The organism is Streptococcus sp. CM6 (assembly GCF_000526095.1).
Taxonomy (GTDB): domain Bacteria; phylum Bacillota; class Bacilli; order Lactobacillales; family Streptococcaceae; genus Streptococcus; species Streptococcus oralis_BW.
In genome coordinates this window covers 1-52,962 of sequence record NZ_JATS01000010.1, presented here as the reverse complement: position 1 = coordinate 52,962, position 52,962 = coordinate 1, and the positions used below count along the sequence as shown (strand labels likewise).

Sequence of the window (52,962 nt, the reverse complement as noted above, 5' to 3'; positions counted from 1 at the left end):
AAGTAGGTATAATAGAAAGAGTTGAAAAGCTCAAGGTCCGTTGGTCAAGGGGTTAAGACACCGCCTTTTCACGGCGGTAACACGGGTTCGAATCCCGTACGGACTATGGTGTATTGCGGTTAAAAAAACTTGGAAAAAAGTTTCAAAAAAGTGTTGACATAGGTTAGCAGCTGTGATATACTAATATAGTTGTCGCTTGAGAGAGATTGAGTGACAAAGACCTTTGAAAACTGAACAAGACGAACCAATGTGCAGGGCACTATAACTAAGGTTATAGTACTGAACAATGAAAAAACAATAAATCTGTCAGTGACAGAAATGAGTGAGAACTCAAACTTTTAATGAGAGTTTGATCCTGGCTCAGGACGAACGCTGGCGGCGTGCCTAATACATGCAAGTAGAACGCTGAAGAGAGGAGCTTGCTCTTCTTGGATGAGTTGCGAACGGGTGAGTAACGCGTAGGTAACCTGCCTGGTAGCGGGGGATAACTATTGGAAACGATAGCTAATACCGCATAAAATGGATTATCGCATGATAATCCATTGAAAGGTGCAAATGCATCACTACCAGATGGACCTGCGTTGTATTAGCTAGTTGGTGGGGTAACGGCTCACCAAGGCGACGATACATAGCCGACCTGAGAGGGTGATCGGCCACACTGGGACTGAGACACGGCCCAGACTCCTACGGGAGGCAGCAGTAGGGAATCTTCGGCAATGGACGGAAGTCTGACCGAGCAACGCCGCGTGAGTGAAGAAGGTTTTCGGATCGTAAAGCTCTGTTGTAAGAGAAGAACGAGTGTGAGAGTGGAAAGTTCACACTGTGACGGTATCTTACCAGAAAGGGACGGCTAACTACGTGCCAGCAGCCGCGGTAATACGTAGGTCCCGAGCGTTGTCCGGATTTATTGGGCGTAAAGCGAGCGCAGGCGGTTAGATAAGTCTGAAGTTAAAGGCTGTGGCTTAACCATAGTACGCTTTGGAAACTGTTTAACTTGAGTGCAAGAGGGGAGAGTGGAATTCCATGTGTAGCGGTGAAATGCGTAGATATATGGAGGAACACCGGTGGCGAAAGCGGCTCTCTGGCTTGTAACTGACGCTGAGGCTCGAAAGCGTGGGGAGCAAACAGGATTAGATACCCTGGTAGTCCACGCCGTAAACGATGAGTGCTAGGTGTTAGACCCTTTCCGGGGTTTAGTGCCGCAGCTAACGCATTAAGCACTCCGCCTGGGGAGTACGACCGCAAGGTTGAAACTCAAAGGAATTGACGGGGGCCCGCACAAGCGGTGGAGCATGTGGTTTAATTCGAAGCAACGCGAAGAACCTTACCAGGTCTTGACATCCCTCTGATCGCTCTAGAGATAGAGTTTTCCTTCGGGACAGAGGTGACAGGTGGTGCATGGTTGTCGTCAGCTCGTGTCGTGAGATGTTGGGTTAAGTCCCGCAACGAGCGCAACCCCTATTGTTAGTTGCCATCATTTAGTTGGGCACTCTAGCGAGACTGCCGGTAATAAACCGGAGGAAGGTGGGGATGACGTCAAATCATCATGCCCCTTATGACCTGGGCTACACACGTGCTACAATGGCTGGTACAACGAGTCGCAAGCCGGTGACGGCAAGCTAATCTCTTAAAGCCAGTCTCAGTTCGGATTGTAGGCTGCAACTCGCCTACATGAAGTCGGAATCGCTAGTAATCGCGGATCAGCACGCCGCGGTGAATACGTTCCCGGGCCTTGTACACACCGCCCGTCACACCACGAGAGTTTGTAACACCCGAAGTCGGTGAGGTAACCTTTTAGGAGCCAGCCGCCTAAGGTGGGATAGATGATTGGGGTGAAGTCGTAACAAGGTAGCCGTATCGGAAGGTGCGGCTGGATCACCTCCTTTCTAAGGATAAGGAACTGCGCATTGGTCTTGTTTAGTCTTGAGAGGTCTTGTGGGGCCTTAGCTCAGCTGGGAGAGCGCCTGCTTTGCACGCAGGAGGTCAGCGGTTCGATCCCGCTAGGCTCCATTGGTGAGAGATCACCAAGTAATGCACATTGAAAATTGAATATCTATATCAAATAGTAACAAGAAAATAAACCGAAACGCTGTAGTATTAAAAGAGTTTATGACTGAAAGGTCAGAAAATAAGGTTAAGTTAATAAGGGCGCACGGTGGATGCCTTGGCACTAGGAGCCGAAGAAGGACGTGACAAACGACGATATGCCTTGGGTAGCTGTAAGTAAGCGATGATCCAGGGATTTCCGAATGGGGGAACCCAACAGGTGCTACCTGTTACCCATATCTGTTAAGGATATGAGGAGGAAGACGCAGTGAACTGAAACATCTAAGTAGCTGCAGGAAGAGAAAGCAAAAGCGATTGCCTTAGTAGCGGCGAGCGAAACGGCAGAAGGGCAAACCGAAGAGTTTACTCTTCGGGGTTGTAGGACTGCAATGTGGACTCAAAGATTATAGAAGAATGATTTGGGAAGATCAGCCAAAGAGAGTAAGAGCCTCGTATTTAAAATAGTCTTTGTACCTAGCAGTATCCTGAGTACGGCGGGACACGAGAAATCCCGTCGGAATCTGGGAGGACCATCTCCCAACCCTAAATACTCCCTAGTGACCGATAGTGAACCAGTACCGTGAGGGAAAGGTGAAAAGCACCCCGGGAGGGGAGTGAAATAGAACCTGAAACCGTGTGCCTACAACAAGTTCGAGCCCGTTAATGGGTGAGAGCGTGCCTTTTGTAGAATGAACCGGCGAGTTACGATATGATGCGAGGTTAAGTTGAAGAGACGGAGCCGTAGGGAAACCGAGTCTGAATAGGGCGTATTAGTATCATGTCGTAGACCCGAAACCATGTGACCTACCCATGAGCAGGTTGAAGGTGCGGTAAGACGCACTGGAGGACCGAACCAGGGCACGTTGAAAAGTGCTTGGATGACTTGTGGGTAGCGGAGAAATTCCAAACGAACTTGGAGATAGCTGGTTCTCTCCGAAATAGCTTTAGGGCTAGCGTCGACATAAAGATTCTTGGAGGTAGAGCACTGTTTGGGTGAGGGGTCCATCCCGGATTACCAATCTCAGATAAACTCCGAATGCCAAAGAATTATGGTCGGCAGTCAGACTGCGAGTGCTAAGATCCGTAGTCGAAAGGGAAACAGCCCAGACCACCAGCTAAGGTCCCAAAATAATTGTTAAGTGGAAAAGGATGTGGGGTTGCACAGACAACTAGGATGTTAGCTTAGAAGCAGCTATTCATTCAAAGAGTGCGTAATAGCTCACTAGTCGAGTGACCCTGCGCCGAAAATGTACCGGGGCTAAAACAATTTACCGAAGCTGTGGATACCTTTATAGGTATGGTAGGAGAGCGTTCTATGTGTGGAGAAGGTGTACCGTGAGGAGCGCTGGAACGCATAGAAGTGAGAATGCCGGTATGAGTAGCGAAAGACAGGTGAGAATCCTGTCCACCGTAAGACTAAGGTTTCCAGGGGAAGGCTCGTCCGCCCTGGGTTAGTCGGGACCTAAGGAGAGACCGAAAGGTGTATCCGATGGACAACAGGTTGATATTCCTGTACTAGAGTATGTAGTGATGGAGGGACGCAGTAGGCTAACTAAAGCAGACGAATGGAAGTGTCTGTCTAAGCAGTGAGGTGTGAATTGAGTCAAATGCTTAATTCTATAACATTGAGCTGTGATGGGGAGCGAAGTTTAGTAGCGAAGTTAGTGACGTCACACTGCCAAGAAAAGCTTCTAGCGTTAAACATACTCTACCCGTACCGCAAACCGACACAGGTAGTCGAGGCGAGTAGCCTCAGGTGAGCGAGAGAACTCTCGTTAAGGAACTCGGCAAAATGACCCCGTAACTTCGGGAGAAGGGGTGCTGACTTTAGGTCAGCCGCAGTGAATAGGCCCAAGCAACTGTTTATCAAAAACACAGCTCTCTGCTAAATCGTAAGATGATGTATAGGGGGTGACGCCTGCCCGGTGCTGGAAGGTTAAGAGGAGTGCTTAGAGGTAACTCGAAGGTATGAATTGAAGCCCCAGTAAACGGCGGCCGTAACTATAACGGTCCTAAGGTAGCGAAATTCCTTGTCGGGTAAGTTCCGACCCGCACGAAAGGCGTAATGATTTGGGCACTGTCTCAACGAGAGACTCGGTGAAATTTTAGTACCTGTGAAGATGCAGGTTACCCGCGACAGGACGGAAAGACCCCATGGAGCTTTACTGCAGTTTGATATTGAGTGTCTGTACCACATGTACAGGATAGGTAGGAGTCTATGAGATCGGGACGCCAGTTTCGAAGGAGACGTTGTTGGGATACTACCCTTGTGTTATGGCCACTCTAACCCGGATAGGTTATCCCTATCGGAGACAGTGTCTGACGGGCAGTTTGACTGGGGCGGTCGCCTCCTAAAAGGTAACGGAGGCGCCCAAAGGTTCCCTCAGAATGGTTGGAAATCATTCGCAGAGTGTAAAGGTATAAGGGAGCTTGACTGCGAGAGCTACAACTCGAGCAGGGACGAAAGTCGGGCTTAGTGATCCGGTGGTTCCGTATGGAAGGGCCATCGCTCAACGGATAAAAGCTACCCTGGGGATAACAGGCTTATCTCCCCCAAGAGTTCACATCGACGGGGAGGTTTGGCACCTCGATGTCGGCTCGTCGCATCCTGGGGCTGTAGTCGGTCCCAAGGGTTGGGCTGTTCGCCCATTAAAGCGGCACGCGAGCTGGGTTCAGAACGTCGTGAGACAGTTCGGTCCCTATCCGTCGCGGGCGTAGGAAATTTGAGAGGATCTGCTCCTAGTACGAGAGGACCAGAGTGGACTTACCGCTGGTGTACCAGTTGTCTTGCCAAAGGCATCGCTGGGTAGCTATGTAGGGAAGGGATAAACGCTGAAAGCATCTAAGTGTGAAACCCACCTCAAGATGAGATTTCCCATGATTATATATCAGTAAGAGCCCTGAGAGATGATCAGGTAGATAGGTTAGAAGTGGAAGTGTGGCGACACATGTAGCGGACTAATACTAATAGCTCGAGGACTTATCCAAAGTAACTGAGGATACGAAGCGTGAGGTTTTCTAATTATTTGATAGATATTCAATTTTGAGTAGGTATTACTCAGAGTTAAGTGACGATAGCCTAGGAGATACACCTGTACCCATGCCGAACACAGCAGTTAAGCCCTAGAACGCCGGAAGTAGTTGGGGGTTGCCCCCTGTGAGATATGGAAGTCGCTTAGCTTTTATCCGCCATAGCTCAGTTGGTAGTAGCGCATGACTGTTAATCATGATGTCGTAGGTTCGAGTCCTACTGGCGGAGTATAAATCGAAACGTTCAATTGAGCGTTTTTTTATATGATAAATTGTAAAATATAGTGGACTGTTGAAATTTCAAATTTTATTTTTTAAATCTATAATTACCTCTTTATTTTATTTTTAGTTCGTTTAGCTTTAAATTCTTCTTTTATAGGATTTGAAGCTTTTTTAATTCCTTTTTTTGTTAGACTAGTGTTAGTAATAAGAAAGGGAATTTTTATATGCTTCAGAAATTTTATGATCGAGCATTCGTCTTTTTGAAACTAGTTGAACAAGAATATGCCTCTTTAGGCCAGAGTTGTGCTGAATGGGAATCACTTCATCTTCGTTTTTTACTATATTATTTAATCCGATTTAAAATAAAAAGTGACAGGGACTTTTCACTATATCACTTTAAAACAGCTTATCGTCTATATCTAGATGAATTCCTGCAAGGTGGTACAACTCTTATCCAATAAGAAACTCATAAATCATATATCACGAACAATAATCTGTATTAATTTTATATTTTTTAGGATTTTATTTAATTTTTAAGGTTTTGGATTTTGTTATTTACAGAAATTCCAAATCTTTTCTACTGTTTCTTCTTGATAAAATAGTGTTTTTTTCTTATAATAAATTGTAAGATATAATTGTGGGTGAAATTCCTGCCATGTATATGAGAAAGGACGAGCTCCTAGTAGCTCAGACGAAATTTATTATGACTTCAGTTGTTGTTGTAGGTACCCAATGGGGCGATGAAGGTAAAGGAAAAATTACAGATTTTCTTTCAGCCAATGCGGAAGTGATTGCTCGTTACCAAGGTGGTGATAATGCTGGTCACACGATTGTGATTGATGGTAAGAAATTTAAGTTGCACTTGATTCCATCTGGAATTTTCTTTCCTGAAAAAATCTCTGTTATTGGTAATGGGATGGTCGTGAACCCAAAATCCCTTGTGAAAGAGTTGAGTTATCTTCATGAGGAAGGTGTGACAACTGATAACTTGCGTATTTCTGATCGTGCGCATGTTATTTTGCCTTATCACATTGAGTTGGATCGCTTGCAGGAAGAAGCTAAGGGTGATAATAAGATTGGTACTACAATAAAGGGAATTGGTCCAGCATATATGGACAAAGCTGCTCGTGTTGGAATTCGTATTGCGGATCTTTTGGATAAAGAGATTTTTCGTGAGCGTTTAGAACGCAATCTTGCGGAAAAGAATCGTTTGTTTGAAAAACTATATGATAGCACCCCTATTTCAGTTGATGATATTTTTGAAGAGTATTATGAATATGGTCAACAAATCAAGCAGTACGTGACAGATACGTCCGTTATCTTGAACAATGCACTTGATAATGGCAAACGTGTGCTTTTTGAAGGTGCACAAGGTGTCATGTTGGACATTGACCAAGGTACTTATCCATTTGTTACTTCTTCAAACCCCGTCGCTGGTGGTGTGACAATTGGGTCTGGTGTTGGTCCAAGTAAGATTGACAAGGTTGTAGGTGTATGTAAAGCCTACACAAGTCGTGTAGGAGACGGACCTTTCCCAACTGAATTGTTTGATGAAGTGGGAGATCGCATCCGTGAAGTAGGTCATGAATACGGTACAACAACTGGCCGTCCACGTCGTGTAGGTTGGTTTGACTCAGTTGTGATGCGTCACAGCCGTCGTGTATCTGGGATTACCAATCTTTCATTGAACTCTATCGATGTTTTGAGTGGTTTGGATACTGTGAAAATCTGTGTGGCCTATGATCTTGATGGTCAACGTATTGATTACTATCCTGCTAGTCTTGAGCAGTTGAAACGTTGCAAGCCTATCTACGAGGAATTGCCAGGTTGGTCAGAAGACATCACTGGAGTCCGTAATTTAGAAGACCTTCCTGAGAATGCACGTAACTATGTTCGTCGTGTAAGCGAGTTGGTTGGTGTTCGTATCTCTACTTTCTCAGTAGGTCCTGATCGTGAACAAACTAATATTTTAGAAAGTGTTTGGTCATAGGAGATTTTTAAGATTAGTTTAAGATAGGTCGGGTATACTATAGACAGTTACAAGAAGACCTCCTAACTTGTTGTAACAAATATCCTAAACTTTTCTTTTTCATAATAATCTCCCTATTAAGTCACCACATTCGGTGGCTTTTTTTGTGTTGAGAATCATGATATAATAATAAAATCGACAAGTAGGAAAAGAGAAGAACGATGAATTATACAGTTGAAGAAAAAGAAGTCTTTATGAGAGAGGCTTTGAGAGAGGCTGAGATTGCCTTAGAACACGATGAAATTCCAATTGGTTGTGTGATTGTCAAGGATGGAGAAATCATTGGTAGGGGGCATAATGCGCGCGAGGAGTTGCAACGGGCGGTCATGCATGCGGAAATCATGGCCATAGAGAATGCGAACCTGAGTGAGGAGAGCTGGCGCTTGCTGGATTGCACGCTTTTTGTGACCATTGAGCCTTGTGTCATGTGTAGTGGGGCGATTGGGCTTGCCCGCATTCCAAACGTGGTCTATGGGGCTAAAAACCAGAAATTTGGTGCAGCTGGAAGTCTGTACGATATTTTGACAGATGAGCGTCTCAATCATCGTGTAGAGGTAGAAACGGGAATTTTGGAAGATGACTGTGCAGCGATTATGCAGGACTTTTTTAGAAATAGACGGAAAAAATAATTTCTCTTTAAAAACAGAGGGAAATGTGGTATAATGAACAGTGGAGCAACAGTTCTGCGTGAAGCGGGTCAGGGGAGGAATCCAGCAGCCCTAAGCGATGTGAATTGTGTGCTCTTTTTTCGTGCTTTTTTCGAATAAATAAGATAAAATAGCCTAGAATAATGATAATAGAAAAGAGAAAAATATGAAAATTCGTGGTTTTGAATTGGTTTCGAGTTTTACAGATGAAAATTTATTGCCCAAGCGTGAGACAGCTCATGCGGCTGGCTATGACTTAAAGGTTGCCGTGCGTACGGTGATCGCACCAGGAGAGATTGTCTTAGTTCCGACAGGGGTTAAGGCTTATATGCAACCAACTGAGGTCCTCTACCTTTATGATCGCTCTTCAAACCCTCGTAAAAAGGGCTTGGTTTTAATTAACTCAGTTGGAGTTATTGATGGGGATTATTATGGCAATCCCGGGAATGAGGGACATATCTTTGCTCAGATGAAAAATATTACGGACCAGGAAGTAGTTCTTGAAGTTGGGGAACGTGTGGTTCAGGCTGTCTTTGCGCCTTTCTTAATTGCAGACGGAGATGAGGCAGACGGGGTTCGGACAGGTGGATTTGGTTCGACTGGGCACTAAGATGAAAATTATCTTTGTACGCCACGGGGAGCCAGATTATAGTATGCTTGATAAACTTGAAAATCCGCAACTCTATAGTGGTTTTGGTCGTGATTTAGCACCATTGACAGGAAAAGGTCGCAGTCTGGCAAAAGAAGTTGCTAAAACTGCATGTTTTGGAAAGGCAGAGATTATTATTTCATCGTCTGTGACGAGGGCTTTAGAAACAGCCCATTATATAGCAGTTGAAACAGGATTGGACTTATTTGTGGAGCCGTTTTTTCATGAGTGGCGTCCAGACTTAGATGGCACTAACTCTGATTTAACTAGTGTATTGGTAGCTCATGAATATTATCTAAAACATCAAGGAGGTTTATCTGAAGATTCTCCTTATCGCTATGAAACTGATCTAGAGATGCGTCATCGTTTTTTAAGAACTTTGGAAAAATATAAAAATTATAAAACTATTATCATTGTAACTCACGGAATGCTCATGCGCCAGTTTGTGCCAAATGAGAAGATTGATTTTTGCCAAGTGATTGAGTGTGAGTTAGAGATATAGAAAGAGGTTTATCATCGCAAAGAAAAAAGCGACATTTGTATGTCAAAATTGTGGGTATAATTCCCCTAAATATCTGGGACGTTGTCCTAACTGTGGGTCTTGGTCTTCTTTTGTAGAAGAGGTTGAGGTTGCAGAGGTCAAGAATGCGCGTGTGTCCTTGACAGGTGAGAAAACCAAGCCTATGAAACTGGCTGAGGTGACTTCAATCAACGTTAATCGAACCAAGACGGAGATGGAGGAATTCAACCGTGTGCTTGGAGGTGGAGTGGTACCAGGGAGTCTCGTCCTTATCGGTGGGGATCCAGGAATCGGGAAATCAACCCTTCTCCTACAAGTTTCAACCCAGTTGTCCCAAGTGGGTACGGTTCTCTATGTCAGTGGGGAGGAGTCTGCTCAGCAGATTAAGCTACGAGCAGAGCGCTTGGGAGATATTGATAGCGAGTTTTATCTCTATGCAGAAACCAATATGCAGAGCGTTCGAGCTGAGGTGGAGCGCATCCAACCAGATTTTCTCATCATCGACTCTATCCAGACCATTATGTCTCCTGAAATTTCAGGGGTGCAGGGGTCTGTTTCTCAGGTGCGTGAGGTGACAGCTGAACTCATGCAGTTGGCGAAGACTAATAACATTGCTATTTTTATCGTAGGGCATGTGACCAAGGAAGGAACCTTGGCTGGTCCACGTATGTTGGAACATATGGTGGATACGGTGCTTTACTTTGAAGGGGAACGTCACCATACCTTTCGTATCTTGAGAGCAGTCAAAAACCGTTTTGGTTCCACTAATGAGATTGGCATCTTTGAGATGCAGTCGGGCGGATTGGTTGAGGTGCTCAATCCGAGTCAAGTTTTCCTAGAGGAGCGTTTGGATGGAGCTACTGGCTCGTCAATCGTTGTGACCATGGAAGGGACCCGTCCGATTTTAGCGGAGGTTCAGGCTTTAGTGACACCGACCATGTTTGGAAATGCTAAGCGCACAACGACAGGACTTGATTTCAATCGTGCTAGTCTGATTATGGCTGTTTTAGAAAAACGAGCAGGGCTTCTCTTGCAAAATCAAGATGCCTATCTCAAATCTGCTGGCGGCGTGAAATTGGATGAGCCTGCCATTGACTTGGCTGTTGCGGTTGCCATTGCTTCAAGCTACAAGGACAAGCCTACCAATCCTCAGGAATGTTTTGTGGGTGAACTGGGCTTGACCGGAGAAATTCGGCGCGTGAATCGTATCGAACAACGTATCAATGAAGCAGCAAAATTGGGCTTTACCAAGATTTATGTACCCAAGAATTCCTTGACAGGAATCACTCCACCCAAGGAAATTGAAGTCATTGGTGTGACGACCATTCAGGAAGTTTTGAAAAAGGTCTTTGCATAATCCGTGACAAATCCTCTTAAAAATGATAAGATAGGAGAAATATTTGATTATCAAATTTTTGAGGAGGGAATCGTGTCGTATTTTGAACAGTTTATGAAAGCCAATCAGGCTTATGTTGCCCTACATGGGCAGTTAAATTTGCCACTTAAACCCAAAACCAGAGTAGCTATCGTGACCTGCATGGACTCGCGTCTACACGTTGCGCAAGCTCTAGGTTTGGCACTTGGGGATGCACATATCTTGCGGAATGCGGGTGGTCGAGTGACTGAGGACATGATTCGTTCACTGGTGATTTCCCAGCAACAAATGGGGACAAGAGAAATCGTGGTGCTTCACCATACAGACTGTGGAGCTCAAACCTTTCAAAATGAAAGTTTTCATGAACATTTGAAACTCGAGCTTGGAGTTGATGTGTCTGGTCAAGACTTTTTACCATTTCAGGATGTTGAAGAGAGCGTGAGAGAGGATATGCAATTGCTTCGAGAATCTCCACTAATTCCTGATGATGTGGTTATTTCAGGTGCTGTCTATGATGTGGATACAGGAAGTATGAGAGAGGTATACTAACTTTGTCTCGAAAAAATCTCATCCTAGCATAAAATCGATTGTTAAAATGTAGGATTTTTAGTTTTAATATAGCTAATATAAAATAGTATAAAACAAGGGTATAAATGTTTGCTCTTGTTTTATTTTTGATTGAAAAATAAAGGAAAAAGCGCTACAATGGTAGATGGAAAATGTTGTGTAAAAAACAAGTGATACATAAATACCGGAGGAAATCATGTCTTTTTCTGATTTAAAGCTGTTTGCCCTTTCTTCTAATAGAGAATTGGCAGAGCGTGTGGCGCAAGAGATTGGGATAGAGTTGGGGAAATCGACTGTTCGCCAATTTTCAGATGGGGAGATTCAAGTCAACATAGAAGAATCAATCCGTGGAAAACACGTCTTTATCCTACAATCAACTAGTTCACCTGTAAATGATAATTTACTTGAAATTTTGATTATGGTGGACGCATTGAAGCGTGCTAGTGCAGAATCTGTCAATGTTGTTATGCCCTACTATGGCTATGCACGTCAGGATAGAAAAGCGCGCGCGCGTGAGCCAATCACTGCAAAACTCGTTGCAAACATGCTAGAAGTTGCTGGGGTAGATCGTTTGTTGACGATTGATTTGCACGCTGCACAGATTCAGGGATTCTTTGATATTCCTGTAGATCACTTGATGGGTGCTCCATTGATTGCGGACTATTTTGAACGTCGTGGCATGGTTGGCTCTGACTACGTGGTTGTCAGTCCAGACCATGGTGGGGTGACTCGTGCTCGTAAATTGGCGGAGTTTTTGAAAACTCCGATTGCGATTATTGACAAACGCCGTAGTGTAGACAAGATGAATACCAGTGAAGTGATGAACATCATTGGTAAAGTAGAAGGTAAGACTTGTATCTTGATTGACGATATGATCGATACAGCTGGAACTATTTGTCATGCAGCGGACGCTCTTGCTGAAGCAGGTGCTGTTGAAGTATATGCAAGCTGTACGCACCCAGTTCTTTCTGGGCCAGCTATGGACAATATCCAAAAATCAGCTATTAAAAAATTGGTTGTTTTGGATACCATCTACCTACCAGAAGAGCGTTTGATTGATAAGATTGAACAGATCTCTATTGCCCACCTCTTAGGAGATGCCATCGTTCGTATCCACGAAAAGCGTCCTCTTTCTCCTCTATTTTGTATTGAGAAAAAGATTTAATCTTTCACTTGAAATAGATCGTTCTCCTAGCAAGTTTCTTTTCTTGCTAGGAGATTTTTATAGTCAAAATCTGCAAGCCTTTTCAAAATATGCTATACTGAGAAAAAAGGAGGATCTCTATGAGTCAAGAATTTATCAATCCAAGTGATGGTGTAATCCGTCAGTATCTGGCGACCAGTAAAACGTTAGCGGTAGTGGGTTTGTCTGACCGTGAGGAAACAACTAGTAATCGAGTAACCAAGGAAATGCAAGCTCGGGGCTATAAAATCATTCCAGTTAATCCCAAGGCTGCAGGTGGGGAAATCTTGGGAGAAAAGGCTTATGCGAGTCTAGCTGAGATTCCTTTTCCTGTGGACATTGTCAATGTATACCGACGTAGCGAGTTTTTACCAGATGTGGCGCGTGATTTTCTCAAGGCTGATGCCAAGATTTTTTGGGCGCAATTAGGACTTGAAAATCTAGAAGCGGAAGAAATCTTGCGTGCTGGAGGATGCGATGACATCGTGATGAATCGCTGTATCAAGAGAGAACATACTCGCTTAATTCTTGAGAAATAAAAAGGTAGCCATGGGCTACCTTTTTGTATTATAAAGTACCAATCAATGCTTGCATGCCAAGACTGGTGAGGATGATAGCAATCCAGCAAAGAGCTCCGAGGACAATAGATTTGCCACTGGATCTAACCATGGCAATCAGATTGGTTTTGAGACCGATAGCACTCATGGCCATGATGATAAAGAATTTAGAGAGTTGTTTGAGAGGGGTAAAGAAGCTACTAGACACACCGAGAGAGGTGAGAAGAGTCGTTAAGAGAGAGGCTAGGATGAAGTAAAGGATAAAAAGTGGGAAAACTTTTTTCAGTTGTACGCCTTGTTTATTTTCTTGTTGGCGACTTTGCCAGTAGGAGAGGAAGAGAGTGATGGGAATGATCGCTAAGGTGCGCGTGAGTTTAACAATGGTTGCCGATTCGAGGGTATTGGTCTGGTAAAGACTGTCCCAAGCACTAGCTGTTGCCGTTACAGAAGAAGTATCATTGACCGCAGTTCCTGCAAAGAGAGCAAAGCCGTCATTAGATAGGTGAAGCCAGGTTCCTAGAGTTGGAAAGATGAGCGCAGCCAAGATATTGAAGAAAAAGATAACGGAAATGGCTTGGGCAACTTCTTTTTCCTTGGCATGGATAACGGGCGCTGTCGCAGCAATGGCAGAACCACCACAGATAGAAGAACCCACTCCAATCAAGGTAGCCAGTTTTGTGTCTAGTGCAAAGAAACGCTGGAAGAGGTAGGCGACAATCAAGGAAATTGAAATCGTTGATAGGATGACAGGGAGTGAAGTTTGTCCGACTGCAAAGACTTGCGAGATATTGAGACCAAAACCAAGCAAGATAACAGCATACTGGAGTAATTTTTTGGAACTAAAGGTCAAACCTGCATCTAGTTGTTTGTAGGGGGAGAGCCAGGGGTGTAGGAGCATTCCTATAAAGATTGCAAAAACGGGTGCACCCACGACGGGGAAAAGTCCTCCTAGAAACCAAGAAATGATAGAAATGAGAAGGCAGGCCAAGATGCCTGCTCCATTTTTTGATAGAAATGACATAAAAACCTCCAATCATAATCTGTTACCATTATAGACCTGTAAACAGGAAAAGTAAAATAGAAAGTGGAAAGATATTATATAATGTATTTTTGCGGTCGGGGGGCTTTTGTAGTATAATAGAGATACGTTTTGAGAGTAGGAGGTATCTATGGACTTAACTAAGCGCTTTAATAAACAGTTAGACAAGATTCAAGTTTCCTTGATTCGCCAGTTTGACCAGGCTATTTCGGAGATTCCTGGGGTCCTGCGTTTGACCTTGGGGGAACCTGATTTTACAACGCCAGATCATGTTAAGGAAGCGGCTAAGCGGGCCATCGACCAGAACCAATCCTACTATACAGGGATGAGTGGTCTGTTAACATTACGTCAGGCAGCCAGTGATTTTGTAAAAGAAAAATACCAGCTAGATTATAATCCTGAAAATGAGATCTTGGTTACAATTGGGGCGACAGAGGCTTTATCGGCTACTTTGACAGCTATTTTGGAAGAGGGAGATAAGGTGCTCTTGCCAGCTCCTGCCTATCCAGGTTATGAGCCGATTGTCAATCTAGTTGGGGCAGAGGTTGTCGAGATTGATACGACTGAAAATGGTTTTGTCTTGACTCCTGAGATGTTGGAAAAGGCCATTTTGGAGCAAGGCGACAAGCTCAAGGCGGTCATTCTCAACTATCCAGCCAATCCGACAGGAATTACCTATAGTCGGGAGCAGTTGGAAGCCTTGGCGGACGTTTTACGCAAGTATAAGATTTTCGTTGTCTGTGATGAGGTTTACTCAGAATTAACCTATACAGGCGAAGCCCATGTATCTTTGGGAACTATGCTGAGAGATCAGGCTATTATTATCAATGGTTTATCTAAGTCTCATGCTATGACTGGTTGGCGTTTAGGCTTTATCTTTGCTCCTGCAGCCTTTACAGCCCAGTTGATCAAGAGTCACCAATACTTGGTCACTGCCGCAAACACTATGGCTCAACATGCTGCAGTGGAAGCCTTGACGGCTGGTAAAAACGACGCAGAGCCTATGAAGAAGGAATACATTCAGCGTCGAGATTATATCATCGAAAAGATGACTGCTCTTGGTTTTGAGATTATCAAACCAGATGGGGCCTTCTATATATTTGCTAAGATTCCAGCAGGTTACAATCAAGACTCCTTTGCTTTTCTTAAGGATTTTGCCTATAAGAAGGCCGTTGCCTTTATCCCTGGTGCCGCCTTTGGACGCTACGGAGAAGGCTATGTTCGCCTATCTTATGCAGCTAGCATGGAGACTATCAAAGAAGCCATGAAACGACTTGAGGAGTACATGAAAGAAGCATGATTCAGTCTATCACGAGTCAAGGCTTGGTGCTCTACAATCGTAATTTTCGTGAGGATGACAAGTTAGTCAAGATTTTTACCGAGCAGGCTGGCAAGCGCATGTTTTTCGTCAAACACGCTGGTCAGTCCAAACTAGCTCCGGTTATTCAGCCCTTGGTGTTGGCTCGGTTTCTCTTGCGAATCAATGATGATGGGCTCAGCTATATCGAGGACTACCATGAGGTGATGACTTTTTCAAAGATTAATAGCGATCTCTTTGTCATGGCCTATGCGACCTACGTAGCAGCTCTTGCAGATGCTAGTTTGCAGGATAACCAGCAGGATGCTCCCTTGTTTGCTTTTTTGCAAAAGACTTTGGAGTTGATGGAAGAGGGTTTAGATTATCAGGTTTTGACCAATATTTTTGAAATTCAAATCTTGACTCGATTTGGAATTAGTCTCAATTTTAATGAGTGTGTCTTTTGCCATCGGGTCGGTCAGGCCTTTGACTTTTCTTTCAAATATGGAGCTTGTCTTTGCCCAGAGCATTATCATGAAGATGAGAGACGTTGCCATCTGAATCCCAATATTCCTTATCTACTCAATCAATTTCAAGCCATTGATTTTGAGACCTTGGAGACCATTTCGCTCAAGCCTGAAATCAAGCAAGACTTGCGCAAGTTTATAGACCAAATCTACGAAGAGTATGTTGGAATTCACCTAAAATCAAAGAAATTTATTGATTCCCTAGCAGACTGGGGGCAATTACTAAAAGAGGAAGACAAATGAAAAAAATTGCAGTAGATGCTATGGGGGGCGATTATGCACCTCAAGCTATCGTTGAGGGTGTCAATCAAGCCCTTGCTGACTTTTCAGATATTGAGATTCAACTCTATGGAGACGAAAGCAAAATCAAGCAATATCTAACAGCGACAGAACGCGTCAGCATTATCCATACGGATGAGAAGATTGATTTTGATGATGAACCTACAAAAGCTATTCGTAAGAAGAAAAATGCCAGTATGGTATTAGCGGCTAAGGCAGTCAAAGAAGGAGAGGCAGACGCTGTCCTCTCGGCTGGGAATACAGGTGCCTTGTTGGCTGCAGGATTCTTCATTGTAGGTCGTATCAAGAATATCGACCGTCCTGGACTCATGTCGACCTTACCGACCATTGATGGCAAAGGCTTTGACATGCTAGATCTTGGAGCCAATGCGGAAAATACAGCCCATCATCTGCACCAATACGCTGTTTTGGGTTCCTTCTATGCGAAAAATGTTCGTGGGATTTCGAAACCACGTGTTGGTTTGCTCAATAATGGAACAGAGAGTAGCAAGGGTGATCCCCTTCGTAAGGAAACCTACGCCTTGCTAGCAGCTGATGAAAGCTTGAATTTTGTCGGAAACGTGGAAGCGCGTGATTTGATGAATGGCGTTGCGGATGTTGTTGTGGCAGATGGTTTCACGGGAAACGCTGTGCTCAAATCTATTGAAGGGACAGCCATGGGTATCATGGGCTTGCTTAAGACAGCTATCACAGGTGGTGGTCTTCGAGCGAAACTAGGTGCTCTTCTTCTCAAGGATAGCCTTAAAGGTTTGAAAAAGCAACTCAACTATTCAGATGTTGGTGGAGCAGTCTTGTTTGGTGTTAAGGCACCGGTTGTCAAGACTCATGGCTCAAGTGATGCCAAGGCTGTGTATAGTACGATTCGCCAGATTCGTACTATGCTAGAAACAGACGTAGTTGCCCAGACTGCGCGTGAATTTTCAGGAGAATAAAAAAGATGACAGAAAAAGAAATTTTTGACCGTATTGTAACCATTATCCAAGAGCGACAGGGAGAGGACTTTGTCGTAACAGAGGCCTTGAGTTTGAAAGATGACCTAGATGCGGACTCAGTGGACTTGATGGAGTTCGTCTTGACACTAGAAGATGAATTCGGAATTGAAATCAGTGATGAGGAAATTGACCAACTGCAAAGTGTAGGAGATGTGGTAGCAGTTGTCAAAAGTAAAGAATAGCAAAAAGCAACATGCAAATCATGTTGTTTTTTATTTGCAGAAAAAAGAGAAACTTTTAGTAGAAATTGCGAATAAAGAGATGAGAAAGAAAAAGGAGGAACATTTATGTATGTGATTGGTTTTTATCCGTGGTTCATTAAGTGGTTTTTAAAATAAAAATGAATGAATTGTTCATTTTCGAATTGTTTTTCGAATAGATAGGTAAGGAAAAGGGAAGGAGACTATGTGATGTATTTACCAATCTTATTGCCATGGTTGATCAAATGGTATTTAAAATAAATGAAATTTACCTGTTCATTTTAAATTACTTCTCGAATAAAAAAGTGAGAAGAAAAGGAAGGAGAGAAGGAAATGATTTCAGTAATTTACCCAATCTGGCTATTTAAGTGGCTTAAAGGTTAAAGATTAAATATATAGAAAAAATAAGGAGAAAAAAGATGACAAATTTTGACAACATGGAACAGAACTTTGTAACTCTTACAGAAGAAGAGTTGACGGATGTGAATGGGGGAGCATGGCCGATTGTAGCTTGGGTGATTGCTAATCCTGTGACAGCAGCTAAAATTGCTGGTGGAATTACTGCAGCAGGAATTGCAGGTTATAATTATGTGACGGGTAGATGGTAATAGAAGGAGGAGATGATATGGAAAAATCTATTTTAAAATTTGAAACAATGACTGATACGGACTTGCAGGAAATTCAAGGGGGAGCCTTTCCCCTTCTTATCCCTGTGGCAGTTGGTTTTGTAAAAGGTTTTGTATATACAGGTGGAGCTATTTTAACAACTCGAGCACTCTTTTCAGGTAAATAGGAGTCTGCTATGAAAAAAATCTTATTAGGATTTGCTGAGGGGTATTTTGTCGTATCGATTATTCTTTATATCGCAACGTATTTGATTATGAAAAATCCGATCAATACTCTGTTTTATCCAGAAACCTATCCAATTCTGCTTGGTCTGTTTTATGTAGGATACAAGTACAAAACAACAGATAGTAAGATTGAGAATTGATGGAATGTCAGATTGGAGTTGGAGATGAAAGTCGTTCAATTACTACAAAAAGCTTGGCCAAAGACCACTGTATTATTTAGCTCGATGGCTTAATTACTTATTAGAATCGTGGCTAATATAAACAAAATAAATTTACCTACATGGTTTGAATGTTTTGATATACCTACGATGTCATTATTTTTGATGACCTTTATTTCACTTTATAGAGATGACCTTTATTTCACTTTATAGAAGTGAAGAGAATATCATTTCAGAATAGTTTATTTGTGGATATTCATTTTTTAACGGTTACTTTAAACAGGCAGAACTTTTGTTCTGCTTTTTTACATTTAAATGATAGTTTATGCTTTTTAAAGTGCGTTTTAGGCGCGAAAATGGTTTATTTGGGAATATTCTCCTGTTTTTATCCTTATTTGGTTAAAATAATCTTACAAATTTTTAAAGAGATTGTTAGAAAAAGGAGAAGATATGAAATTTAGGAAAAGGCACTATCGTCCCCAAGTGGATCAGATGGATTGTGGTGTGGCTTCCTTGGCTATGGTCTTTGGTTACTATGGAAGTTATTACTCCTTGGCTCATCTACGAGAGTTAGCCAAGACGACCATGGATGGGACGACGGCTTTAGGGCTTGTAAAGGTGGCAGAGGAGATTGGGTTTGAGACGCGGGCCATCAAGGCGGATATGACGCTCTTTGATCTGCCAGATTTGACCTTTCCTTTTGTGGCTCATGTGCTCAAGGAAGGGAAGTTGCTCCACTACTATGTGGTGACAGGTCAGGATAAAAAGCACATTCATATCGCTGATCCGGATCCTGGTGTCAAGCTGACCAAGATTTCCCGTGAGCGTTTTGCGCAAGAGTGGACAGGGGTCAGTATTTTTATGGCGCCATCTCCGGGCTATAAACCTCATAAGGAGAAGAAACAGGGTCTCCTATCCTTCTTGCCGATTTTATTCAAACAGCGTGGCTTAATTACCAATATCGTCCTAGCGACACTCTTGGTGACCCTAATCAATATTGTGGGCTCCTACTATCTGCAGTCTATCATTGATAGTTACGTACCAGACCAGATGCGCTCGACACTGGGTATTATCTCTATTGGGCTGGTCATCGTCTATATTCTCCAGCAAATTTTGTCTTATGCCCAGGAGTATCTCCTACTGATCCTTGGGCAACGCTTATCGATTGACGTGATTTTGTCCTATATCAAGCATGTTTTTCACCTGCCGATGTCCTTTTTCGCGACACGTAGGACAGGAGAAATCGTGTCTCGTTTTACAGATGCCAATAGTATCATCGATGCGCTGGCGTCGACTATTCTGTCGATTTTCCTAGATGTGTCGACGATTTTGATTATCTCGCTGGTCTTGTTTTCACAAAATATGACGCTCTTTTTCATTAGTCTACTTGCGCTTCCCATCTATACAGTGATTATCTTTGCCTTTATGAAGCCTTTTGAAAAGATGAATCGGGATACTATGGAAGCCAATGCAGTTCTGTCTTCTTCTATCATCGAGGACATCAACGGTATTGAGACCATTAAGTCGTTGACCAGTGAGAGTTCGCGCTATCAAAAGATTGATAAGGAATTTGTAACTTATCTGAAAAAATCTTTTACGTATAGTCGGGCAGAAAGCCAGCAAAAGGCCCTGAAAAAAGTTGCTCAGCTCCTGCTCAATGTTGGTGTTCTCTGGATGGGAGCAGTTCTTGTCATGGATGGGAAAATGAGTTTGGGCCAGTTGATTACCTATAATACTTTGCTTGTTTACTTTACCAATCCTTTGGAAAATATCATCAACCTACAAACCAAACTTCAGACAGCGCAGGTCGCCAATAACCGTCTTAATGAGGTTTATCTGGTAGCTTCGGAGTTTGAGGAGAAGAAAACAGTCGAAGATTTGAGCATGATGAAAGGGGATATGACGTTTAAACAAGTCTACTATAAGTATGGCTATGGTCGTGACGTCTTGTCGGATATCAATTTGACCATTCCGCAAGGGTCTAAGGTGGCTTTTGTGGGGATTTCAGGGTCAGGTAAGACCACCTTAGCCAAGATGATGGTTAATTTTTACGACCCTAGTCAGGGAGAGATTAGTCTGGGTGGTGTCAATCTTAATCAGATTGACAAAAAGGCTTTGCGTCAGTATATCAACTACCTGCCTCAACAGCCCTATGTCTTTAACGGAACGATTTTGGAGAATCTTCTCCTTGGAGCTAAGGAGGGAACGACCCAGGAAGATATCTTACGGGCAGTTGAATTAGCAGAGATTAGGGAGGATATTGAGCGCATGCCACTGAATTACCAGACAGAATTAACTTCGGATGGGGCTAGAATTTCAGGTGGACAACGTCAGCGAATCGCTCTGGCGCGTGCTCTCTTGACAGATGCGCCTGTTTTGATATTGGACGAGGCGACCAGCAGTCTGGATATTTTGACAGAGAAGCGGATCGTGGATAATCTCATGGCTCTAGACAAGACCTTGATTTTCATCGCCCATCGCTTGACCATCGCTGAGCGGACAGAAAAGGTTGTTGTTTTGGATCAGGGCAAGATTGTCGAAGAGGGCACCCATGCAGGCTTGCTTGCACAGGATGGTTTTTACGCTCATTTGGTGAATAGCTAGAAAGAGGAGAGGATGAAACCAGAATTTTTAGAAAGTGCGGAGTTTTATAATCGTCGTTACCATAATTTTTCCAGTCGGGTGATTTTACCTATGTCACTTCTGCTCGTATTTCTGTTAGGATTTGCAGTTTTTGCAGAGAAGGAGATGAGTTTGTCTACCAGAGCGACAGTCGAACCTAGTCGGATCATTGTTAACATCCAGTCGACTAGCAATCAACGCATTGTGGGCAACTATCTGGAAGAAAACAAGTTGGTTAAGCAAGGAGATCTGCTCGTTCAGTACCAGCAAGGGGCGGAAGCTGTCCAAGTTGAGGCATACGCCAGTCAGTTGGAGATGTTAAAGGATCAAAAAAAGCAGTTAGGGTATTTGCAATCCAGTTTGCAAGAGGGGAGTAATCAATTTCCAGAGGCGGATAAGTTTGGTTACCAAGAGATGTTTCGGGACTATCTCAGCCAAGCTAGTAGTCTTAGGAGCAATGTTTCTCAGCAAAATGAGACCATCGCGTCCCAGAATGCAGCAACTAGTCAAACCCAAGCTGAGATCGGGAACCTCATCAGTCAAACAGAGGCTAAAATTCGCGATTACCAGACAGCTAAGTCGGCTATTGAAACAGGTGCTTCCTTGACCAGTCAGAATCTAGCCTACTCTCTCTACCAGTCCTACAAGTCTCAGAGGGAGGAAAATCCGCAAGCTAAGGCTCAGGCTGTTGCACAGATTGAAGCACAGCTTTCTCAGTTAGAATCTAGTCTTGCTACTTACCGCGTCCAGTATGCAGGTTCGGGAACCCAGCAAGCCTATGCGTCTGGTTTAAGCAGTCAATTAGAATCCCTCAAATCACAACACTTGGCTAAGGTTGGTCAGGAATTGACCCTTCTAGATCAGAAAATTTTGGAGGCAGAATCGGGTAAGAAGGTACAGGGAGGTCTCCTAGATAAAGGGAAGATTACAGCAAGTGAGGATGGGGTGCTTCACCTTAATCCTGAGACTAGTGAATCTACGATGGTCGCAGAAGGAACCTTGCTAGCCCAACTCTACCCATCTTTGGAAAAAGAAGGAAAAATCAAACTCACAGCCTATCTCAGTTCAAAAGATGTTGCTAGAGTCAAGATTGGGGACTCTGTCCGTTATACTACGACTAATGATGCGAAGAATCAAATTTTCCTGGATTCTACGATTACAAGTATTGATGCGACAGCTACAAAGACTAAACAAGGAAATTTCTTTAAAATTGAGGCGGAGACCCACCTGACTTCTGAGCAAGCTGCAACACTTCGCTATGGCTTAGAAGGTCGCCTGCAGATGATTACGGGAAAGAAAAGCTATCTCCGTTATTTTTGGGATCAATTTTTGAATAAAGGGTAATATTCGTGTTTTTCAGAGGATAAATGATTTTAAAACTGTAAGAAGAGCCTATCTTGCAGTTTTTCTTTACGCTTAAAACAGGAAAATGTTATTTATTCGTAAAAATCTTGAATTTTTCATACTTTTATGGTAGAATGTGCTCAAGTAAAACGAAAGGCGAACTTTAAAATGTCAAAACAACTAATCTATTCGGGAAAAGCCAAGGATATCTATACAACTGAGGATGAAAATCTCATTATTTCAACTTACAAGGACCAGGCGACTGCTTTTAACGGTGTCAAGAAAGAGCAGATTGCGGGTAAGGGAGTCTTGAATAATCAGATTTCATCTTTTATTTTTGAAAAGTTGAATGCTGCTGGTGTAGCGACTCACTTTGTGGAGAAAATTTCGGACACGGAACAACTCAATAAAAAGGTGGAGATTATTCCTTTGGAAGTTGTGCTCCGCAACTACACGGCTGGTTCCTTTTCAAAACGTTTTGGCGTAGAAGAAGGTATCGCATTTGAGACTCCAATTGTCGAATTTTACTATAAAAATGATGATTTGGATGATCCCTTTATCAATGACGAGCATGTGAAATTCCTTAAAATTGCGGATGACCAGCAGATTGCTTACTTGAAGGAAGAAACCCGTCGTATCAATGAGCTCTTGAAGACTTGGTTTGCTGAGATTGGCCTCAAATTGATTGACTTTAAGCTAGAGTTTGGTTTTGACAAGGATGGCAAGATTATCTTGGCAGACGAGTTTTCACCAGATAACTGCCGTTTGTGGGATGCGGATGGCAACCACATGGATAAGGATGTTTTCCGCCGTGGATTGGGAGAACTAACAGACGTTTACGAGATTGTCTGGGAAAAGTTGCAGGGTTTGAAATAACAACCTAGAAGTCGTTGGGAACATTGCAAGAGCTGAAATAAAGGAATAAGAATTGATGGATAAACGTATTTTTGTTGAGAAAAAGGCTGATTTTCAGGTCAAGTCAGAGAGTTTGGTAAGGGAGCTCCAGCACAACTTGGGATTGTCAACTTTGAAGAGTATTCGCATTGTGCAGGTTTATGATGTCTTTGATTTGGCAGAGGACTTGTTTGCACCTGCGGAAAAACACATCTTCTCTGAGCAGGTAACAGACCATATCTTGGATGAATCAGCCGTGCAAGCGGATCTTACCAACTATGCTTTCTTTGCCATTGAAAGTTTGCCAGGGCAATTTGACCAGCGTGCAGCTTCTTCACAGGAAGCCTTGCTTTTACTGGGAAGTTCAAGTGATGTAACAGTCAACACAGCCCAGCTTTACTTGGTCAATAAGGATATTGATGCGACTGAGTTGGAAGCGGTCAAGAACTACCTGCTCAACCCAGTTGATTCTCGTTTCAAGGACATCACGACAGGGATTGCCAAGCAGGAATTTTCAGAGTCAGACAAGACTATTCCAAAATTGACTTTCTTTGAAAGTTATACGGCAGAAGACTTTGCTCGCTACAAGGCCGAGCAAGGGATGGCCATGGAAGTGGATGATCTGCTCTTTATCCAAGACTATTTTAAATCAATCGGGCGCGTGCCAACTGAGACAGAGCTCAAGGTTTTGGACACTTATTGGTCTGACCACTGTCGTCACACGACTTTTGAGACCGAGTTGAAACAGATTGATTTCTCAGCTTCTAAATTCCAAAAGCAATTGCAAGCGACTTATGACAAGTATATTGCCATGCGTGAGGAACTAGGTCGGTCTGAAAAGCCACAAACCTTGATGGATATGGCGACTATTTTTGGTCGTTATGAGCGTGCTAATGGTCGTTTGGACGACATGGAAGTGTCAGACGAAATTAATGCTTGCTCGGTCGAAATCGAAGTGGATGTCAATGGTGTGAAAGAACCATGGCTCCTTATGTTTAAAAACGAAACCCACAACCACCCAACGGAAATTGAACCATTTGGTGGGGCTGCTACTTGTATCGGTGGAGCCATTCGTGACCCGTTGTCAGGGCGTTCATACGTTTACCAAGCTATGCGTATCTCTGGTGCGGGTGATATTACAGCTCCGATTTCAGAAACGCGTGCTGGGAAATTGCCACAACAAGTCATTTCGAAGACAGCGGCTCATGGTTATTCTTCGTATGGTAACCAGATTGGTCTGGCGACGACCTACGTTCGTGAGTACTTCCACCCAGGCTTTGTGGCCAAACGCATGGAGCTTGGTGCCGTTGTTGGTGCTGCTCCTAAGGGCAATGTAGTCCGTGAAAAACCGGAAGCTGGTGACGTAATTATCTTGCTCGGTGGTAAGACTGGACGTGACGGTGTCGGTGGTGCGACAGGGTCTTCTAAGGTTCAAACAGTTGAGTCTGTGGAGACTGCTGGTGCTGAGGTTCAAAAAGGGAATGCCATCGAAGAGCGCAAGATTCAACGTCTTTTCCGTAATGGAGATGTCACTCGTCTCATCAAGAAATCCAATGACTTTGGAGCAGGTGGTGTCTGTGTGGCTATCGGTGAATTGGCAGATGGTCTTGAAATCGACCTCAACAAGGTTCCTCTTAAATACCAAGGCTTGAATGGTACAGAAATTGCCATCTCTGAATCACAAGAACGGATGGCAGTTGTGGTGCGTCCTGAAGACGTAGATGCCTTCGTTGCAGAATGTAATAAAGAAAATATTGACGCTGTTGTTGTGGCAACAGTGACTGAAAAACCAAATCTTGTCATGCATTGGAATGGTGAAACCATTGTTGACTTGGAACGTCGTTTCCTTGATACAAACGGTGTGCGCGTAGTCGTTGATGCCAAAGTAGTGGATAAGGACGTCGAACTTCCAGAAGAACGAACAACAAGCGTTGACACGCTTGAATCAGATACCTTTGCGGTTCTGTCTGATCTTAACCATGCGAGTCAAAAAGGCTTGCAAATCATCTTTGACTGTTCGGTCGGTCGTTCAACGGTCAATCACCCACTTGGTGGTCGCTACCAACTCACACCAACTGAGGCATCTGTGCAGAAATTGCCAGTTCAACACGGTGTAACTCACACTGCGTCAGTCATGGCTCAAGGATTCAATCCATATGTGGCAGAATGGTCTCCATACCACGGTGCTGCCTATGCAGTAATTGAAGCAACTGCTCGTTTGGTTGCCGCTGGTGCCAACTGGTCTAAGGCTCGCTTCTCTTACCAAGAGTACTTCGAGCGCATGGACAAGCAAGCAGAGCGTTTTGGTCAACCAGTAGCAGCTCTCCTAGGCTCTATCGAAGCACAAATCCAGCTTGGCTTGCCATCTATCGGTGGTAAGGACTCTATGTCTGGTACTTTTGAAGAATTGACTGTACCGCCAACCTTGGTTGCCTTTGGGGTGACGACGGCAGATAGCCGTAAGGTCCTCTCTCCTGAGTTCAAGACTGCTGGTGAAAACATCTACTACATCCCAGGTCAAGCTCTAGCACAAGAAATTGACTTTGATCTTATCAAGTCTAATTTTGCTCAATTTGAAGCTATCCAAGCTGGACACAAAGTAACATCTGCATCAGCTGTTAAATATGGCGGTGTCCTTGAAAGCTTGGTCCTTGCTACTTTTGGGAACCATATTGGTGCAGAGGTGACCTTGCCTGAATTTGAAAGTTCTTTGACAGCTCAATTAGGCGGATTTGTCTTCACATCTCCTGAAGAGATTACTGGAGTAGAGAAAATTGGACAAACAAAAGCAGACTTTACACTGATTGTCAACGGTGTGAAGCTAGATGGACAGAAACTTGACAGTGTTTTTCAAGGAAAACTAGAAGAAGTTTACCCTACTGAATTTGCCCAAGCTAAAGAACTGGAAGAAGTTCCAGCTGTCGCTTCTGACGCAGTCATCAAAGCCAAGGAAACCATTGAAAAACCTGTGGTTTACATCCCAGTCTTCCCAGGAACCAACTCAGAATATGATTCAGCAAAGGCCTTCGAAAAAGAAGGTGCAGAGGTTAACTTGGTGCCATTTGTGACCTTGAATGAAGAAGCTATTGTCAAGTCAGTTGAAACCATGGTTGACAATATCGGCAAGGCAAACATTCTCTTCTTTGCAGGTGGATTCTCAGCTGCGGATGAGCCGGATGGATCAGCTAAATTTATTGTCAATATCCTTCTTAATGAAAAAGTGCGTGCTGCGATTGATAGCTTTATCGCTCGTGGTGGCTTGATTATCGGTATCTGTAACGGATTCCAAGCTCTTGTCAAATCAGGTCTTCTTCCATACGGAAACTTTGAGGATGCTAACAGTACTAGTCCAACTCTCTTCTACAATGATGCCAACCAGCACGTGGCCAAGATGGTGGAAACTCGGATTGCCAATACCAATTCGCCATGGTTGGCTGGAGTGCAAGTGGGCTATATCCATGCCATCCCAGTATCGCACGGTGAAGGGAAATTTGTTGTGACGGCTGAGGAATTTGCAGAGCTCCGTGACAATGGTCAAATCTTTAGCCAATACGTTGATTTTGACGGCAAACCAAGTATGGATTCTAAGTACAATCCGAATGGTTCTGTAAATGCCATCGAAGGGATTACCAGCAAGAACGGTCAAATCATCGGTAAGATGGGCCATTCAGAACGTTATGAAGACGGTCTTTTCCAAAACATCCCAGGAAATAAAGACCAGCACCTGTTTGCGTCGGCTGTTAAATACTTTACTGGAAAATAAGACTTACAGATTTTCTAATAGATAGTATCAGTAATGTAAAAGTCATGTAGATTTAGCTCTTGGTGATACACAAATAAAAATTAGGTATAAAAAATGACATACGAAGTAAAATCTCTTAATGAAGAATGTGGTGTTTTCGGTATTTGGGGACATCCAGATGCTGCAAAATTGACCTATTTTGGTCTCCACAGTCTTCAGCACCGTGGTCAGGAGGGGGCAGGAATCCTCTCCAATGATCAAGGGAAACTAAAGCGTCATCGTGACATGGGGCTTTTATCAGAAGTGTTCAGAAACCCAGCTAATTTGGATAAACTAACTGGAACGAGCGCTATTGGGCATGTGCGTTACGCGACTGCTGGCGAAGCTTCTGTGGATAACATCCAGCCCTTCCTCTTTCGCTTTCATGATATGCAGTTTGGACTTGCTCACAACGGAAACTTGACCAATGCCGAATCGCTCAAAAAAGAATTGGAACAAAGAGGAGCAATTTTCAGTTCAACTTCAGACTCGGAAATCTTAGCCCACCTCATTCGTCGGAGTCACAATCCGAACTTGATGGGCAAAATCAAAGAGGCGCTCAGCCTTGTAAAAGGTGGCTTTGCTTATATCCTGCTGTTTGAGGACAAGTTGATTGCTGCGCTGGATCCTAATGGTTTCCGTCCACTTTCTATTGGGAAAATGGCCAACGGAGCGGTGGTGGTTTCGTCAGAAACCTGTGCTTTTGAAGTCATTGGTGCCGAGTGGATTCGCGATGTAAAACCAGGAGAGATTGTAATCGTAGATGACAATGGGATTCAGTACGATAGCTATACGAATGATACCCAGTTGGCGATTTGCTCTATGGAGTATATCTATTTTGCCCGTCCTGACTCTAATATCCATGGTGTTAATGTCCATACAGCTCGCAAACGTATGGGGGCTAAATTAGCGCGTGAGTTCAAGCACGAAGCAGATATCGTGGTCGGTGTGCCCAATTCCTCACTCAGCGCGGCTATGGGATTTGCAGAGGAATCTGGTCTGCCAAATGAAATGGGTCTCATCAAAAACCAATACACCCAACGCACCTTTATTCAACCGACTCAAGAATTGCGGGAGCAAGGGGTGCGGATGAAACTGTCTGCTGTTTCGGGCGTTGTCAAAGGCAAACGTGTGGTGATGGTGGATGATTCCATTGTTCGTGGGACAACCTCTCGCCGTATCGTTCAGCTTTTGAAAGAAGCGGGTGCTTCTGAAGTTCACGTTGCCATTGGTAGTCCAGCGCTAGCTTATCCATGTTTTTACGGGATTGATATCCAGACGCGTCAGGAGCTGATTGCGGCCAATCATACAGTCGAAGAGACTCGCCAAATCATTGGTGCGGATAGCCTGACCTATCTTTCGATTGATGGCTTGATTAATTCTATTGGCATCGAAACAGATGCGCCAAACGGTGGTCTCTGTGTCGCTTATTTTGACGGCGACTACCCAACTCCTCTCTACGACTATGAAGAAGACTATCGTAGAAGTTTAGGGAAAAAAACTTCTTTCTATTAGAAAAAGGTTAGTGGTGAAAATAGAAAATAAAATTACTGAGTTTCTGCTGTACCTTGAAAAAGATTCGGAAAAAGATTTTTCAAGATGGTTAACGGGAGTTAATATTTTTGAAATATTGGGGATATCTAGTGCTGAAATTCGTCATAGTCGAGTATTAGCTTGGCTGCTTGATCCCAGAGAAAGTCATAAATTGGAAGATAAGTTTTTCAAAAAAATATTGATGAAAGTGTTTGATAACAATCTATCTTTTGCAACAATTAAACCAACTGAAATAATATTGAAAGATTTCTCAAAAGCAGAAGTATATAGAGAAAGTAAAAATAATATTGATGTTCTGTATACAAATAAAGAACATCGAATAAATTTAATTATTGAAAATAAAACTTTCACCTCCGACCATGACAATCAGTTGAGAAAATATCGAAAATTTATCGAAAATTCTTACGCTGGTTATCGTAATATATATATTTATCTGACACCAAATGGAGATGCACCGATAGATGCTGATGTTGAGGAAAGGCAATTTTGGAGTTTACTTTCATATCAAGATATTTCAGATATACTAGAAGAATTGTATGTGGATGAGATTGATAATGAGAAAGTTTCTTACATTCTTAAAGAGTACAATGATAATATTAGGAGGAATATTTTGAATGATATAGAGTTGAAAGAGCTAAGTGCTGAAATTTATTTTAAATATAAAGAAGTTTTAGATCTCATTTTTGAAAATAGACCTGATACGCAGATGCTTCGTGAAAAATTAGTCGGTGTTTTAAATTATCTAAATGAACAGGGAAATTTAATTTTTGATGAAAAATATTGTTCAAAAACTTTTTTACGTTTTAGAACAAGACGGTTAGATAATTTTATTGACAATGTTGTTAAAGAGGAAAATACCGAATGGTCTACTGGTTCAGCCTATTTTTATGAGATAACATATAGTAATTTTCAGACAGATGTTTATTTATCAATATCTAAAAAAAATTTAACAGACATACAGTCTCGGCAATTTAAACTTTTGACATTTGATAAATATAGTAAATATGGTTTTAATACTTCTAATAAATTTCTAAATTTTGATGCTTCAGATGAAAACTTGTTGTTATCAGAATCAACTCAAACACTCATTGACTTTCTATTAGAAAATCTTCAACAAATAGATGAATTTGAAAAAGTATTTATTGAAACTTGGAATGAAAAGCAAAAGGAGAAAGATTATGTCTAAAAATGCATACGCTCAATCGGGTGTGGATGTTGAAGCGGGTTATGAAGTTGTTGAGCGGATCAAAAAGCACGTAGCTCGTACGGAACGCGCAGGTGTTATGGGAGCACTTGGTGGTTTCGGTGGCATGTTTGACCTTTCAAAAACTGGGGTCAAAGAGCCAGTCTTGATCTCAGGGACTGACGGTGTCGGGACCAAGCTCATGCTGGCCATTAAGTACGACAAGCACGATACTATCGGTCAGGACTGTGTGGCCATGTGTGTTAATGACATCATCGCTGCAGGTGCGGAGCCCCTCTATTTCCTTGACTACGTAGCGACAGGCAAGAATGAACCAGCTAAACTAGAACAAGTGGTTGCTGGTGTAGCAGAAGGTTGTGTGCAGGCAGGCGCAGCCCTCATCGGTGGAGAAACGGCTGAGATGCCTGGCATGTATGGCGCAGATGACTACGACTTGGCTGGTTTTGCAGTCGGTGTGGCTGAAAAATCTCAAATCATAGACGGTTCAAAAGTAGCTGAAGGTGATGTCCTTCTCGGACTTGCGTCAAGTGGGATTCACTCAAATGGTTACTCACTCGTGCGTCGTGTTTTTGCCGACTACACAGGTGAGGAAGTCTTACCAGAATTGGAAGGCAAGCAACTTAAAGAAGTCCTTCTCGAGCCGACTCGTATCTATGTCAAGGCTGTCTTACCACTCATCAAGGAAGAGTTGGTCAACGGTATTGCCCATATCACAGGTGGTGGTTTTATCGAGAATGTCCCTCGTATGTTTGCAGATGACCTAGCTGCGGAAATTGAAGAAGACAAGGTTCCAGTCCTCCCGATTTTCAAAGCCCTTGAAAAATACGGTGAAATCAAGCATGAAGAAATGTTTGAAATCTTCAATATGGGTGTTGGACTCATGTTGGCAGTTAGCCCTAAAAATGTAGGTCGCGTCAAGGAATTGTTGGATGAACCAGTCTATGAAATTGGTCGCATCGTTAAGAAAGAAAACGAAAGTGTCATCATCAAATGAAAAAAATAGCGATTTTTGCCTCTGGTAACGGCTCAAATTTTCAGGTGATTGCCGAAGAATTTCCGGTGGAGTTTGTCTTTTCAGACCATCGTGACGCCTATGTGCTCGAGCGTGCAGACAAGCTCGGCGTTCTGTCCTATGCTTTTGAACTCAAGGAGTTTGACAACAAGGCGGACTACGAAGCAGCTCTTGTCGAGCTCTTGGAAGAGCACCAGATTGACTTGGTTTGCCTAGCAGGCTATATGAAAATCGTTGGGCCAACCTTATTGTCAGCTTATGAGGGTCGGATTATCAATATCCATCCAGCCTACCTGCCAGAGTTTCCAGGAGCTCATGGGATTGAGGACGCTTGGAATGCTGGGGTTGCTGAGAGTGGCGTGACCATTCACTGGGTGGACTCGGGTGTGGATACTGGAAAGGTCATCAAACAAGTCCGTGTGCCAAGGCTAGCTGATGATACTATCGAAAGCTTCGAAGCTCGCATTCATGAAGCAGAGTACAAGTTGTATCCAGAAGTTATTAGAGAATTGTTGGACAAGTAAATGAAAGGAAAAAACATGACTAAACGCGCCTTAATCAGCGTCTCAGACAAAGCGGGCATTGTTGAATTTGCCCAAGAACTTAAAAAACTCGGTTGGGACATTATCTCAACAGGTGGGACCAAGGTTGTCCTTGACAATGCTGGGGTGGAGACCATTGCAATTGATGATGTGACGGGCTTCCCAGAAATGATGGATGGCCGTGTCAAGACTCTTCACCCAAATATCCATGGTGGGCTCCTCGCTCGTCGTGATCTTGCTAGCCATCTAGAGGCTGCTAAGGACAATAAGATCGAACTCATTGACCTTGTGGTGGTCAATCTTTATCCTTTCAAGGAAACGATTCTCAAACCAGATGTGACCTATGCTGATGCGGTGGAGAATATCGATATCGGTGGGCCGTCTATGCTTCGTTCAGCAGCTAAAAACCATGCCAGCGTGACGGTTGTGGTAGACCCTGCTGACTACACAGTGGTTTTGGACGAGTTGTCAGCCAATGGTGAAACGACTTACGAAACGCGTCAACGTTTGGCTGCCAAGGTTTTCCGTCACACAGCAGCTTATGATGCCTTGATTGCAGAATACTTCACTGCTCAAGTCGGAGAAAGCAAACCAGAAAAACTCACTTTGACTTATGACCTCAAACAAGCCATGCGTTATGGGGAAAATCCTCAACAGGATGCGGACTTCTACCAAAAAGCTTTGCCGACAGACTACTCGATTGCTTCAGCGAAACAGCTCAATGGTAAGGAATTGTCCTTTAACAATATCCGTGATGCCGATGCGGCTATCCGTATTATTCGTGATTTCAAAGACCGTCCAACAGTTGTGGCTTTGAAACACATGAATCCATGTGGTATCGGTCAAGCTGATGACATCGAAACTGCTTGGGATTATGCTTATGAGTCTGACCCAGTGTCTATCTTTGGTGGAATTGTCGTCCTTAACCGTGAGGTGGATGCTGCGACAGCTGAGAAGATGCACGGTGTTTTCCTTGAAATCATCATTGCACCAAGATATTCTGACGAAGCGCTAGCCATTTTAACCAATAAAAAGAAAAACTTGCGTATCCTTGCCTTGCCATTTGATGCTCAAGATGCCAGTGAAGCAGAAGCAGAATACACTGGTGTTGTAGGTGGACTTCTCGTTCAAAACCAAGATGTTGTCAAAGAAAGTCCAGCTGACTGGCAAGTGGTGACCAAACGCCAACCAACTGAGACAGAAGCGACTGCTCTTGAATTCGCTTGGAAGGCTATTAAGTACGTCAAATCAAACGGTATTATCGTGACCAATGATCACATGACACTTGGTGTTGGCCCAGGTCAAACCAACCGTGTAGCTTCCGTACGTATTGCAATTGACCAAGCCAAAGCCCGCCTTGACGGCGCTGTGCTTGCTTCCGATGCCTTCTTCCCATTTGCAGATAACGTGGAAGAAATCGCTAAAGCAGGTATCAAAGCCATCATCCAACCAGGTGGATCTGTCCGTGACCAAGAATCCATCGAAGCAGCGGATAAATATGGCTTGACCATGGTCTTCACAGGAGTAAGACATTTTAGACATTGATGGGTATTTAAAAATTAGCTCATTATCAACTGTGATAAATGATTTATCACTAACAACGAGAGAAGACGTAAGTTGTCTTCTCTTTTTGTATGTCTAAAACAATAAGCATTTTAGTATTAGAAATTATTAAAATGATTTGTTAGAGCTGTTCATGACTAATCTCGAAAAACTCAGTTTCTCACTTAACTATTTTTCATACGTTTTATGGTGTTTAAGGTTGTTGTGACTAGCTCGTTAACAGGCATTGTCTGGTAATCTGTTTTTAACCATTCATCAAAAATATTGTAGAGACCTCCAACGATGAATCTACTATCATAGGTGATTTGTCTTTGATTACTGTTTGTGACATGCCAAGGTGCCATGACAGTAGTATAAGTAGCAGGAAGCTTATCATAAGACCTTTGCAAGATAAGCACGAGCAGGTTTGCGCCTTGCAAAATTTTTAATGGCTCAGTGTACTGGCTCCAATACTGAAAGAAAAGGTTCACCAAATCTTCAAAATTAGTCAGTTTTGCTGTTTGAAGTTCGATAATATAGTCTTGAATTAAGCGGTCTAAATAGTTCGTAAGAACTTCCTCTTTTGAATGGTAATAACGATAAAACGTTCGTCTAGCAATTTGAGCATGCTCACTGAGTTCTGCAATGCTGATATTTTGGAGAGACTTCTTAGTTGCTAATAAATCGAACAAGGCTTCTTCCAGCCATTGCCGCGTTTGATATTCCATGGTATTTTTCCTTTCCTGTCACACTTTTGGTCAAACTGTGCCAATTTCTCTTAACCTCTTGTTTTTGTAACAGTTTATCTTTATACTAAAAGTGTTGCGCGTGATATATGATTATCATTTATTCTTAACATTGTACAATTGTTAGTTGTTATTAAGGAGGTAAAGATATGAGCATTCTTTTTAATGTTTGGATGCTACCTATTTTATTTATTTTACACGATTTTGAAGAAATGATTTTTATGCCCTTGTGGAAAACACGGCATCATCAAAAATTAGAAACTTTTAAGAAACCGTTCTTTGGTTCCGTTACGCAAGGCTCCGCTTTTGCAGTAGGTGTGTTGGAGGAATTTATCATCCTGGTGTTTATTTCTGGATTCTGCCAAATAACTCACAACACTTTACTCTATTTATCTTTTGTAATAGCTTATACATCTCATTTCATAATCCATTATATCATGTGCCTGCAATTTAGGGGTTATGTTCCTGGAGTCGTCACAGTAACCCTAGAATTGCCAATAGTTCAAATGATTATTTCCCACTATTGGTCTTCTGACGTTCCTTTGTTATCAGTCTTTGTCTATCTTTTATTAGCCATGATAATAGCTTTTACGAATCTTAAAATAATGCATCTCATCATGCCAAAAATCCAAACACATCTAGAAAAATATGCGAAATGAAAAATGATTAAATGAGAGCTACTTTTTAACCTTTCTGATATAACTGGTTAATGAGTGGCCAAAAATCCATCGAATCGGCGGACAAATACGGCTTGACTATGGTCTTCACAGGAGTAAGACATTTTAGACATTAAGAAAACAAAAGGGAAGAAAACAGTTTCTTTCCTTTTTTTGCTTAAAATGCTAAGTGAAACAAGATTAAAACGAACGTTTATGATATAATATTAGTAAATAATTCGTAAAAGAGGTTGAGAGATGAAGCTGTTAGTTGTCGGTTCGGGTGGTCGTGAACATGCGATTGCTAAGAAATTACTTGAATCAAAAGACGTTGAAAAAGTTTTTGTAGCCCCTGGAAATGATGGAATGACTCTGGATGGTCTGGAATTGGTAAATATCTCTATTTCCGAACATTCTAAGTTAATTGAGTTTGCAAAGGCCAACGATATTGCTTGGACCTTCATCGGGCCAGATGATGCCCTTGCTGCTGGAATTGTGGATGATTTTAACCAAGCTGGTCTCAAAGCCTTTGGTCCAACAAGATTGGCAGCGGAGCTGGAGTGGTCCAAGGATTTTGCTAAGGAAATCATGGTCAAATATGACGTTCCGACAGCAGCCTATGGCACATTTTCAGATTTCGAGGAGGCCAAGGCTTATATCGAGGAGAAAGGAGCTCCAATCGTAGTTAAAGCGGATGGCTTGGCGCTTGGGAAAGGTGTCGTCGTTGCGGAGACGGTTGAGCAAGCTGTCGAAGCTGCTCACGAGATGCTCTTGGACAATAAATTTGGTGACTCAGGTGCGCGTGTGGTCATCGAGGAATTCCTTGATGGAGAAGAGTTCTCTCTCTTTGCCTTTGTCAATGGGGACAAGTTCTACATCATGCCGACGGCTCAGGATCACAAACGTGCTTACGATGGCGACATGGGCCCTAACACGGGCGGTATGGGAGCTTATGCGCCAGTTCCTCACTTGCCACAGAGCGTGGTTGATACGGCGGTTGACACCATTGTCAAGCCAGTCCTTGAAGGGATGATCAAAGAAGGTCGTCCTTATCTTGGTGTCCTTTATGCGGGGCTTATTTTGACTGCTGATGGTCCGAAGGTCATCGAGTTCAACGCTCGTTTTGGAGATCCCGAAACTCAGATTATCTTGCCTCGTTTGACATCTGATTTTGCGCAAAATATCACAGATATTTTGGAAGGTAAAGAACCAGCCATCACGTGGACGGACAAGGGTGTGACTCTTGGTGTGGTTGTCGCATCCAAGGGCTACCCGTTAGACTATGAAAAAGGTGTCAAGTTGCCAGCCAAGACCGAGGGCGACATCATCACTTACTATGCTGGGGCTAAGTTTGCGGAAAATAGCAGAGCACTGCTGTCAAATGGCGGTCGAGTATACATGCTGGTCACCACAGCAGATACTGTCTCAGCTGCGCAGGAAAAAATCTACGACCAACTAAAAAAACAAGACACAACAGGTCTTTTTTATAGGCATGATATTGGTGGTAAGGCTTTGTAAATCAAATCTATGAAACTTTTAGCCGTGAGACTTAAAAATAGACTTCAGGTGTTTGAAAAATGAAAAATAGATTGCTATTTTTAGAAGGTTCAAGCTTGACCTCACGAGAAACTTTGACAGTTTTGTTGAAAGAAAGCTATAAAATTGATGTGTTATCTCCTAGAAGATTTTCCATTGCATACTTCAGTCGTCTAACCCATAGAGTTCCGATAGTTGATGTGAATCGTTTTCCTGTAGATTATCTGAGACAGGTTAGTCAGTTGCTTCATAAAACCAATTACAAGGCCATTTTGCCAACACATGAAGAAGGCTGGTTATTGGCAAATGGGAAACAATTTTTGCCTCAATCGCTACCAATCGCCCTTGCTGATAAAGAGCAGTTTAAAATGTTGGCTGGAAAGATTGCTTTTGCTGAAACTGCGGATTTATTAGGACTTCCCACACCTAAGTGGGAGTACGTGAAAGATGCAGACTCTATACTGTTAGACTATCCTTATTGGCTGAAAGCAGATTATGGTACTGCCGGTCGCTCGGTTTATAAGATTTCAAGTAAGAAAGATTTGGCTGAAGTGACGAGCAAATTAACAGCGAGTGATGAGGAATGGATGGTTCAGCAAGACATAGTTGGAGACTATGGTCAGGTTCAAGCAGTGTTTGATCATGGAGAATTACTCGCAGTACATTCTAGCGTAAAAGTAGGTTCTGGCGCGGGTGGTTCGGCTGCGGCAAGATTAAGCATAGAATCTAAAAGAACGAGAGAGCATGTTGAAAAATTAGGACAATATATACAATGGCATGGTTGCCTAACCCTAGATTTTATACGTAGGGGAGATCAATTTTACTATATAGAGTGTAACCCTAGAATGGTAGAGCCTGCTAACGCTTATAAAGCAGGAGTTAATTTTCCAAAAATCATGATAGAACTAGCCAGTCATAGCTACGCTAAATCTGAGGTCATTCTTGGTCGAGCAGGCGTTGAGACGCATAGTCTGATGGCTTTGATTATTGGAACAGCTGAGAAGACGAAAAGTAGAAGAAAAATATTGCAGACAATAAAGTACTGGCTTTTAAGATGTGATAGTGAAGAAGTGTTGACACCTGTATGGAAGGATTTGCCGAGCATTATACCTCTTGTGACAATTATACTTCGTTTATTGATAAAACCTAAGAGCGTTGAAAATCTGGTTAATCAGACTGTTCAACATTATAGTGTTGAATCAGCTACTGTAAAAAATATTGAGCAAAAGAATTAGTTTATTCAGAGGAGAAAATATGAAACCAATTATTTCCATCATCATGGGCTCTAAATCTGACTGGGCAACCATGCAAAAAACAGCTGAAGTCTTAGACCGCTTTGGTGTAGCCTATGAAAAGAAAGTTGTCTCTGCCCACCGTACTCCAGACCTCATGTTCAGACATGCGGAGGAAGCTCGTAGTCGCGGTATCAAGGTCATTATCGCAGGTGCAGGTGGAGCAGCCCATTTACCAGGTATGGTTGCTGCCAAAACAACCCTTCCTGTCATCGGGGTACCTGTCAAATCACGTGCCCTTAGTGGCGTCGACTCGCTCTACTCTATCGTACAGATGCCGGGCGGTGTGCCTGTTGCGACAATGGCTATCGGTGAAGCAGGTGCGACAAATGCGGCCCTCTTTGCCCTCCGTCTCCTGTCAGTAGAGGATCAGGCTATCGCGACAGCTTTGGCAGATTTTGCAGAAGAACAAGGAAAAATCGCTGAGGAGTCTACAAATGAGCTCATCTAAAACAATCGGAATTATCGGTGGCGGTCAGCTTGGTCAGATGATGGCCATTTCTGCTATCTACATGGGGCACAAGGTTATCGCGCTGGATCCTGCGGCGGATTGCCCTGCCTCTCGAGTGGCGGAAATCATCGTGGCTCCCTATAACGATGTGAACGCTCTCCGTCAGCTGGCTGAGCGATGTGATGTCCTCACCTATGAGTTTGAAAATGTCGATGCTGACGGTCTGGATGCGGTGGTTATCAAGGAAGGACAACTTCCTCAAGGAACAGACCTGCTCCGCATCTCTCAAAATCGCATTTTTGAAAAGGACTTCCTCTCAAACAAGGCACAAGTCACTGTGGCACCCTACAAGGTTGTGACTTCAAGCCAAGATTTGGCAGATATTGACCTTTCTAAAAATTATGTCCTCAAGACTGCGACTGGTGGCTACGATGGGCATGGGCAAAAGGTCATTCGCTCAGAAGCAGATTTAGAAGAAGCTTATGCACTAGCGGATTCAGCAGATTGCGTTTTAGAAGAATTCGTCAATTTCGACCTTGAAATTTCTGTCATTGTGTCTGGTAACGGCAAGGACGTGACGGTTTTCCCAGTTCAGGAAAATATCCACCGTAACAACATCCTATCTAAAACAATTGTGCCTGCTCGCATTTCAGCTAGTCTAGCTGACAAAGCAAAAGCAATGGCGGTGCGCATCGCTGAACAGCTGAACTTATCTGGAACTCTTTGCGTGGAAATGTTTGCGACCGCTGATGACATCATTGTCAATGAAATTGCTCCGCGCCCACACAACTCTGGGCACTATTCTATCGAAGCCTGCGACTTCTCGCAGTTTGATACCCATATTCTCGGCGTTCTGGGAGCACCATTGCCAGCTATCCACCTGCATGCGCCAGCCGTCATGCTCAACGTGCTCGGCCAGCATGTCGGGGCTGCTGAAAAATATGTCACAGAAAATCCAAGCGCCCACCTCCATATGTATGGTAAAATAGAAGCGAAGCACAACCGCAAAATGGGACACGTGACTTTGTTTAGTGAAGTGCCGGATGAGGTTGAGGAATTTGGGAAAGGGATTGATTTTTAGGTGAGAATAGCAATTTTAGGTCTTGGGGTTATCGGGACCATTTATGCCTATGCTTTTCAAAAAGCAGGTCATCAGGTAGATCACGTGCTGAGAGAAAGTAAGAAAAGTACAGCACCAAACGTTTTGACAGTTGATTTGCTAGATGGCCGTCATGTTTCCAAAGGTGAAAATAAACAGGATACCTATGCGGTTCATGTGGCGGAAGCTCATGCGGAATATGATTTTATTTTTATCAGTGTGCGTCATGGTTTTGTAAAAGAAGCCGTGGAAACCTTGCGAGAAAATCAGATTAAAGGAACTCTCGTTTTCTTCTGTAATTTCTGGAATACGCGAGAGGAAGTAGAGAAATGGGCAGGGGAGTATGACTATATTCTCGCATTTCCGACAGCTGGTGGTCATATGAATAAGGACCATTTGGATGGCGTCTTGTTCGACCATTTAATGTTAGAAGGGGAGAAAAAAGCACACATCCCCAATTATGCTGATTTGACGGATTTGCTGATTTCAGCAGATTTGAAGTGGGAGGTTCCCCATGATATGGTCGAGTGGATTTGGATTCACATGGCGATTAATGCGGGTGTCACCTCGACAGCTGCACGCTCGGGAAATCTAGAAAATCCAGAAAAATTGGCTTTGAACTTGATGAACAGTTCTTCGGAATTATCATTAGCCATCAAGGCCATTCGAGAGGCTTTGAAAGTCGTAGAAGCGCGTGGTGTGAATTTGAAACTTTACAAAGCAGAACTCTTGCCTTATAAAATTCCCGCTTGGATTGCAGGGAAGGCCATGAAAGCTATGTTTGCGAAAAATGAGCTAACCCGAAAAATCATGACCTTGCATAATGATAAACAGGACATCTTTTATTGTTGTCAAAGTGTCTATCTGACAGGTCTGGAGTTGGGTGTTGAGATGCCTATTCTGGAAGCCAATATGAAGGGGGCTTCTGTCTAGAGTATTCTGGTTGTACAATGGTTTGATTAAACAAGATAAGGCTGTGGAGCAGTCGTTGAGGTCCTGTATGCTAGTGGGGATCACGAAAAGGTGAAAGCTAAGTATGAAGAGCTAGTTGCACAATATCCTGAAAACTATTTAGCCATCTATGATCTACCGTTAGATACGGATTTGAATACACTAGATTACTATCCATCAGTGTGGATTGGAAAAGAGGAGTTTGAGGAATTATAAAGTAGGAGATACAAAATGGGAGAGTTAGCTTTAAAGAACGATAAACTCATTGAAGAAGAGAAAAATAGTAGTCAACTTGATATTAGACTTTTTCAAAATAAAAGTAAGATGTTTGAAAAAGTTGGAAATTACTTTACTACCATCGTTAACTCCTATAATGAAGTAAAACAGAATATTGATCCTAAAGGAATATATGTTGTTAAATTCACTCAAGAACAGCTAGATAAATTCAATAGGGGAGATATTGATTTTCAAAAAACGGCAGATATGAAATCTTTATTGCCAAATTTTGTATCAAAAGGGACTAATAATAATATTGTTTCAATGGCTAGACTTGAAAAAATTGTATTAGACAACCCAGAAGCTTTACAAAATGTTGTGTCAAATGTAAATCGGTTGGTTGAGGCTCAAAAAGTAAGTGAACTGGAGTTATTGCTGTCAGAAGTAAAACAGATTTCTTTAGATATTAAACAAGGTCAAAAAGATGATAGGCGGTCCAAAATATTGGGGGCAGAAAGTACAATAGAGCAAGCATTATTAATGAGTGATGAAAATCCTCAAAAAGAGCATCTCTTATTGAATGCAATTAATCAGTTAAATGAAGGACGAGCATCTATTATAAAAGAATTTGAAGGAGTTGTGGCTAAAAATTTATCCATACCAAAAACTAATTTATTTTTATTTCTAAAATCAATCGTTGATGATAAATTTAATGAGGATGTTTCAAATAGCTTTGTAGAATTAAATGACCAATTTTCATATATTGTAAAGGCAAGTGATTTACTAGCTAAAATATACACAGTGACAGGTAACAATGGCTTGATTGACACTGTTTATGCACCTGTTAAGAATTTGATTGAAAATAACCATGAGTATATATCAAAACTGGTAGAATTACAGGAAATAAGTGCTGAGGAGCAAAGACGGTTAAAATGGTGTATTGAGCCAAATGATTTTATTGGGAAGATTGGAGCAACTGAATTGTCAGATGATGATATTATTACAATTGAATTTTCAGGTCAGGAATTATTAAAGGGAGTAAAAGATGGATAGAAAGCAAATACACAAGATTGGAAAAAGCATGAATAAGCCTGTTAAATTTGTAAAGAACCATGCAGGAAAAATTATGACAGTGATTGCCACAGTTGTTTCAGTAGTTACGTTTATTGACGGCAGAAAAAATAAATAGATTTACTGTCATACATAGAATTAAATTTGGGGAAAAGGCTACGTTTTAAATTGAATTGAAAGGTAGGAGAATAATCTCATCATGTTAGAAAATCTCAAATACTTAAAAAATGATATGGTAGCAAAGAAATGGACTATCTGTAGTTTTATCTTTGTCTATAAAAGAGTGGAGTATATCGTCCTTGTAAAACGATTTGTTGGTAGGGAGCAAAGGATTGAAGAGTACGCATTAGTGAAGCTACATTTTATAGAAGCTGATAACTTATACCATGAGTTACAAGTCGAGGCAAACAGCCAAAGATTGATTGTAGAAGCTAGAACTTTAAGAGAATTTTTTGGAATTGAGTACGGTGATAATTTAGGTAATATACTAAAGCAATTCACAAATCAATTAGGTGAGTCAATACCCAAAAAGGTTCCTGAACAAAGAACAGCTGCTGAACAAGCCGCCTTAGTAAATTCTCTAAGTCGGAGTGATGCAGAGAATCCAAATAAAATTTATTGTTATGGCGTAAAAAGAAATTCAAATGGGGGACAACGAAGTGAGTTTAATTCAGATAAAACCAAATTGTTGCGACCAGATTTGTTTAGATATTTTGAAAATGACACTAGTATCAGTTTCTGTTATAGTGATGATATCAATAAAGAAAATAATGATTCTGAAATTTTAAGAAAATTTAGTGATACTAATTAGATATGGTTTTGTATTGGCTGGTGTTTTGTAATAAATATAATAGTGAATAACAATTATATTTTTGAAACTAACTATATTACCTAATCATTCAACATTTAGAAAGTTATCTTGCGACTTTAGGTTCAAGATTTAGTCATGAGATCTCGAAGAAAGTTGCAGGTGTCCGACCCACCACTTAAGTGAAACATTAAAAGAAAGGAAAATAAAATTACATGATTGAAAGATATAGTCGCCCAGAAATGGCGAACATTTGGAGTGAAGAAAATAAATACCGTGCTTGGCTTGAGGTGGAAATCTTGGCTGACGAGGCATGGGCTGAGTTGGGGGAAATCCCTAAGGAAGATGTGGTTTTGATTCGCGAGAAGGCGGACTTTGACATCGACCGTATTTTGGAGATTGAGCAGCAAACTCGTCACGATGTGGTTGCCTTCACACGTGCGGTTTCTGAAACGCTTGGTGAAGAGCGCAAGTGGGTCCACTATGGGTTGACTTCTACTGACGTGGTGGATACGGCCTATGGTTACCTTTACAAGCAAGCCAACGACATCATCCGTCGTGACCTTGAAAACTTCACCAACATCATCGCTGACAAGGCTAAGGAGCACAAGTTCACTATCATGATGGGGCGTACCCACGGTGTGCACGCTGAGCCGACAACTTTTGGTCTTAAATTGGCGACTTGGTACAGTGAAATGAAGCGTAACATCGAGCGTTTCGAGCATGCAGCTGCTGGTGTAGAAGCTGGTAAAATCTCTGGTGCGGTTGGGAATTTTGCTAACATCCCACCATTTGTAGAGCAATACGTCTGCGACAAACTGGGCATCCGTGCTCAAGAAATCTCTACACAGGTGCTTCCTCGTGACCTTCACGCTGAGTACTTTGCAGTTCTTGCTAGCATCGCAACTTCAATCGAACGTATGGCGACTGAAATTCGTGGTTTGCAAAAATCTGAGCAACGCGAAGTGGAAGAATTCTTTGCCAAAGGGCAAAAAGGCTCTTCAGCAATGCCTCACAAACGCAACCCTATCGGTTCTGAGAACATGACAGGTCTTGCGCGTGTCATCCGTGGTCACATGGTGACGGCCTATGAAAACGTCGCTCTCTGGCACGAACGTGACATTTCTCACTCATCAGCTGAGCGTATTATCACACCAGATACAACTATCTTGATTGACTACATGCTCAACCGTTTTGGAAATATCGTCAAGAACTTGACGGTCTTCCCAGAAAATATGATCCGCAACATGAATTCTACGTTTGGTCTTATCTTTAGCCAGCGTGCCATGTTGACCTTGATCGAGAAAGGAATGACGCGTGAGCAAGCCTATGACTTGGTGCAACCAAAAACAGCCTACTCTTGGGACAACCAAGTAGACTTCAAACCGCTTCTCGAAGCAGATCCAGAAGTGACATCACGCCTCACTCAAGAGGAAATTGATGAAATCTTCAACCCTGCATACTACACCAAACGAGTGGATGATATCTTTGAACGTATCGGACTTGGTGATTAATCTTAACAATAAAAAGCGGGATTCAATCTCGCTTTTTTGTATGCTTATCGAAGGGGTTTAATCTTCTTTTCTCTTAGTGAGTCCGTAAGCTGCTAGTGTGGCCATGAGTCCTACTGCGACCAAGCCTGCAGAGTCTTGACTTCCTGTTGCAGGGAGTTGTTTTTCATCTGCTTTGGCTGTAGTTACTTCAGCTTGCTCAGCTTTCTCAACGGCAGTTCCGACTTCGACAACCTGAGCGACCGCTTCCTGCGATACCGCACTATTGACAAGGGTTCTTTCTTCCTTGCCGTCAGCAGTAGTGCTGACAGAGTAGAAAATCGTACGGCGACCATTTACACCAGTAACGATGACTTGCGTTTGTCCGAGTGGTAATTGCGGATTTTCACGTGTTACGGTAGTGAATGGAATCTCTTCTTCTTGGATGTCCAGTCTTGGTTTTGTCTCTGCGGCTGGGGCAAGACCGTGTTCATCCCCTACATGGGTTACAAGGGTTCCGACTTCAATAACTTGTGTCACTGCTTCTTGCGTTACAAGGCTATCGACAAGAGTCTTCACTTCTTTGCCATCAGCAGTAGTGCTTACAGAGTAGTAATGACTGCGACGACCGTTAACACCTTTGGTAAGGACTTGAGTCTTCCCTTTGAGCAAGAGTGGATTTTCACGTGTCACGGTAGTGAAAGGAATCTCTTCTTCTTGGATGTCTAGTCTAGGTTTTGCTTCTGTGGCTGGGGCAAGACCGTGTTCATCCCCTTTGTGGGTAATAGGGGCACCGATTTCAACCACTTGGGTCACAGGTTCTTTGGTTACTTGGCTATCTAGAACAGTTTCTGTTTGTTTCCCATTTTCAGTAAGGACAGATATGTAATGAGTGCGTTCGCCCTCTACACCTGGTGTGATGATCTTTTCCTGACCAGCTGGGAGATTCGGATTTTCCTTCTTGATAACTTCAAATGGAATCTTTTCTGCTCTTGTGATGAGTTCCGGTTTGGTTTCAACATTGGCAGCTAGTTCGTTTTCATCGAGGCTTCCTGAGTGGGTTGCTGCTGGTTTGAGGTCTAGGCGGGCTGCTTTGAGCTTGGCTACGAGAGCGTCTAACTCGGCTTGTTTGTTCCGGTTGAGGTTGTAGTTGAGAGCTTCTTTAGCTGCATTTAGGGCCTCCAAGCTTTCCTTGCTGTATCCGTCCAAGTTTGCAGGAATTTGAGCAAGTTCATCACGGAGGGCATTGTAGTTAGCGCGGAAGTAGTCTTTGTTATTGTCTGCAAAGGCAGTCATGAGTTCAAAGATTTCTTCTTCCTTGTACTCAGCGCTTGGTCTATCTGCCCAGATGGCAAGCATGCTTCCAACTGTTGGAAGGTCTACCTCAGGATATTTGGTAGATGCAAGCTGGTTAAATGGTACTTTGCCAGAGTTTTCAAGTGCTTTTGATAGTGGATAGGCTTCGTCCGGTTTGTGATTACCTAAAACATAGTACCAGTCTCCGTTGGTGTTGAGGAGTTTATAGCCTTTGCTTGCTAGGTACTGAGGCGTTGCAAGGTTATAGCCCCACCATCCCTTAGACCAGTAAGAGATGATGACATCCTTGTCAAACTCAACATCATCCTTGTCCTCGTAGTAGAAACCATCGTTGAAGGCCATTGGTTGAAGGCCTCTTTCTTTAGCCATAGCAGCAAGAGTGTTAGAGTACTCAGCAAACTTGCCATAGAGTCCATACCATTTGAGGTAGTACCAGCCTTGAGCGTTGGTAGCATCATTAGCGTATTCGTCTGTACCGTAGTTGAAGATCTTAGTCTTGCCTGCAAAGAAGTCCATGTACTTGCCGATGAGGGCTTTGACAAAGTTCATGGCCTCTTCGTTTTCAAGGTCCATGGTTGTTTTAGAGACCTTGTCAAAGTTGGCTTGAGGATTCTTGATTCCAAGTTTTTCCATAGCAACGAGCATGGCATCCATGTGACCTGGGCTGTTGATTGCTGGGATGAGTCCGAGGCCTTTTGATTTTGCGTACTCGATCAATTCAGTGATTTCAGCTTGACTAAGAGTGGTTCCGTTTGGATCATCGTAGTAAGCTTTTGTTCCTTCGATAATGGCCTTCTTGACATCGTCACTTGCATAAGTTTTGCCGTTAGCTGTGATGGTCATGTCATCAAGGAGGAAGCGAAGTCCATCATTTCCTAGGAGCAGATGCACATCAGAGTAGCCGAGCTCGCTCGCCTTGTCTACGATGCGTTTGAGTTGGTCGAGCGTGAAGTACTTACGTCCAGCATCGATGGAGATTACCTTGTTCTTGGCAAGTTTTTCAACTTCACGTTTCGCGTCTTCTTCTTTTTGAGCTTCTGGTGTGAAGGTCAAATTGCTTACAGCCTCTTGGAGTTTTGCGATTGCTTGATCAATGGTGTCTTGTTGAGCACGGCTGAGGTTGCTATCGAGTGAGCGAATAGCTTTTTCAGCTTCTTTTACAGCTGCGACACTTTCTGCAGTATAGCGGTTAAGGTCTGTTGGTACTTCTTTCAGAGCTTGTTCAGCAGACTCATAGTCAGCTGCGAAGTATTCAGCATTGGCATTTGCGAAGCTGCGCATGAGTTTGAAGAGGCGTGATGGTGAGTAGCGTGCAGATGGGGTATCCGCCCAAGCAGCTACCATACCCCCGATGAATGGGATAGTAGCCCCATCAGATTTTGGTACAGAAGTGATTGGAGTATTCTTGATACCATTGAGTCCTTGGTCGAGGTTGTACCAGCCTTGTCCATCGGCATTTCGTCCGAGAACGTAGTACCAAGCATCGTTGGTATTAAGGATTTGGTGGCCTTTTTCAACTAGAAGTTTAGAAGAAGCGACGTCGTATCCGCCCCATCCACCAGTCCACATAGAAACGATGATGTCTTTGTCAAAGGTTCCAAAGCTAGTGTCGCTATTATAGTAGATACCGTCGTTAAAGGCCATTGGTTTGAGGCCGTGAGATTTGACGATGCGAGCAAGGTCATTAGCATAGGCGATAAATTTATCATAACCCTTGTCAGGGAATCCATCTTCTGGATACCATTTATAGGCCTGAAGAACGCTCCAGCCTTTGGCGTCTGTAGCATCATTGGCGTACTCATCCAGTCCGATATTGAAGATGTCAGATTTGCCAGCGAAGTAAGCAGCATACTTGTCGATCAGAGCTTTGGTAAATGCAACCGCTTCTTTGTTATCAAGGTCAACGGTACGAGCAGATTCCTTACCAAAGTAGTTGAAGTTCGGTTTTTGGATACCTAATTCTTTCATGGCATGCAAAATCGCATCCATGTGACCAGGGCTATTAACGGTTGGGATTAGTCCGATACCTTTATCTTTGGCATAGTTGATCAAGTCCGTCATCTGGCTCTCTGTCAAGTGATTGCCGTTTGGATCCTTGTAGTAGGCATTAGTTCCATTTTCGAGCGCACGTTTGACATCATCACTTGCATAGGTTTTGCCATTGGCTTTGATGGTCATGTCGTCCAACATGAAACGCATGCCATCGTTTCCAACTAGTAAATGAAGATCAGTATAACCGTAGTGTTTGGCTTTGTCGATGATTTCTTTGAGTTGGTCTGGAGAGAAATACTTGCGTCCGGCGTCGATTGAGATCATTTTTCTTTTTGCCAGTTTTTCATTTACTTGAGATACACGTTCCGTGCTAGGAGTGGCTACAGCAGGTGTGACGGCTTCATTTTTCTTTTCTGAAGGAGTACTTTCAGCAGGGGTTTCAGCTGGGGCAGGGCTTTCTTTCTCGGCAGTAGGAGTTGGAGTAGCATTTTCTGTCACAACTGGTGTGCTTGACTCTTCTGTTTTTGGAGCAACTGTTCGAGGAGCCTCCTTGTCTTCTTTGACCTCCTCTTTTACAGGCTTGTTAGCCTTTTCTTCTAGTTTTTCTGGAATCTTGGAGTCTACAGCTTCTTTGACTGCTTGAGGACTCTCCTGAATCGTTTGGACAGTTTCTTCAGCTGTTGGAGCTGGAGTAATCCCGTCAGCAGATACGACTTGTGCGCTAAAAGCAAATCCTATAAGTACAGAAGCTGCCCCAGCCGCGTATTTACGGATGGAGAAGCGCTGTTTCTTTTCTAGTTTCATGACAAAACCTCCTTGTTATTATTATGTATGATAGCGTTTACATAAAACCAATTTTATTTTATTATCTAAGGAGTAAAATGTCAAGTACGTTTATATAAGAACTATAATAAATAGAGGAAATCATAAGATTTAGAAGAAAATTATTTCCAGAAATAAGAAAGAGAAAGCCGATATTTAACTTGTTTTTAGTAAAAACGCTACTAATTAAATAAGAGTCCTCCATAGCGTTCTCACAACCTCTTTCTCGTGCTATAATGAATATAGAAAAAGCCTGAGCTGGGCTCAAGCTTTCTCTTAATGACCTCGATTACATGAGAGGAATTTAATTTTGTAGTAGTCTGCTCGCTTATACGTTTCACTATAGGCGAGGACTTGGCCAGTAGCCTCAAGTTTAGTAGTCTTCGTTTGGAAGACAGTTGGAAATTGCGTATCGATTCCAAGTACAGAAGCAACATGCTCTGGTGTTGGAAATGCGATTTCATTGATTTCCTCAAAATGCTCATCGTTCATGTGAATGCGGTAATCCAATTTGAAGCGTTTATAGATAGAACTATAATAGTCAAGATTTGGATAGTTGGCATTGATGTATTGTTCAGGAATATAAGATGTGTGGTAGATGTAAGTTACGCCATTTGTTTGACGGGTACGTTCAATTTTGTAGTAGAACTGATCTCCACGTAATCCAAGCTTCTCTAGGTATTCAAGCTTGTTTCCGCGCTCGATAGAAAGGACAGTAACTTTATCATCTTTTGTTTCAAAGATTTCGACATCTGAAAACTCAACGAGTTTGTGCTTGCGGGCACGTGAAACGAAAGTCCCTTTCCCTTGTTGGCGGACAATATAGCCGTCTTTTGCAAGGTCATTCAAAGCACGCACAACAGTGATTGAACTAACATCATACATCGCGATCAATTCTGCTTCTGTATAAAATTTATCTCCACTTGCAAATTGACCAGAGATGATTTTGTTTTTTAATTCATCTTTAATATATTGGTATTTTGGAATAGCCATAATTTCACCTCGATTCTCTTTCTCCAGTCTTGATTTTACCACAAATACAGACAAAATAGTAGTATTTAGATAAAAAAATTAAAATAATAGACTAAAAATGTTATGTTACATGTAAAAAATTCCATTTTATAACCTTGTGAATTATCATACATTAAAATATCGCTTTCATGCTATTTTTAGATAATTTTGGTAAATGGTAAGTAAAAAAATAGAAAAATTTTAAAGAATTTTCTAAAACCTATTGACAAATGCAAAAGATTTGATTATAGTTAATATTATAATAAATGAAAGCGCAAACTTAATTCGTCAGAGGTGGTAACATGACAAGATTTAAAATTGAGGACGATTTCTATTTAGATGGGAAGCCGTTCAAGATTTTGTCTGGCGCCATTCATTATTTTAGGATTCCAGCAGAGGATTGGTATCATTCTCTCTATAACTTAAAGGCGCTTGGCTTTAATACAGTCGAGACCTATGTAGCTTGGAATTTACATGAACCCGTTGAAGGGGAATTTGATTTTGAAGGTGCCAGAAATTTGGAGAGGTTTCTTCAAATAGCACAAGATTTGGGTCTCTATGCCATTGTACGCCCGTCTCCATTTATTTGTGCAGAATGGGAATTTGGTGGTTTGCCGGCTTGGCTCTTGACCAAGGACATGCGAATCCGCTCGTCCGACCCGGCCTACATCGAGGCGGTTGCTCGCTATTATGACCAATTATTGCCGAGGCTTGTGCCTCGCTTGTTGGATAATGGCGGGAATATTCTCATGATGCAAGTCGAAAATGAATATGGCTCTTATGGAGAAGATAAGTCTTATCTACGAGCAATTCGGAAATTGATGGAAGACCGAGGGATTGATTGCCCACTCTTTACTTCAGATGGCCCATGGAGGGCTACTCTGAAAGCCGGAACCTTGATCGAAGATGACCTCTTTGTGACAGGAAACTTCGGTTCTAAAGCTCCGTACAACTTTTCACAGATGCAGGAATTCTTTGATGAGCATGGCAAGAAATGGCCCCTCATGTGTATGGAATTTTGGGATGGTTGGTTCAACCGTTGGAAAGAACCCATCATCACACGGGATCCTAAAGAATTGGCAGAAGCTGTTCGAGAGGTATTGGAGCAAGGTTCTATCAACCTTTACATGTTCCATGGTGGAACAAACTTTGGTTTCATGAATGGTTGCTCGGCTCGAGGAACTCTGGATTTGCCACAAGTCACATCTTACGACTATGATGCCCTTCTCGATGAAGAAGGAAATCCAACTGCTAAATACTTAGCAGTCAAGAAGATGATGGCAACACACTTCCCAGAGTATCCACAGTTGGAACCACTCTATAAGGAAAGCATGGAGATAGGGTCCATTCCATTGGTCGAAAAAGTTTCCTTGTTTGAAACTCTGGATAGCCTGGCAAGTCCAACTGAAAGCCTCTATCCAAAAGCGATGGAGGAACTTGGTCAAAGCTATGGCTACCTTCTCTACCGCACTGAGGCAAGTTGGGATGCAGAAGAGGAACGTCTCCGTATCATCGATGGACGTGATCGAGCTCAACTATTTGTAGATGGTCGATGGATTGCTACTCAATACCAGACAGAGATTGGTGAAGACATCTACTGTCAGGGCAACCGAGAAGGCTGTTCAGAGATTGATATCCTGATCGAAAATATGGGGCGTGTTAACTATGGACACAAGTTCTTAGCAGATACGCAACATAAAGGAATTCGTACAGGTGTCTGCAAGGATCTACATTTCTTACTGAATTGGAAACAATATCCACTTCCACTGGATAATCCTGAGAAAATTGATTTTTCAAAAGGATGGACAGAAGGACAACCAGCCTTTTACGCTTTCGACTTTACGGTCGAAGAGCCAAAGGATACCTACTTAGACTTGTCTGAGTTTGGTAAGGGAGTTGCCTTTGTCAATGGGCGTCACCTAGGGCGTTTCTGGAATGTCGGCCCGACCCTCTCACTTTATATCCCTCATAGCTATCTCAAGGAAGGTGCTAACCGCATCATCATCTTTGAAACTGAGGGTGAATATAAAGAAGAGATTCACTTAACTCGTAAACCTACACTAAAACACATAAAGGGGGAAAACTTATGACAATTGTAGGATGCCGTATCGATGGACGTTTAATCCACGGTCAAGTAGCCAATCTTTGGGCTGGAAAACTAAATGTTTCACGCATTATGGTTGTAGACGACGAAGTTGTTAACAACGATATTGAAAAGAGTGGCTTGAAACTTGCGACACCACCAGGTGTGAAACTCAGTATCTTGCCAGTTGAGAAAGCAGCAGCAAATATCCTTGCTGGTAAATACGATAGCCAACGTCTCTTTATCGTTGCACGTAAACCAGACCGTTTCCTTGGTTTGGTCGAAGCAGGTGTTCCGCTTGAAACACTCAACGTCGGCAATATGTCTCAAACACCAGAAACTCGCTCTATCACACGTTCTATCAACGTGGTAGACAAGGATGTGGAAGATTTCCACAAACTAGCAGACAAAGGTGTGAAACTCACTGCTCAAATGGTTCCAAATGATCCAGTTTCAGACTTTTTGAGCTTGTTAAAATAGGAAAAAATTTTTAGGAGGTCATTGTTATGATACAATGGTGGCAAATTTTACTTCTCACTTTGTACTCAGCTTATCAAATCTGTGATGAGTTGACAATCGTTTCATCTGCAGGTTCTCCTGTATTCGCTGGTTTTATTACTGGTTTGATCATGGGAGATGTGACAACTGGTTTGTTTATCGGTGGTAGCTTGCAGTTGTTCGTTCTCGGGGTTGGTACCTTCGGTGGTGCTTCTCGTATCGACGCAACTTCTGGTGCGGTTCTTGCAACAGCATTCTCTATCTCTCAAGGTATTGATACAGATCTTGCGATCACAACAATCGCTGTACCAGTAGCAGCACTTTTGACATACTTCGACGTTCTTGGACGTATGACAACTACTTTCTTTGCACACCGTATTGATGCTGCGATCGAACGCTTTGACTACAAAGGTATCGAACGCAACTACCTACTTGGTGCAGTGCCTTGGGCTCTTTCTCGTGCCCTTCCAGTATTCTTCGCTCTTGCTTTTGGTGGTGCTTTTGTACAATCAGTAGTAGACCTTGTTAAAGAATATCAATGGATTGCAGATGGTTTGACACTTGCAGGTCGTATGCTTCCAGGTCTTGGATTTGCAATCTTGCTTCGTTACCTTCCAGTTAAACGTAACCTTCACTACCTTGCAATGGGATTTGGTTTGACAGCTATGTTGACTGTTCTTTACTCATATGTAACAGGTCTTGGTGGAGCTGTTGCGGGTATCCTTGGTACTCTTCCTGCTGATGTTGCTGAAAAGATTGGCTTTGCTAACAACTTCAAAGGTTTGTCTATGATCGGTGTTTCTATCGTAGGTATCTTCCTTGCAGTTGTTCACTTTAAGAACAGCCAAAAAGTAGCTGTAGCAGCACCTTCTACACCATCAGAAAGTGGGGAAATCGAAGATGACGAATTCTAATTACAAACTTACAAAAGAAGATTTTAATCAAATCAACAAGCGTAGCTTGTTTACTTTCCAATTAGGTTGGAACTACGAACGTATGCAAGCTTCTGGTTACCTTTACATGATCTTGCCTCAATTGCGTAAAATGTATGGGGATGGAACTCCTGAATTGAAAGAAATGATGAAAGTTCATACTCAATTCTTCAATACTTCACCATTCTTCCACACAATTATCGCTGGTTTTGACCTTGCCATGGAAGAAAAAGATGGTGTGGGTTCAAAAGATGCCGTTAACGGTATCAAGACAGGTTTGATGGGACCATTTGCTCCTCTTGGAGATACTATCTTTGGTTCACTTGTACCTGCTATCATGGGTTCTATCGCAGCAACTATGGCGATCGCTGGCCAACCATGGGGTATCTTCCTTTGGATCGCAGTTGCAGTTGCTTATGACATCTTCCGTTGGAAACAATTGGAATTTGCCTACAAAGAAGGGGTTAACCTTATCAACAACATGCAAAGTACCTTGACAGCTTTGATTGACGCTGCATCTGTACTTGGTGTCTTCATGATGGGTGCTCTTGTAGCAACAATGATCAACTTTGACATTTCTTACAAATTGCCAATCGGTGAAAAGATGATTGACTTCCAAGACATCTTGAACTCAATCTTCCCACGCTTGCTTCCAGCAATCTTTACTGCCTTTATCTTCTGGTTGCTTGGTAAGAAAGGTATGAACTCTACTAAAGCGATCGGTATCATTATCGTTCTTGCAGTAGGTCTTTCATTCATCGGTAAATTCTTGCTTGGAATGGGCGCATAATTTATGAGTAAATCATTAATTTTGGTGAGTCATGGTCGTTTCTGTGAAGAACTTAAAGGTAGCACAGAAATGATCATGGGTCCACAGGACAACATTCATGCAGTGGCTCTTCTTCCAGAAGATGGTCCAGAAGAATTTACTGCAAAATTTGAAGCTGCTATCGAAGGATTGGATGATTTCCTAGTCTTTGCGGATCTTCTCGGTGGAACACCATGTAACGTGGTAAGCCGTTTGATCATGGAAGGTCGCGATATTGAACTCTACGCAGGGATGAATCTTCCAATGGTGATTGAATTTATCAATGCAAGCCTTACAGGTGCAGATGCGGATTATAAGAGCCGTGCTGCAGAAAGTATCGTGAAAGTCAATGACTTGTTAGCGGGCTTCGATGATGACGAAGATGAATAATACTCTTCGAAAATCAAATTCAAACTACGTCAGCGTCGCCTTGCCGTACTCAAGTACAGCCTGCGGCTAGCTTCCTAGTTTGCTCTTTGATTTTCATTGAGTACAAGTC

General features: G+C 42.7%; 44 protein-coding genes, 3 tRNA genes, 3 rRNA genes, 1 other RNA gene and 2 pseudogenes. 49 read left to right on the top strand and 4 right to left on the bottom strand.

Going from position 1 to position 52,962, the window contains the following annotated elements; genetic code table 11:
• The first annotated feature begins 34 nt into the window (after positions 1 to 34).
• The 16 genes from HMPREF1516_RS03480 to HMPREF1516_RS03410 all read left to right on the top strand — a co-directional run bounded on the left by HMPREF1516_RS03480 (position 35) and on the right by HMPREF1516_RS03410 (position 12,807).
• A tRNA-Glu gene (locus tag HMPREF1516_RS03480) sits at positions 35 to 106 on the top strand.
• A gap of 231 nt (positions 107 to 337) precedes the next feature.
• A 16S ribosomal RNA gene (locus HMPREF1516_RS03475) occupies positions 338 to 1,886 on the top strand.
• A gap of 51 nt (positions 1,887 to 1,937) precedes the next feature.
• Positions 1,938 to 2,010, top strand: a tRNA-Ala gene (locus tag HMPREF1516_RS03470).
• 122 nt (positions 2,011 to 2,132) lie between these two features.
• A 23S ribosomal RNA gene (locus HMPREF1516_RS03465) occupies positions 2,133 to 5,034 on the top strand.
• Positions 5,035 to 5,110: 76 nt separating this feature from the next.
• A 5S ribosomal RNA gene (gene rrf / locus HMPREF1516_RS03460) occupies positions 5,111 to 5,226 on the top strand.
• Together the 16S, 23S and 5S rRNA genes with 3 tRNA genes alongside form the textbook arrangement of a ribosomal RNA operon.
• A 5-nt stretch (positions 5,227 to 5,231) precedes the next feature.
• Positions 5,232 to 5,305: transfer RNA gene (locus HMPREF1516_RS03455), tRNA-Asn, on the top strand.
• 217 nt (positions 5,306 to 5,522) lie between these two features.
• A complete protein-coding gene (gene comW / locus HMPREF1516_RS10105; RefSeq protein ID WP_000939505.1) occupies positions 5,523 to 5,759 on the top strand; it encodes a sigma(X)-activator ComW in 237 nt (78 codons plus the stop codon).
• A 242-nt stretch (positions 5,760 to 6,001) separates the two neighbouring features.
• Positions 6,002 to 7,288, top strand: a complete 1,287-nt coding sequence (locus HMPREF1516_RS03445) for an adenylosuccinate synthase (protein WP_025169602.1) — start codon at positions 6,002 to 6,004, stop codon at positions 7,286 to 7,288.
• A 200-nt stretch (positions 7,289 to 7,488) separates the two neighbouring features.
• Positions 7,489 to 7,956, top strand: a complete 468-nt coding sequence (gene tadA, locus HMPREF1516_RS03440; protein WP_001110111.1) for a tRNA adenosine(34) deaminase TadA — start codon at positions 7,489 to 7,491, stop codon at positions 7,954 to 7,956.
• Between the two features lie 32 nt (positions 7,957 to 7,988).
• Positions 7,989 to 8,087: signal recognition particle sRNA small type (ffs, locus tag HMPREF1516_RS09780), an RNA gene on the top strand.
• A 53-nt stretch (positions 8,088 to 8,140) separates the two neighbouring features.
• Complete coding sequence (locus HMPREF1516_RS03435; RefSeq protein WP_000701988.1) at positions 8,141 to 8,584, top strand: dUTP diphosphatase; 444 nt, start codon at positions 8,141 to 8,143, stop codon at positions 8,582 to 8,584.
• Between the two features lies 1 nt (position 8,585).
• Entirely contained in the window at positions 8,586 to 9,125 is a 540-nt protein-coding gene (locus HMPREF1516_RS03430) for a histidine phosphatase family protein (protein ID WP_000691249.1), read from the top strand.
• A 13-nt stretch (positions 9,126 to 9,138) separates the two neighbouring features.
• On the top strand, positions 9,139 to 10,500 hold the full coding sequence (gene radA / locus HMPREF1516_RS03425; protein WP_081021137.1) for a DNA repair protein RadA: 1,362 nt from the start codon (positions 9,139 to 9,141) through the stop codon (positions 10,498 to 10,500).
• Between the two features lie 72 nt (positions 10,501 to 10,572).
• Complete coding sequence (locus tag HMPREF1516_RS03420) at positions 10,573 to 11,067, top strand: beta-class carbonic anhydrase (RefSeq protein ID WP_025169603.1); 495 nt, start codon at positions 10,573 to 10,575, stop codon at positions 11,065 to 11,067.
• 214 nt (positions 11,068 to 11,281) lie between these two features.
• Complete coding sequence (locus tag HMPREF1516_RS03415; RefSeq protein WP_000010177.1) at positions 11,282 to 12,250, top strand: ribose-phosphate diphosphokinase; 969 nt, start codon at positions 11,282 to 11,284, stop codon at positions 12,248 to 12,250.
• Between the two features lie 119 nt (positions 12,251 to 12,369).
• Positions 12,370 to 12,807, top strand: a complete 438-nt coding sequence (locus tag HMPREF1516_RS03410; protein WP_000076476.1) for a CoA-binding protein — start codon at positions 12,370 to 12,372, stop codon at positions 12,805 to 12,807.
• Between the two features lie 28 nt (positions 12,808 to 12,835).
• Here HMPREF1516_RS03410 and HMPREF1516_RS03405 read toward each other — a convergent pair whose 3' ends face one another.
• Complete coding sequence (locus tag HMPREF1516_RS03405) at positions 12,836 to 13,846, bottom strand: YeiH family protein (RefSeq protein WP_033605809.1); 1,011 nt, start codon at positions 13,844 to 13,846, stop codon at positions 12,836 to 12,838.
• Positions 13,847 to 13,994: 148 nt separating this feature from the next.
• Here HMPREF1516_RS03405 and HMPREF1516_RS03400 point away from each other — a divergent pair, with 148 nt between their 5' ends.
• The 16 genes from HMPREF1516_RS03400 to purH all read left to right on the top strand — a co-directional run bounded on the left by HMPREF1516_RS03400 (position 13,995) and on the right by purH (position 32,687).
• Positions 13,995 to 15,164, top strand: a complete 1,170-nt coding sequence (locus HMPREF1516_RS03400) for a pyridoxal phosphate-dependent aminotransferase (RefSeq protein WP_033605808.1) — start codon at positions 13,995 to 13,997, stop codon at positions 15,162 to 15,164.
• Positions 15,161 to 15,931 carry a DNA repair protein RecO gene (recO, locus tag HMPREF1516_RS03395; RefSeq protein ID WP_000616151.1) on the top strand — a complete coding sequence of 257 codons (771 nt, stop codon included), beginning with the start codon at positions 15,161 to 15,163 and terminating at the stop codon, positions 15,929 to 15,931. The genes HMPREF1516_RS03400 and recO overlap by 4 nt, the downstream gene beginning before the upstream one ends.
• Complete coding sequence (plsX, locus tag HMPREF1516_RS03390) at positions 15,928 to 16,920, top strand: phosphate acyltransferase PlsX (protein WP_000717423.1); 993 nt, start codon at positions 15,928 to 15,930, stop codon at positions 16,918 to 16,920. Before recO ends, plsX begins: the two co-directional genes overlap by 4 nt.
• Before the next feature lie 5 nt (positions 16,921 to 16,925).
• Positions 16,926 to 17,162 (top strand): acyl carrier protein, encoded by a 237-nt coding sequence (locus HMPREF1516_RS03385; RefSeq protein ID WP_000136441.1) that lies wholly within the window; start codon positions 16,926 to 16,928, stop codon positions 17,160 to 17,162.
• A 437-nt stretch (positions 17,163 to 17,599) separates the two neighbouring features.
• Positions 17,600 to 17,788 carry a class IIb bacteriocin, lactobin A/cerein 7B family gene (locus HMPREF1516_RS03380; RefSeq protein ID WP_000180839.1) on the top strand — a complete coding sequence of 63 codons (189 nt, stop codon included), beginning with the start codon at positions 17,600 to 17,602 and terminating at the stop codon, positions 17,786 to 17,788.
• Positions 17,789 to 17,805: 17 nt separating this feature from the next.
• Entirely contained in the window at positions 17,806 to 17,973 is a 168-nt protein-coding gene (locus HMPREF1516_RS03375; protein ID WP_000415691.1) for a bacteriocin, read from the top strand.
• Between the two features lie 9 nt (positions 17,974 to 17,982).
• On the top strand, positions 17,983 to 18,171 hold the full coding sequence (locus HMPREF1516_RS03370) for a hypothetical protein (RefSeq protein WP_033605807.1): 189 nt from the start codon (positions 17,983 to 17,985) through the stop codon (positions 18,169 to 18,171).
• A 468-nt stretch (positions 18,172 to 18,639) separates the two neighbouring features.
• The gene (gene comA, locus HMPREF1516_RS03365; protein WP_033605806.1) at positions 18,640 to 20,793 is read left to right on the top strand and encodes a peptide cleavage/export ABC transporter ComA; all 2,154 of its coding nucleotides are present in this window, start codon (positions 18,640 to 18,642) and stop codon (positions 20,791 to 20,793) included.
• A gap of 12 nt (positions 20,794 to 20,805) precedes the next feature.
• Entirely contained in the window at positions 20,806 to 22,155 is a 1,350-nt protein-coding gene (gene comB, locus HMPREF1516_RS03360; protein ID WP_033605805.1) for a competence pheromone export protein ComB, read from the top strand.
• Positions 22,156 to 22,323: 168 nt separating this feature from the next.
• The gene (gene purC / locus HMPREF1516_RS03355; protein WP_000043279.1) at positions 22,324 to 23,031 is read left to right on the top strand and encodes a phosphoribosylaminoimidazolesuccinocarboxamide synthase; all 708 of its coding nucleotides are present in this window, start codon (positions 22,324 to 22,326) and stop codon (positions 23,029 to 23,031) included.
• 55 nt (positions 23,032 to 23,086) lie between these two features.
• Positions 23,087 to 26,812 carry a phosphoribosylformylglycinamidine synthase gene (locus tag HMPREF1516_RS03350; protein ID WP_033605804.1) on the top strand — a complete coding sequence of 1,242 codons (3,726 nt, stop codon included), beginning with the start codon at positions 23,087 to 23,089 and terminating at the stop codon, positions 26,810 to 26,812.
• A gap of 93 nt (positions 26,813 to 26,905) precedes the next feature.
• Positions 26,906 to 28,345 carry an amidophosphoribosyltransferase gene (gene purF / locus HMPREF1516_RS03345; protein WP_033605803.1) on the top strand — a complete coding sequence of 480 codons (1,440 nt, stop codon included), beginning with the start codon at positions 26,906 to 26,908 and terminating at the stop codon, positions 28,343 to 28,345.
• Positions 28,346 to 28,358: 13 nt separating this feature from the next.
• Positions 28,359 to 29,570: a PDDEXK-like family protein gene (locus HMPREF1516_RS03340; RefSeq protein WP_033605802.1), complete on the top strand. Its 1,212-nt coding sequence runs from the start codon at positions 28,359 to 28,361 to the stop codon at positions 29,568 to 29,570.
• The gene (purM, locus tag HMPREF1516_RS03335; protein ID WP_081021138.1) at positions 29,560 to 30,582 is read left to right on the top strand and encodes a phosphoribosylformylglycinamidine cyclo-ligase; all 1,023 of its coding nucleotides are present in this window, start codon (positions 29,560 to 29,562) and stop codon (positions 30,580 to 30,582) included. Before HMPREF1516_RS03340 ends, purM begins: the two co-directional genes overlap by 11 nt.
• A complete protein-coding gene (purN, locus tag HMPREF1516_RS09985) occupies positions 30,579 to 31,124 on the top strand; it encodes a phosphoribosylglycinamide formyltransferase (RefSeq protein ID WP_033605799.1) in 546 nt (181 codons plus the stop codon). Before purM ends, purN begins: the two co-directional genes overlap by 4 nt.
• A gap of 15 nt (positions 31,125 to 31,139) precedes the next feature.
• Positions 31,140 to 32,687 carry a bifunctional phosphoribosylaminoimidazolecarboxamide formyltransferase/IMP cyclohydrolase gene (gene purH, locus HMPREF1516_RS03325; protein ID WP_033605798.1) on the top strand — a complete coding sequence of 516 codons (1,548 nt, stop codon included), beginning with the start codon at positions 31,140 to 31,142 and terminating at the stop codon, positions 32,685 to 32,687.
• A gap of 182 nt (positions 32,688 to 32,869) precedes the next feature.
• On the opposite strand, the gene HMPREF1516_RS03320 is transcribed toward purH, so the two are convergent.
• Positions 32,870 to 33,412 (bottom strand): TetR/AcrR family transcriptional regulator, encoded by a 543-nt coding sequence (locus HMPREF1516_RS03320; RefSeq protein ID WP_033605797.1) that lies wholly within the window; start codon positions 33,410 to 33,412, stop codon positions 32,870 to 32,872.
• Between the two features lie 167 nt (positions 33,413 to 33,579).
• Here HMPREF1516_RS03320 and HMPREF1516_RS03315 point away from each other — a divergent pair, with 167 nt between their 5' ends.
• The 12 genes and pseudogenes from HMPREF1516_RS03315 to purB all read left to right on the top strand — a co-directional run bounded on the left by HMPREF1516_RS03315 (position 33,580) and on the right by purB (position 43,024).
• Complete coding sequence (locus tag HMPREF1516_RS03315) at positions 33,580 to 34,089, top strand: HXXEE domain-containing protein (RefSeq protein WP_033605796.1); 510 nt, start codon at positions 33,580 to 33,582, stop codon at positions 34,087 to 34,089.
• Positions 34,090 to 34,148: 59 nt separating this feature from the next.
• Positions 34,149 to 34,223: pseudogene (locus HMPREF1516_RS10210) on the top strand (IMP cyclohydrolase); the annotation flags it as partial.
• Positions 34,224 to 34,344: 121 nt separating this feature from the next.
• Positions 34,345 to 35,604: a phosphoribosylamine--glycine ligase gene (purD, locus tag HMPREF1516_RS03310; RefSeq protein WP_033605795.1), complete on the top strand. Its 1,260-nt coding sequence runs from the start codon at positions 34,345 to 34,347 to the stop codon at positions 35,602 to 35,604.
• Between the two features lie 59 nt (positions 35,605 to 35,663).
• On the top strand, positions 35,664 to 36,857 hold the full coding sequence (locus HMPREF1516_RS03305; RefSeq protein ID WP_033605794.1) for an ATP-grasp domain-containing protein: 1,194 nt from the start codon (positions 35,664 to 35,666) through the stop codon (positions 36,855 to 36,857).
• A 19-nt stretch (positions 36,858 to 36,876) separates the two neighbouring features.
• A complete protein-coding gene (gene purE / locus HMPREF1516_RS03300) occupies positions 36,877 to 37,365 on the top strand; it encodes a 5-(carboxyamino)imidazole ribonucleotide mutase (RefSeq protein ID WP_033605793.1) in 489 nt (162 codons plus the stop codon).
• A complete protein-coding gene (gene purK / locus HMPREF1516_RS03295; RefSeq protein WP_033605792.1) occupies positions 37,352 to 38,446 on the top strand; it encodes a 5-(carboxyamino)imidazole ribonucleotide synthase in 1,095 nt (364 codons plus the stop codon). The genes purE and purK overlap by 14 nt, the downstream gene beginning before the upstream one ends.
• Positions 38,447 to 39,397, top strand: a complete 951-nt coding sequence (locus HMPREF1516_RS03290) for a ketopantoate reductase family protein (protein ID WP_033605791.1) — start codon at positions 38,447 to 38,449, stop codon at positions 39,395 to 39,397.
• Positions 39,398 to 39,442: 45 nt separating this feature from the next.
• Positions 39,443 to 39,631, top strand: a pseudogene (locus tag HMPREF1516_RS03285) (phosphoribosylaminoimidazole carboxylase); the annotation flags it as partial.
• 15 nt (positions 39,632 to 39,646) lie between these two features.
• A complete protein-coding gene (locus HMPREF1516_RS03280; protein ID WP_033605790.1) occupies positions 39,647 to 40,684 on the top strand; it encodes a hypothetical protein in 1,038 nt (345 codons plus the stop codon).
• Positions 40,677 to 40,820, top strand: a complete 144-nt coding sequence (locus tag HMPREF1516_RS10035) for a hypothetical protein (RefSeq protein WP_162838153.1) — start codon at positions 40,677 to 40,679, stop codon at positions 40,818 to 40,820. The genes HMPREF1516_RS03280 and HMPREF1516_RS10035 overlap by 8 nt, the downstream gene beginning before the upstream one ends.
• An 81-nt stretch (positions 40,821 to 40,901) precedes the next feature.
• Positions 40,902 to 41,513, top strand: coding sequence for a DUF6037 family protein (locus HMPREF1516_RS03275; RefSeq protein WP_033605789.1), 612 nt, complete (start codon positions 40,902 to 40,904; stop codon positions 41,511 to 41,513).
• A gap of 212 nt (positions 41,514 to 41,725) precedes the next feature.
• Entirely contained in the window at positions 41,726 to 43,024 is a 1,299-nt protein-coding gene (gene purB / locus HMPREF1516_RS03270; protein ID WP_033605788.1) for an adenylosuccinate lyase, read from the top strand.
• Positions 43,025 to 43,081: 57 nt separating this feature from the next.
• Here the strand turns inward: purB and strH are convergent, their stop codons facing one another.
• Together strH and HMPREF1516_RS03260 are read right to left on the bottom strand one after the other, a co-directional pair.
• The gene (gene strH / locus HMPREF1516_RS03265; RefSeq protein WP_033605787.1) at positions 43,082 to 47,113 is read right to left on the bottom strand and encodes an LPXTG-anchored beta-N-acetylhexosaminidase StrH; all 4,032 of its coding nucleotides are present in this window, start codon (positions 47,111 to 47,113) and stop codon (positions 43,082 to 43,084) included.
• Positions 47,114 to 47,407: 294 nt separating this feature from the next.
• Positions 47,408 to 48,124, bottom strand: coding sequence for a GntR family transcriptional regulator (locus HMPREF1516_RS03260; RefSeq protein ID WP_001007186.1), 717 nt, complete (start codon positions 48,122 to 48,124; stop codon positions 47,408 to 47,410).
• Positions 48,125 to 48,444: 320 nt separating this feature from the next.
• Here HMPREF1516_RS03260 and HMPREF1516_RS03255 point away from each other — a divergent pair, with 320 nt between their 5' ends.
• From HMPREF1516_RS03255 to HMPREF1516_RS03235, 5 genes are read left to right on the top strand one after another with little or no spacing between them, the layout of a single operon-like run.
• The gene (locus HMPREF1516_RS03255) at positions 48,445 to 50,232 is read left to right on the top strand and encodes a glycoside hydrolase family 35 protein (RefSeq protein WP_000196620.1); all 1,788 of its coding nucleotides are present in this window, start codon (positions 48,445 to 48,447) and stop codon (positions 50,230 to 50,232) included.
• Positions 50,229 to 50,705 carry a PTS sugar transporter subunit IIB gene (locus HMPREF1516_RS03250; RefSeq protein ID WP_000156965.1) on the top strand — a complete coding sequence of 159 codons (477 nt, stop codon included), beginning with the start codon at positions 50,229 to 50,231 and terminating at the stop codon, positions 50,703 to 50,705. Before HMPREF1516_RS03255 ends, HMPREF1516_RS03250 begins: the two co-directional genes overlap by 4 nt.
• Before the next feature lie 26 nt (positions 50,706 to 50,731).
• Positions 50,732 to 51,637, top strand: a complete 906-nt coding sequence (locus tag HMPREF1516_RS03245) for a PTS mannose/fructose/sorbose/N-acetylgalactosamine transporter subunit IIC (protein WP_000616992.1) — start codon at positions 50,732 to 50,734, stop codon at positions 51,635 to 51,637.
• Entirely contained in the window at positions 51,624 to 52,445 is an 822-nt protein-coding gene (locus tag HMPREF1516_RS03240; protein WP_000185284.1) for a PTS system mannose/fructose/sorbose family transporter subunit IID, read from the top strand. Before HMPREF1516_RS03245 ends, HMPREF1516_RS03240 begins: the two co-directional genes overlap by 14 nt.
• Before the next feature lie 3 nt (positions 52,446 to 52,448).
• A complete protein-coding gene (locus HMPREF1516_RS03235) occupies positions 52,449 to 52,853 on the top strand; it encodes a PTS sugar transporter subunit IIA (RefSeq protein WP_000045700.1) in 405 nt (134 codons plus the stop codon).
• The last annotated feature ends 109 nt before the right edge of the window (positions 52,854 to 52,962 follow it).

Coding starts and splice junctions, on each gene's coding strand:
- HMPREF1516_RS03280 (WP_033605790.1), top strand. CDS start 39,647: ATGGGAGAGTTAGCTTTAAAGAACGATAAACTCATTGAAGAAGAGAAA.
- HMPREF1516_RS03385 (WP_000136441.1), top strand. CDS start 16,926: ATGACAGAAAAAGAAATTTTTGACCGTATTGTAACCATTATCCAAGAG.
- comW (WP_000939505.1), top strand. CDS start 5,523: ATGCTTCAGAAATTTTATGATCGAGCATTCGTCTTTTTGAAACTAGTT.
- HMPREF1516_RS03255 (WP_000196620.1), top strand. CDS start 48,445: ATGACAAGATTTAAAATTGAGGACGATTTCTATTTAGATGGGAAGCCG.
- HMPREF1516_RS03445 (WP_025169602.1), top strand. CDS start 6,002: ATGACTTCAGTTGTTGTTGTAGGTACCCAATGGGGCGATGAAGGTAAA.
- comA (WP_033605806.1), top strand. CDS start 18,640: ATGAAATTTAGGAAAAGGCACTATCGTCCCCAAGTGGATCAGATGGAT.
- purK (WP_033605792.1), top strand. CDS start 37,352: ATGAGCTCATCTAAAACAATCGGAATTATCGGTGGCGGTCAGCTTGGT.
- HMPREF1516_RS03250 (WP_000156965.1), top strand. CDS start 50,229: ATGACAATTGTAGGATGCCGTATCGATGGACGTTTAATCCACGGTCAA.
- strH (WP_033605787.1), bottom strand. CDS start 47,113: ATGAAACTAGAAAAGAAACAGCGCTTCTCCATCCGTAAATACGCGGCT.
- HMPREF1516_RS03350 (WP_033605804.1), top strand. CDS start 23,087: ATGGATAAACGTATTTTTGTTGAGAAAAAGGCTGATTTTCAGGTCAAG.
- HMPREF1516_RS03275 (WP_033605789.1), top strand. CDS start 40,902: ATGTTAGAAAATCTCAAATACTTAAAAAATGATATGGTAGCAAAGAAA.
- HMPREF1516_RS10035 (WP_162838153.1), top strand. CDS start 40,677: ATGGATAGAAAGCAAATACACAAGATTGGAAAAAGCATGAATAAGCCT.
- purH (WP_033605798.1), top strand. CDS start 31,140: ATGACTAAACGCGCCTTAATCAGCGTCTCAGACAAAGCGGGCATTGTT.
- HMPREF1516_RS03315 (WP_033605796.1), top strand. CDS start 33,580: ATGAGCATTCTTTTTAATGTTTGGATGCTACCTATTTTATTTATTTTA.
- HMPREF1516_RS03375 (WP_000415691.1), top strand. CDS start 17,806: ATGGAAAAATCTATTTTAAAATTTGAAACAATGACTGATACGGACTTG.
- HMPREF1516_RS03380 (WP_000180839.1), top strand. CDS start 17,600: ATGACAAATTTTGACAACATGGAACAGAACTTTGTAACTCTTACAGAA.
- HMPREF1516_RS03245 (WP_000616992.1), top strand. CDS start 50,732: ATGATACAATGGTGGCAAATTTTACTTCTCACTTTGTACTCAGCTTAT.
- HMPREF1516_RS03370 (WP_033605807.1), top strand. CDS start 17,983: ATGAAAAAAATCTTATTAGGATTTGCTGAGGGGTATTTTGTCGTATCG.
- HMPREF1516_RS03435 (WP_000701988.1), top strand. CDS start 8,141: ATGAAAATTCGTGGTTTTGAATTGGTTTCGAGTTTTACAGATGAAAAT.
- tadA (WP_001110111.1), top strand. CDS start 7,489: ATGAATTATACAGTTGAAGAAAAAGAAGTCTTTATGAGAGAGGCTTTG.
- HMPREF1516_RS03235 (WP_000045700.1), top strand. CDS start 52,449: ATGAGTAAATCATTAATTTTGGTGAGTCATGGTCGTTTCTGTGAAGAA.
- HMPREF1516_RS03410 (WP_000076476.1), top strand. CDS start 12,370: ATGAGTCAAGAATTTATCAATCCAAGTGATGGTGTAATCCGTCAGTAT.
- HMPREF1516_RS03430 (WP_000691249.1), top strand. CDS start 8,586: ATGAAAATTATCTTTGTACGCCACGGGGAGCCAGATTATAGTATGCTT.
- plsX (WP_000717423.1), top strand. CDS start 15,928: ATGAAAAAAATTGCAGTAGATGCTATGGGGGGCGATTATGCACCTCAA.
- recO (WP_000616151.1), top strand. CDS start 15,161: ATGATTCAGTCTATCACGAGTCAAGGCTTGGTGCTCTACAATCGTAAT.
- purC (WP_000043279.1), top strand. CDS start 22,324: ATGTCAAAACAACTAATCTATTCGGGAAAAGCCAAGGATATCTATACA.
- purE (WP_033605793.1), top strand. CDS start 36,877: ATGAAACCAATTATTTCCATCATCATGGGCTCTAAATCTGACTGGGCA.
- HMPREF1516_RS03240 (WP_000185284.1), top strand. CDS start 51,624: ATGACGAATTCTAATTACAAACTTACAAAAGAAGATTTTAATCAAATC.
- HMPREF1516_RS03400 (WP_033605808.1), top strand. CDS start 13,995: ATGGACTTAACTAAGCGCTTTAATAAACAGTTAGACAAGATTCAAGTT.
- HMPREF1516_RS03305 (WP_033605794.1), top strand. CDS start 35,664: ATGAAAAATAGATTGCTATTTTTAGAAGGTTCAAGCTTGACCTCACGA.
- HMPREF1516_RS03260 (WP_001007186.1), bottom strand. CDS start 48,124: ATGGCTATTCCAAAATACCAATATATTAAAGATGAATTAAAAAACAAA.
- purD (WP_033605795.1), top strand. CDS start 34,345: ATGAAGCTGTTAGTTGTCGGTTCGGGTGGTCGTGAACATGCGATTGCT.
- purB (WP_033605788.1), top strand. CDS start 41,726: ATGATTGAAAGATATAGTCGCCCAGAAATGGCGAACATTTGGAGTGAA.
- purN (WP_033605799.1), top strand. CDS start 30,579: ATGAAAAAAATAGCGATTTTTGCCTCTGGTAACGGCTCAAATTTTCAG.
- HMPREF1516_RS03415 (WP_000010177.1), top strand. CDS start 11,282: ATGTCTTTTTCTGATTTAAAGCTGTTTGCCCTTTCTTCTAATAGAGAA.
- purF (WP_033605803.1), top strand. CDS start 26,906: ATGACATACGAAGTAAAATCTCTTAATGAAGAATGTGGTGTTTTCGGT.
- HMPREF1516_RS03405 (WP_033605809.1), bottom strand. CDS start 13,846: ATGTCATTTCTATCAAAAAATGGAGCAGGCATCTTGGCCTGCCTTCTC.
- comB (WP_033605805.1), top strand. CDS start 20,806: ATGAAACCAGAATTTTTAGAAAGTGCGGAGTTTTATAATCGTCGTTAC.
- HMPREF1516_RS03320 (WP_033605797.1), bottom strand. CDS start 33,412: ATGGAATATCAAACGCGGCAATGGCTGGAAGAAGCCTTGTTCGATTTA.